Source organism: Croceicoccus sp. YJ47 (assembly GCF_016745095.1).
Classification (GTDB): domain Bacteria; phylum Pseudomonadota; class Alphaproteobacteria; order Sphingomonadales; family Sphingomonadaceae; genus Croceicoccus.
This window is the reverse complement of the sequence record NZ_CP067087.1, coordinates 3,292,256-3,349,926: the sequence shown is the minus strand read 5'-3', so window position 1 is coordinate 3,349,926 and position 57,671 is coordinate 3,292,256. Positions and strand designations below refer to the sequence as shown.

Below are 57,671 nucleotides of genomic sequence, written 5' to 3'. Positions count from 1 at the left end.
GCTCAGCATGCCCATCAGAACGAGCGCGTTCGCATTGATGAGCCAACCCGCCGACCGCCCGGCCATCAAGCGCCAGCAGATGAGCACGAGCCCGATGGCGACGCTTATCATCCAGGCGAGCGCCGCGATGCGCATCACGGTGAGGGAATAGGCCGCGATATAATCGACGAGGCGCAGCATGCTGGACGCGACGAGCAGGATATTCTGCGCCACGAAGGCGAGCAGGAGTGCGCGCACCCCGCCATTCGCCGCCGCCGGCGAGCCGGGACGCAGCGCGAAAGCACAGAATCCTCCCGCCAGAAGCGCCGTCAGGATGAGCGTATAGGCGCCGCGATGCGCATAATCGGCCAGCGTGACCCCCGCGGGCAAGGCTGCGCCGCTCCACAAGAAGACGAGGTCGAGCGTGTTTTCCACCATGAAGACGGCATTGAACACGCCGAGCGTGAGCAGCATCGCGGTTACCGGCATGTCGAACGCGGCACCACGCGACAATCGCATCCGCTCCGACATGCGGACCGTGCGCGTAGCGTAACGAGGGCCAGACAAGGCACAGCGTCACGAGCAACAGGACCGCGTGCGGGACGAACAGCTCCAAGTCCGGCATCGCGGCGGCGGCGAAGACATCGCCGATCACGGGATTGGCGCTTGCAAACAGCAGGAGGAAGATCGCGCCCCCGGCGAACGGCATCGCGACATGCAGAACGATGGACCGTGTGCGCGTGCCATCGCGTGGCAGAAGCCGCATCGCATGGGCAAGATCGATCGCCACGCGAAACGGCGCCATTGCCGCAAGGATGCAGAGCCGCACGAACCAGTATCCGGCATGATCGAAATCATGACGCGTGAGCAGTGCGACGCTGCCTATCGCGGTGAGGAACAGCAGCACCGCGAGCACCCCGGGATCGAGGATCAGGACGAGGGCATATGAGAACGCCGCCCCGATGCCGATCCTGCCTGCGCGCGATCGCCGCGCGGATTGCGACACCGCCACGAACAAAAGCCAGACGAGCGCGAACCCGCCCATGACGGAGCCGCCGCGATATCCGAAAAACACCACTTCGGACAAGGCGAGCAGAATGGCCGCCATCGCCAGCTTGGCAAGGAAGCGGAACCGCGCGGATTGCGGCACGGCGCGGGAAATGGGCATGGGCTGTCTCCGTCTGTTCGCCCTTTTCATGCCCGCGCCGTATGTGGCCCGGCGTGCGATAGCGATGGGCAAGCTGTGCCCATGTCGTGCAGATTTCGTGCAGGGCAGGGGGCGTTGCGCCCCGCGTTGCCGCGCCCGCAGGGGGCGCGCGCCGTCATTTCGGGCGAAGCGTGCGCGGTGCGTTTTTGCGATTGTCGCGGTTCGAAAACCGGGTAAACAGGCGCGGTGCAGGCTGGCAGGGCGGAGATGTTTCGCTGCGGGCCTGGGAGTTCAAGGCCCGATGCTATTCGACAGGGTAAAGCCGCTCGACGCTATTCTCGCGACGGCTCAGAAGAAATCGTTAAAACGCACGCTCGGCCCGATACAGCTCATGCTGTTCGGGATCGGCTGTATCATCGGCACGGGCATTTTCGTGCTCACCGCCGGCGCGCAAAAAGCGGGGCCGGGCCTGATGCTGGCGTTCGTGATTGCCGGGCTGGTCTGCGTGGTTGCCGCGCTCTGCTATGCCGAAATTGCCGCGATGATCCCGGTTGCGGGATCGGCCTACACCTATTCCTATGCGACGGTGGGCGAATTGCTGGCCTGGACGGTGGGGTGGGCGCTGATCCTCGAATATGCGATTGCCGCATCGGCGGTGTCGGTCGGGTGGTCCGGCTATTTCAGCGGGACGATCCTGAACGAGTTTTTCGGGATACAGCTGCCGCAATGGCTGGCGGCGGGGCCGCTGGCGCTGGGCGGGGAGCCGGGGGGCTTCATCAACCTGCCCGCCATGTTCATCGCGCTTCTGATCACGGGTCTGCTGATGCTCGGCACGAGCGAGAGCGCGCGCGTCAATGCCGTGCTGGTCGCGATCAAGGTGACGGCGCTCACGATTTTCATCGCGCTTACGTTCACCAGCCCCGAATTCAATGTCGACCGGTTCAATCCGTTCCTGGCGGGGTTGTTGGGGCCGGGCGGTTCGGGCGTCGGCGCGGTCGGTGCGGCGGCGACAATCTTCTTCGCCTATGTCGGGTTCGATGCCGTCTCCACCGCGGCGGAGGAAACCCGCAATCCGCAGCGCAACGTACCGATCGGGCTGGTCGGGTCGCTGCTGTTCTGTACCGTGTTCTACATCCTGGTGGCCGCGGGCGCGATCGGCACCATCGGCGGACAGCCGATCATGGGGCCGGGCGGCATCCCGTTCCCCGCAGGGTCCGAGGAGCTTGCCCGTCAATGCGCCCTGCCGCAACACGCCGCCGCGCTGGTCTGTTCGGACGAGGCGCTCGCCCATGTGCTGCGCCAGATCGGGTTTTCGGGCGTGGGCAACATGCTGGGTATTGCCGCGTTCCTCGCGCTGCCGTCGGTGATCCTCGTGCTGCTGTTTGCGCAGACGCGCATCTTCTTCGTGATGAGCCGTGACGGATTGCTGCCCGAGGTCTTGTCCAAGGTACATCCGCGCTGGAACACGCCCTATGTCGTGACGGCGATTACCGGCGTCATCGTCGCTGTCGGCTCCGCATTTTTCCCGGTTGGCGCGCTTGCCGATATTGCCAACGCGGGCACGCTCTACGCGTTTTTGATGGTGGCGGTGGCGGTCATGATGCTGCGCCGCAGCGATCCCGATCGGCAACGGCATTTCCGCGTGCCAGCGCTCTGGCTCATCGGTCCGGCGACGATCGCGGGCTGTGCGTTCCTGTTCATCAATCTTCCGTCGGAGGCCATGCTCGTTCTGCCGGTGTGGTCGGTGATCGGGCTGGTCCTGTATTTCGGGTACAGCCGCAGGCGCAGTGCGGTCGGCCGCGGCGTGATCGAGGCGCATGAACCCGAATATGCCGATATGGCCCCGCATCTTCCCGGCGCGGACGAAGGGCGCAGATCGTAAGCATGGGGGCGGCGTTCGGCGCGCCGCCGTTCGCTTCGGATCGTTGAGCGGGGCGCAGGCCCTTAGCGACCTGACTACGCCTTGCGTCGCCGCAACCATAGCGTGCAGCGTGCACGGCTCTGCCATAACGTTGCGATAGTCCGCGCGGCACTCTCGCGGCGCCCGCCCGGTTGTACCGGTGAGGGAAGGATGTGCGGCTCATCCTAGATCGCCAATGCGCGCAATTCCCCGATCCTGATTCCCCGGCCTTGAAGGCAAATCGGCAGCCGACGCTCTCGCCGATGTCAGCAGATCAGGCTTGCCGGCGCATCGCCCGCCCGCGCACAGGCGAAGCGGTGGAGCGGCTGCTCCTTGCTTCAGGCACGAGCTCGATTTCGGCTGCGCGCTGGCGGCACCCCTGCGCCCCATGCCGGGTTCCGGCGGACCATGAAATTTTCTCCGCACCGGAACCGGGAAGCCGGGTTGACATGCGCAACAAAAGCATCAAAGGAATAAGAACCTCAATTCTAATTCGAGTTGATGGAGCCGTTATAATTTAAAGGGAAAGGATGGGAGCATGCGGTTCTCCGTATTTCTGAATGCGCGCGCGATGCGGCCTGAAGACGACCGAAAGCTTATCAAGGATCTGGAAAAGCACGCATTGAAGGCCCGCGACTGCGGCTTCGACGCGATTTTCATGCCTGATCACCATTTCAATGGCTATATGCCGATCGCGAGCGACAGCTTCATCTTTGCTGCCTATCTCGCCGCGCAGATGCCGGACATGCATTTCGGTTTCTCGGTCGTGTCCGTGCCCCTCCATCACCCCGTCCGCCTGGCCGAGCGTATCAATATCCTCGATCAGCTTACCGACGGGAAGCTGCTGGTCGGTGTCGGGAGCGGTACCACCCCGGAGGAGATGATCGGTCTCGGCGTGAATTATGCCGAATCGAAGGACGTCTCCGATCGCAATCTCGAAATTGCCGAGCAGCTCTGGGCCAAGGAGATGAACGACCCGGCGATCGAATTCGAAAACGGTCCGCACCGTGGCCGCGTGCTGCAACGCATCGCGCCGATCGCCTATACCAAGGGGCACGCCCCGCTGATGCCCGTCGCCATGAAGGAGGCGAGCACGCGCCGCCGGCGAAAACGGCTGGCCCGCGTTCATCCCGGCGTTCACGCCCCCGCAGATCGGCGGCACCGAACCGTTCAAGCATGTCCACAAATATTTCAACGCCTACAAGGATATCCTGACCTCTTCGGGCCATGACGAGGCGACGATCAACCGTGCGCTGGGCTGGACCACCCACACGTATCAGTGCGTCCACGTCGCCGAAACGGACGAGCAGGCCCGCGAGGAACTCGAGGTTATCCTGCGCGCCTATCAGGACGCGATCGAACGCGAGGCGGAATTCAACGCGCGTGCCGAAAGCGACGAGGCGAACAAGAAGACCGAAAGCACGCCCAACGCCCTGACCGAGGACTGGATCGGGACGTGGTGTCTGTATGGCTCGCCCGAAACCGTGGTGGAGCATCTGCGCCCCTATCGCGAGCTCGGCATCGGCAACATCCTTTGCGGAACGCTGACCGGCCCGCTGACGGAGGAGAAGCTGCGCCTCGGCAACCAGACGCTCGACCTGTTGTCGACGCGTGTCATGCCGGAGCTGAAATAATGGCCCGGCAGCCGCGTATCGTCGGCATCGGCGGAACGCAGCGCCCCCGTTCGAGCACCGAACTCCTCGTGAGTTCGGTGCTCGACATCTGCGCCTCGCACGGGGCGCATGTCGAACTGTTCGGGGGCGAACGCCTTGCCGCGCTGCCCCATTTCGATCCTTATCAGCCCGAACGGACCGAGGGGGAAAAGGAACTGGTCGAGGCGGTCCGGCGGGCCGACGGCATCGTCATCGCCTCGCCAAGCTATCACGGCGGCGTTTCCGGCCTGATCAAGAACGCGATCGACCTGCTCGAGGATCTGCGGGAGGACGAGCGGCCCTATTTCGACGGGCGCCCCGTCGGGCTGCTCGTGTCCGCGGCGGGCTGGCAGGCAGGCGGGGTGACGCTCGCCGCGCTGCGGGGAATCATCCACGCGATGCGGGGCTGGCCGACGCCGATGGGCATCGCGATCAATTCGATCGAACAGAAGCCTTTCGCCGAGGACGGAAGCGTCCGCGACCCGCAGATTGCCGCGCAATTCGACGCCATGGCCAAGCAACTCGCCATTGGTTGCGTCGGCCTCAGCCGGATGGATTGACAATCCGTAAACTATAACTAGAAGGCCGATTCTAATCTTTGATTACCCGCCGGTGGCGGTTGTTTCTGGGAGAGTATTAATGCGAATTTCACGGGTCAATCGTACCCTCATGAGCGGCTGTGCGCTGTTTGCTGTGGCAAGCCCGGCACTGGCTCAGGATGCGATCCCTGGTGCCGAGTCCGACCCCGCCGTTGACGCCAATGTGATCATCGTGACGGCGCAGAATCGCTCTCAGAATGTGCAGGATGTTCCCATCGCGATCGACGTCTTCGGCGACGACGCGATCGAGGATGCGGGCATCACCGATTTTCAGGATCTCACCCGCATTGCGCCCGTCCTCAACATTACGCAGGACGCGAACAACACACGCGTCGCGGTCCGCGGCGTCGGCACCAATTCGAACGACGAAGCGCAGGATCAGTCGGTCGCGATCAACATCGACGGCGAATACATCAACCGTCCCAACGTCCTGAACCTCGCCCTGTTCGATATCGAGCGGATCGAGGTCCTGCGCGGCCCGCAGGGCACGCTTTATGGCCGCAACGCGACCGGCGGCGCGATCAATTTCATTACGCGCAAGGCGGGGACCGAATTCGGCGCCGACATCAACGCCACCTATGGCAACTACAACCATGTGAAGGTCGAGGGCGGCGTCGATCTTCCGCTCGGCGAGATTGCCGGGCTGCGCGTCTCGGGTCTTTACAACAAGCGTGACGGCTATTTCTTCCACCCGAACCGCGCCGCGGCGGGCAATGACCGCGTCCGCAGCGGTACGGCCGACAATCTGGGTGCGCGCGCCACGTTGAGCATCTTGCCCACCGACCGTCTCACCATCGACGTGTCGGGCGAGTATGTCCGCAATGAAAACATCGTGGCGACCTTCGCGTCCTACGATTTCAACGCACCGGGCAACGGGCCGGGGGCCGATTGTTCGCAGAACGGTTTCGAAGATGCCGCCCCGCTGATCCCCGGCGGGCAGTGCATCCCCACGCGCACCGAGGTTCAGGACGCGTTCGGTGATCGGTCCAACTACGACGGCCCGCTCCCGCAGATCCCGCTCAATGAGAATAAGCAGGACAGCTACGCCGCGCGCGCGAAGGTCGAATATGACCTTGGCGGTGCGACGCTGACCTATCTTGGCGGGTATCGCCGGACGGATCAGGATGCCGATCTTTCGCTGCCGAACTACGTCTTTTTCGAATTCGGCAACCGGACCGAAACGCAGAGCCACGAATTGCGCGTGGGCGGCGAAACCGGCGCACTGACCTATCAGGGCGGCGTGTTCTTCTACAGGGAAGAGCTGAGCCTGGCTCGCGGTCTGTTCAGCCCGTTCATCGCGCCCAACGGCAGCTTCATCAACTCGTTCACCCGTGACGCCACGTCGAAGAGCTACGCCGGTTTCGGACAGGCCGAATATGCCGTGACCGATCAGGTCACCGTCGTTGGCGGCCTGCGCTACACCATCGACCGGCGCGACGGCGTTTACGGCAATTACGGTTTCCGTTTCAACACCGGGCCTGTTGCTCCCGAAGGTCCGCCGCCGTCGATCATCGACCTGAAGCAGGACAACGAGAAGCTGACCTGGCTGGCGGGCGTGAACTACAAGCCGAACCTCGACACGCTGCTCTATGCGAAGGTTTCGACCGGCTACAAGGCCGGCGGCTTCGACAGCGTCGGGCAGTATGCACCGGAAACCAACACCGCCTACGAAGCCGGTGCGAAGCTCGGCCTCGGTCCGGTCGGCGAACATACCATCAATGCCGCTGGCTTCTACTACGACTACAAGGATCTGCAGACCGCCGTCCTTCTCGATCCGAGCGTGGGTCAGCGGATTTTCAATGCCGGTGCCGCAACCATCTGGGGCGTCGAGGTCGAAGGCAGCTTCGAGCTTAGCCCGCGCGATTTCTTCAGCGCGTCGTTCGCCTATCTGAACGCACAATATGACGAGCTGCTTGCATCCTACGCGGTCCTGGACACGGTCAATCCGGCCAATAACGGTCTTGCCGATCTCGACCCCGGTCCGGGCGTCTCGCCGCCCAATTTGGCCGGGAACACCCTGCCGCAATCGCCGGACGTGACGATCACGCTGGGCTACGATCACATCTTCGATCTGGGCACGTCGGGCACTGTTACGGCCAGCGCGTTCTCCCGCTTCAAGAGCGCCTATTTCCTCGACATCTTCAATTACCGGTCGAGCAAGCAGGACGCCTTCACGCAGACCGATCTCAGCCTGAAGTATCAGCCCGACAGCGAGCTGTGGAGCATTCAGGGTTTCGTGCGCAATCTGGAAGACGAGCAGCCGCTCGCCTATGCCTCGTTCGTTTCGGCCGGGCCTGACGACAATTTCAACCTCACCTTTGGTGCACCGCGCACCTATGGCGTGCGGGTCGGCGTCGAATTCTGATCGCAAAAAGTCGCCTGTCTGCGGGCAGGCGGCATTTTGAGGGCAATCGGCGCCGTTTCGATCCCTCGTAAGATTGCAACGCGCGCGCTCCTTCATGGAGGGCGCGCGTCTGCGTTCGGGGCGCGGCGGCACGCTGTTGATTGCCCGGCGTCCCCGGACGGCGAACGGCAGCCAGCTTGACCGCGCGCCAATTTTATATAGAATGCCAATTCTAATTAAGAATGGTGGCATGCGCGGTGCACGTAGTGTTCTCGGCGCGGCACACAGCGCGGCCGTTTCACACGGCGCGCAGGGAGGATGAACGATGGCGATCGAGCGGTACGTGCGCCTTCATTCCTGTCGGAATGAAACGGTTGCGGGTGAGATGAACCCTGCAACTGGCCTTCGCCTATCCACGCCCCGTTCGAATATGCCGTCCTCGACATGCGCGAAATGGAAGCGGTCTACCCCCAACTTCGGTGAGACGGCGGCGATCGTCGCACGCAGCGATGGCGGCGTCGGCGACCGGGAGCCTGCGATGAATTCCGGCGTGCAATTGCGCGCCTTACTTTCCGTTCGTGCCCACGGCCACGGACACCAAACAACACGTAATGGGAGCCTTAGCGCGACATGGTTGATCTGAAACTCGAAGATGCCGCGGCGCTTACCGCCGGCGGTTCGATGTGGGCGAGCGTTGCCGTCCCCTATGCGGAGATCGTGTCCTTCGCGATGAGCGATGGCCCGATGGGCATCGCCAGCGGCAAGGTCGACGAGCGTGATATTGCCCGGCTCAGCCCGTGCGCGACCTTGCTGGGCGCGAGCTGGGACCGTGATCTTGTCCGCCGTATCGGCGTGCTGGTCGGGCAGGAAGCGGTCGAGCGCGCGGTCGATGCCGTGCTCGCCCCCAATATCAACCTCGCGCGAAGCCCGCTTGCCGGGCGGGCGTTCGAATATTTCTCCGAGGATCCGCTGTTGACCGGCATTCTCGGCGGTTGCTGGATCGCGGGCTTGCAGTCCACCGGCACCGCATCCGTTGCCAAGCATCTGGTCTGCAACGACAGCGAGACCGCGCGCGACACCGTCGATATTCAGGTCGATGAACGCACCTTGCGCGAAATCTACCTCCTGCCGTTCGAATATGCCGCCGATGCGGGCTGTTTCGGGATGCTTGCCGCCTATAACCGGGTGAACGGCGATTATTGCGCGGAACAGTATCACGTCATGACCGAGATCGTGAAGGGCGACTGGGATTATCGCGGCGCGATCATGTCGGACTGGTTCGGCACGCATTCGACCGCGCCGACGCTCAATGCCGGTCTCGATCTGGAGATGCCGGGGCCGTTCCGCTTTCTCGGTCCGAAGGCGGCGGAGGCCGTGGCCGCAGGCGACGTGCCGCAATCGCGCGTCGACGATGCCGCCGCGCGTGTTGCCGGCCTCGCGAAAAATGCGACGGGGGCAAAATCCCGCCCCTATACCGATGCCGAGGCGCGTAGCCTTCTCGCCGAGGCGGCGGCGGCGGGTTTCGTCCTGCTCAGGAACGAGGGGGATATTCTCCCGCTCGACCCCGCGAAAGCCGGGACCGTCGCGATCATCGGCCCGAATGCGGCCCGCCCCTGTTTCCAGGGCGGCACCTTTGCCAAGATTTCGGTCCGGCCCGATCTTCCCACGCCCGAGCAGACGGTCCGTGCGCGGTATGAAAAGGACGCTACCGTCCTGTTCGCCCCCGGTGTCGATCCGGCGCCGCGCCTGCCGTTCATGTCGGTCAGCCCGGCGCAGGATCTCGGCGATGGCTGCACGGCCGGCATGACGCTCGAATATTTCGCGTCGCCCGATTGCAGCGGCACGCCGATGACGCGGGAAACGCGCGATACCAATTCGCTGGTCTGGTTCACCGGCATGCACGATCAGGCCGATTTCGCCAATGGCGGGTCGATCCGCGCATCGGGTATCTATCGCGCGGCGAAGGACGGGGCGCACGCGTTCCACCTCGGCGCGACGGGCAAGGCCCGCATGTTCGTCGATGGCGAGGAAATCGTCGCGACCACCGAAACGCCGCCGGGCGACACGATGGGCGTGCTGAAATCCGGGGACAGCGAGAGCACCTCGGTCACCCTGACAAAGGGACAGTCGGTCGAGATCGTCGTCGAATTCCCGTTCGAGGCCGCGCGCGTCCACGGGCTTTGGTACGGTGTCCGCGAACCGGGCAGCGTGGAGCAAATGCTGAGCGAGGCGGAGGACACCGCGGCGCGGGCCGATACCGTCTTCCTGTTCGTGGGCGAAACCTCCGACAGCTCCGTCGAGAGCAAGGATCGCAAGGATACGCTGCTGCCCGAGTTGCAGCTCCGGTTGATCGAGCGGGTGTCGGCGGCCAATCCGCGCACGGTGGTCATCGCCAATGTCGGCCATGCCTATGATGCAAGCTGGGAAGACGGGGCCGCGGCCCATCTCGCAGTATGGTATCCGGGCGAAGGGTTCGCCGATGCGATCGCCGCGGTTCTGGCCGGCGATGTCGAGCCGGGCGGTCGCATGCCCGTCTCCATCGCGCAGAACGAGGCGGATTACCCCGCGCTCGCACTCCAGCCGGATGCGGATGGCAAGCTCGCCTATGACGACGGCACGCGGGTCGGCTATCGCGGCATCATCGGCGCGGGCAAGCGGGCGCGTCATACGCTCGGCGCGGGGCAGGGCTATGCCCGCTTCGACTGGCACGATGCGCGGGCGGAGGATGGCGGGCTCTCGCTGCGTCTGTCCAACACGCACGACCGCGCGGGCAGCGAGGTGGTCCAAGTCTACAGGGATGCACCCGAAACCGCATTGGTCGGCTTTGCCAAGATCATGCTCGACCCCGGTGAGGAAGGGCGGGTGACCGTGCCGCTGACGCGCCGTGCCTTCGCATCGTGGCAGGACGATGGCTGGCGCTATCCCGAGGGCGAATGCAAGGTTCGCGTGGCGCGTCACGCAGAATACGACGGCATTTCGCTCACGCTCGACATCGGCGCATTGCCGCCGGGACTCTGACCGGAACGGACATGGGGGCGGGGCCTTGCGGCTTCGCCCCCATGGGTGTTGCGGGCCGCGACGGCGAACCGCGATACCGGGCGTAAAGGCCGCAACCATGCGGGCACGCCCCGCGCGGCAGGGGTTGCCATTGCCCCGCATTCAAAATAGAACTGTCATTACAAAAATGGGATGGGAGAGCATTTCAGTGACACGCCTCAAAATGGGCATGGTAGGTGGCGGGCCGGGCGCCTTCATCGGCCCGGTTCACCGTATCGCGGCGGAACTCGACCGCGAGATCGAGCTGGTCGCCGGCGCTTTTTCGAGCGACGCGGGCCGCAGCCGCGAGGCCGCCGAAACCTACGGCATCGACCCCGCGCGCGGCTATCCCGATCTTGAAACCATGCTTGCCGCCGAAAAGGCGCGCGACGACGGTATCGATTTCGTGTCGATCGTGACGCCCAATCACAACCATCTCCCCTCCGCCCGCGCCGCGCTGCGGGCCGGCATACCGGTCATGAGCGACAAGCCGATGACCGCCACGTTGGCAGAGGCGCGCGAACTGGCCGAGACCGTGCGCGATGCGGGGCTGCCCTATGGCCTGACCTTCACCTACACCGGCTATCCGCTGGTCCGCGAGATGCGGGAGCGGATCGCCGCCGGCGCGCTCGGCGCGCTGAGGAAGGTCGTCGTCGAATATCCGCAAGGGTGGCTGGCCGGAGAGGCGACCGGAAAGCAGGCCGAGTGGCGGGTCGATCCCGAAAAGGCGGGGGCCGGCGGGTGTATCGGCGATATTGGCGTGCATGCGTTCAACCTCGCCGAATTCGTGACGGGCCGCGCGGTCACCGAGGTTCTTCCCGATCTCGGCGCGGTGGTTCCGGGCCGGATGCTGGATGACGATTGCACCGTGCTTCTGCGCCTCGAAGGCGGGATGCGCGGCGTGCTGCTCGCCAGCCAGATCGAGGTTGGCGAGCTCAACGGCCTGCGCATCCGTGTTTACGGGGAGACGGGCGGCATGGTCTGGCATCAGGAAACGCCGAACAGCGTCCTGTTTCACAAGCTCGACGGGACGACGCAGCTGTTGCGCGCGGGCGACCCCACGCTCGGCGCCGAAGCGACGCGGCTGACGCGGATTCCCGGCGGACATCCCGAAGGCTATCTGGAATCCTTCGCCAATCTCTACCGCGATTTCGCGACCATCCTGCGCGGCGGAGAGGCCCCCTTCCTGCCGGGGCTCGAGGATGGGCTGCGGTCGATGCAATTCATCGACACCTGCGTGCGCGCCAACGGCGCGGGCGCGGGCTGGGCGAAACTCACGGACTGAAATGGACACGACATCATGAAAACGATCAAGGGACCGGCGATCTTCCTCGCGCAGTTCGCGGGCGACGAAGCGCCGTTCAATTCGCTCGACACCATTTGCGAATGGGTGGTAGGCCTCGGTTACGAAGGGGTGCAGATCCCCACGTTCGAAACCCGGTTGTTCGACCTCGACAAGGCGGCGGAAAGCAAGGATTATTGCGACGAGATCGCGGGCACGGTGAAGCAGCACGGCCTGTCGATCACCGAATTGTCGACGCATCTTCAAGGGCAGCTCGTCGCCGTGCATCCGGCCTATGATGCGGCATTCGACGGTTTTGCCGCCGAACACGTGCGCGGCAACCCCAAGGCGCGGCAGGAATGGGCCGTCGATCAGGTCAAGAAAGCCGCCGTGGTGAGCCAGCGGCTCGGGCTCGACCGGCATGCGACCTTTTCCGGCGCGCTGGCGTGGCCCTATCTCTACCCCTGGCCGCAGCGTCCCGCCGGCCTTGTCGAGGATGCGTTCGAGGAGCTGGCGCGGCGCTGGCGCCCCATTCTCGACCATTTCGACGAGAACGGTGTCGATGTCGCCTATGAAATCCATCCGGGCGAGGATCTGCACGACGGGATCACGTTTGAGATGTTCCTCGACCGGGTGGGGGGTCATTCGCGTGCGAACATCCTCTACGATCCGAGCCATTTCGTGCTGCAGCAGCTCGACTATCTCGATTTCATCGACATCTACCGCGAGCGGATCCGGTGCTTTCACGTGAAGGACGCCGAATTCAATCCGACCGGGCGGCAGGGGGTCTATGGCGGCTATCAAAGCTGGGTCGACCGGGCGGCGCGGTTCCGTTCGCTCGGCGACGGGCAGGTCGATTTCAAGGCGATCTTCTCCAAGATGGCGGAGAACGATTTCGATGGCTGGGCCGTGCTCGAATGGGAATGCGCGCTCAAACATCCGGAGCAGGGCGCGGTCGAGGGTGCGCCTTTCATTCGCGACCATATCATCCGGGTCACCGAGCATGCGTTCGACGATTTCGCCAAGGGCGGCGCGGATCGCGACCTGAACAAGCGGATCATGGGAATTGACTGATACGAACACGCGCAAGACGGGCTGGGACCGTCGCGATTTCCTCGGCGGGGCGGCATTGCTTGCGCTTGCGATCGGAGTTCCGGTGGCCGCCGTCTCATTCTCCGACCTGGATGAGAAGGACGCGCCTTCGGAGCGTCAGCGCACGATGATGACGCAGGTCAGCCAGGCCGTGCTCCCCCGCACGGACACGGCCGGCGCGGGCGATGTCGGCACCGGCGATTTCGTCATCCTGGCGCTCGCGCACGGGCTTGACGGGACGCGCGAACCGGCGGGATCGTCGGAAATGCCGTGGGCCTTTCCCGAATATCGCCGGCGCGATGGCAGCCTGCGTTATGTCAGCTGGCTCGAAAACGAGCTGGACCGCCGAGCGAACGGCGATTTCGTCCGCCGCACGCCGCGCGACCATATCCGCATCCTGACCGAACTCGATGAGGAAGCCTTTGGCGAGGGGAACGATACGCATCCCTGGCGCAAGGTTAAGGGGTTGATTCTGACCGGATATTACACATCGCAGGTCGGCGGATCGGAGGAACTGCGGTTCGAGCTCGTGCCCGGACGGTTCGATCCTTCGGTCCCGATGGGCCCCGATACGCGCGGCTGGTCGAGCGACTGGACCGCGGTGGAGTTTGGATGATGAGTGAAGCCATGCAATTCGACGCAATCGTCGTCGGTTCGGGAATTTCGGGTGGCTGGGCGGCAAAGGAGCTGACCGAGGCGGGACTGAAGGTGTTGATGCTGGAGCGCGGGCGCGACATCCCGCACCAGACCGGCTACGACACCGAGATGAAAACCCCGTGGGAAATGCCGTTTCGCGGAAGCGGCGATGCCGAAAAATGGGCGCGCGACTATCCGGTGCAGATGCTGAACCGGCATTTCACGGAATACACGGAAAACCATTTCGTGAACGACCGCGAGAATCCCTATCAAACGGGCGCGGCCACGGACTTCAACTGGTTCCGAAGCTATAACCTCGGTGGTCGTTCGCTGACCTGGGGGCGGCAGAGCTATCGCTGGTCCGATTACGATTTCGCCGCGAACAAGCGGGACGGGAATGGCACCGACTGGCCGTTGCGCTATGCCGAACTCGCCCCGTGGTACGACAAGGTGGAGGAATTCATCGGCGTGTCCGGCGCGGCGGAAGGTTTGCCGCAATTGCCCGACGGCAAGTTCCTGCCTCCGTGGGATCTGAACCCGGTGGAGCAGGCCGCGCGCGAGAGTATCCGTTCGCGCTGGCCCGACCGCGTGCTCACCGTCGGGCGGTCCGCCAACCTCACCCGGCCGATCAATGGTCGGGGACAGTGCCAGGCGCGTTCGATCTGTGCGCGCGGATGCTCCTATGGCGCGTATTTCTCCACGCAGTCGAGCACGCTGCCCGCGGCGCAGGCGACCGGCAATCTCACGCTCGTCACCGATGCGGTGGTCGAACGCGTCGATTACGATGCGGCGCAGGGCCGCGTGACCGGCGTGCGCTGGGTCGATCGCAAGGATGGCACCCGGACGAGCGCCACGGCGCGCATGGTGTTCCTCAACGCCGGGAGCTTCAACTCGGTTCACCTGATGCTCAATTCCGCGAACGAGGCGATGCCGAACGGTCTCGCCAATTCGAGCGGGGTTCTCGGCACGCACATCATGGACCATGCCAGCACGCTTTCGGCGATGGCGATCATGCCGGGGTTCGAGAATGTGACGACCTTCGGCAACCGTCCCACAGGCGTGGTGATCGCACGGTATCGCAACATGGACGACATGGACGGAGTGGGCCACACCCGCGGCTACTCGTATCAGGGCGGCGCGCTGCAATCGGGCTGGACCCGCGGCAAGCGCGTGGCCGGGGTGGGCACGGAGTATAAAGAATCGCTGCAACCGCCCGGCCCGTGGCAGGTCGTGCTGGTGGCGTTTGCGGATTGCGTGCCGCGCGCGACGAACCGGTTGACGCTCGACCCCACGCAGACCGATGCGCATGGCATTCCGCAGCTCAAGATCGACTTTGCGTTCGGTGCGGAAGAGCTTGCCGCGCTCACGCAGGCGAAAGAGGATGCAGCACAGATGCTCACCCACGCGGGCGGGCATGTGATCATGGGATTCGACCGTCCGGGTGCGGGCGGAAGCGCGATCCATGAAATGGGCGGCGCGCGCATGGGCTGGGACCCGGCGACAAGCGTGCTCAACCGTTTCAGCCAGGCGCACGATATCCCCAATCTGTTCGTGACCGACGGCGCTCAGATGAGTTCGTCCGCGTGTCAGAATCCCTCGCTGACCTACATGGCGCTGACGGCGCGTGCCGCGGACCGCGCGGTGGGACTTTTGAAGCAGGGCGTGATCTGAGACACCGGGCCGCCGGTTCGTGGGGATCGGCGGCCCTGGTTTGCGGGCGGATGCGTGAGCCTGTTCGTCTGTCAGCCGCATGAAGACATGCGTATGGATCCGGTCGGAGCGTTGATCTTCGCCGCGGGGTTCGGCGGTTTGCTCTATCCCCTGATCGAAGGGTTTGGACGGGCATGGTCGTTCCACGTCGATAGCGAGCCTGCATTGTGGACATTGGAACGGTGCGCCGGGGCGTGCTCCCGGCATTCTGTTTCGCCACGGCCAGCAATGGATGCCTGATCGCTTTTGCCGTTTCGCGACCGCAGGGGTTGGGTCGAAATGCGCTTCGTCAGAAACTTCCGCTGGGGGGAATCCTCACGCTTGGCGCGTTCACGCTTGTGGTGCAGGCGATGAAGCGCGGCCATCCTTGCCGGTCCGTTCCTGATCGCGCGGTGCTGCGTGGCGGGATCGGGATGGGGGCGCTGTCCGGACCGCTCGGTCCGATCGGGGTCGCAAAAGGTCGAGCGCGGCGACGCCGGCACGGCTAGTGCAACATTCCGAACCGCGCAGCAGATCGTCGGTGCGCTTTATATCCCCATCGTCGGTGCGGCCTGTTTCCTAATCGGGCAAAAGGGAGCGAAACTGCGATTGTCGTCGCGCGCGCATTTTACGCGACATGTCTTCTGAAATTTTCTTCCAAGATTTTTGCAAAGCGTGACCGCGCGCGGCATTGACGCCCGGCGGTTCCTTAATTAGAAATTTCATTCTAATAATATGACGAGGGGAAGAGCTTTGAAAGGCGAGGGGAAGGACCGGATCGATCCGGCGCCGCACCCCGTCCGATCATGCCCGTTCCGGCTCCCCCTCCCGTCGTATACATTGCCGCCGTATCCCCGCGATGCGGCGATAGTTTGAACCTTGGCCCCGCGGCGACCCCGTTCGCTGTGCCCCGCAGAGAGGAATTGCCCATGACCGCCCGTGTTACCGAGATCCGCTATGTCGGATACGGCACCAGCGATTTTGACGCGGAGCGCGCGTTTTACACCGACGACTGGGGTCTGGTCGAGGTGGGGGCGAGCGAGGATACCGCCTGGTTCAAGACGCATGGCCATGACGAACATCACGTGGTGCGCCTGCACAAGCGGGAGAGCAATTGCGTCGAGGTGATCGCGCTGGCGGCCGACAGCCGCGCCGATGTCGACACGCTCCACGCCAGGGTCGTGGATGCCGGGTGCAGGATCGTGCACGAACCGCGCGATCTCGATGCGCCGGGCGGCGGCTATGGCTTTCGCTTCTTCTCGCCCGACGGCCTGCCGTTCGAGATCAGCGCCGATGTCGCCCGGGCGGACAAGCGCGCGATGGAACGCTGGGAAGGCACGCCGGTCAAGATCAGCCATATCGTGCTCCACTCGCCCGATCACCAGGCGATGGTGGCGTTCTTTACCGATGTGCTCGGCTTCAGGGTGAGCGACTGGCTCGGCGATTTCATGTGCTTCCTGCGCTGCAATTCGGCGCATCACCGCATCGCGCTGCTGCCGGGGCCGCCGTGCCTCAACCATGTCGCCTATGACATGCTGACGGTCGATGACATGATGCGGGGCGCCTCGCGGCTGAAGAAGCGCGGGACCGACATCCGCTGGGGCCCGGGGCGGCATACGGCGGGCAACAACACGTTCAGCTATTTCACGACGCCCGGTGGCTTTGCGGTGGAATACACCTCCGAACTGGACGAGGTCGATTTCGAGAACCACGAGGACAAGGTCCACGAACCCGGCCCGCAGGTCATGGACCAGTGGGGCACCGGCGTCGGCGGTCCGCAGACCATGCCCAAGCCCGAAGCGGACCCCTGCCTGTTCACCCCGGCGGAGATCTGAGCCGTGGCCCTCTACTCCCCGTTCAAGAACTATATCTGGAACCTCAGCGTCGCCATCGCGATGGAAAGCGGCGGGCAGGTCGGCGAGATCGTCGACATGTGTCAGCCGATCCTCGACGCGGCGAACGAGGGCGCGGATGCCGGCACGCCCGCGTTCATGCGCGAATGGGCGAAGATGGGCGAGAAGCTGCTCGCCCTCGCGGACGAGGATGCGGCGAAGGGCCGCGCCTTTTCCGCCTCGAACAAGCTGGAGCGTGCCTCGCTCTACCTCTTCACGGCGGAGCGGATGCAGGGCCACGGCCACCCGGGCCGCACGGAGACCTTTGCGAAGGCGCGCGAGGCGTTCGACCGTTCGACCAGGCTCCGCATCAATCGCGAGCGGGTGGAGATCCCGCTCGACACCGGCACGATGCCCGCATTGTGGACCCGCGCGCCGGGCGATGGGGCCATGCCGGCGGTCGTGTTCTGCAACGGGCTCGATAGCTGCAAGGAGCTGCTCTACTGGACCCGCCTGCCCGAGGAGCTGGCGCGGCGCGGCATTTCGACCCTCTGCGTCGATCAGCCGGGCAGCGGCGAGGCGCTGCGGTTGCAGGGTCTGCCGGTCGATCCGCATAGCGAAAGCTGGGCCTCGAAGGCGGTGGACTGGCTGGAGGGCCGCGACGAGGTCGACGCCAACCGCATCGGCATGACCGGCATTTCGCTGGGCGGTCATTTCGCGCCACGCGCGGTTGCCTACGAACCGCGCTTTGCCAGCGGCGCGGTGTGGGGCGCGAACCACAACTGGCGCGAGGTGCAGGACAAGCGCATGCAGCGCGAGGGCGAGAACCCCGTGCCGCATTACTGGGCGCATGTGCACTGGGCCTTCGGCGCCGAGGACCAGGAGGATTTCCTCGAGAAATCGTCCGGGATGAACCTCAACGGCCACATGGACCGGATCACGGTGCCCTTCCTCGTGACCCACGGCGCGAACGACCGGCAGATCAGCCCGACCTATGCCGACGATCTGTACGAGCAGCTCGTCAATTCGCCGCGGCGGGAAAAGGTGATCTTCACCGAACGCGAAGGCGGGGTCGAACATGTCGGCGCCGACAACATGGCCTATGGCCGCGACCTCCTCTCCGACTGGTTTGCAGAGACGCTGGGCGGACAGGCGGGGTGATGCGCGGCGCGGCGACCCGGCGATAAGGACGCCGCATCGCCGCATCGAGGCCGGAACATCGTAACGAGGGACAGGATTCATGGAAAGCAAGGCAGTCAGGCGCGTCGTCACCGGCCATGACAAGGACGGAAACGCAATCATCCAGGAGGACGGCGCGGTGCCGCGGGTGCAGCAGGTCGGCGGCGCGATCGGCCCGATGTTCCACGAGGTGTGGAACACGCGCGCGACGCCCGCACCGATCGATGCGGCAAGCGGCGAACCGAGGAGGGCATCGTGCTCGCCCTGCCGGCGAACGGCACGCGCATCCGCGTGCTCGACATTCCGCCCGAGGGGGACGGCATCCGCAACATGACGCCCGAGGAAGCCGCCGCCCATTTTGCCGAGATCGGCGCGGGCGCTGCGTCCAATGCGGCAAAGGCCGGCGCGAAGCACGCGCTCATGCACCGCACCGAGACGATCGATTACGGCATAGTGATCGAAGGCGAACTCGTGCTCATCATGGACGAGGGCGAGACCACCGTGCGCGCCGGCGACATCATCGTGCAGCGCGGCACCAATCACGGATGGGCCAATCGCACCAACCAGAATTGCCGCATCTGCTTCGTCCTCATCGACGGCAAATTCAATGCGGAGCTGGAAGCATGAGGCTCGCGACGCTCGATAACGATACGCCCGATGGTGCCCTGGTGCTTGTCTCTGCCGACGGTGCGCGCATGGTGGAGGTCGGGGCTGGTGCGCCGAATCTCCTCGCGCTCATGGCGGACTGGACCGCGGGCCAGCCTGCGCTTGGCGACGCGGCGGCCCGGCTCGATGCAGGGGAGGGCACGGCAACGGGCACGCTGCGCGCCCCCATGCCGCGCAGCTGGCAATGGCTCGATGGTTCGGCCTTCGATCAGCATGGCAAGCTGATGCAGATCGCGTTCGGCCTCGACCCGATCGAAAGCGACCGGCCCTTGATGTATCAGGGGATGTCCGATCGTTTCTACGGCCCCAATGACGACATCCCCTTCCCGTCGGAGGACGATGGCATCGATTTCGAGGGCGAATTCGGCGTGATCGTCGATGCCGTGCCCATGGGGACGAGCGCCGCCGATGCGATGAAGCACATCCGGCTCATCGTGCAGATCAACGACTGGTCCTTGCGCACGATCGCCCCGATCGAGATGAAGACAGGCTTTGGGTGGGTACAGGCCAAGCCCGCCTGTTCCATCGCGCCGATCGCCGTCACCCCTGATGAGCTGGGCGAGGACTGGCGCGAGGGGCGGGTGTGTCTCGACCTCGACGTCGAATGGAATGGTGCGCGTTTCGGCGCGGCCAACGGGCGCGAAATGGCGTTCGGCTTCCATGAACTCGTCGCCCATGCCGCCCGCACGCGCGATCTGGTGGCCGGCACGATCATCGGATCGGGCACCGTATCGAGCCCCGATTACGCCAAGGTCGGTTCAAGCTGTATTTCAGAGCGGCGCGCCATCGAGATGATCGAAAAAGGCCTTCCCGAAACGCAGTTCATGCGCTTTGGCGACCGCGTTCGCATGGCGGCACGCCGGACAGACGGTACGCACCCCTTCGGAACGATCGAGCAGACGGTCGTCCAGCGCTGACCACCGGGAATGACGGCGCGCGTTTGCCGAACACGGCAGGCGTGCGCCTTCGTTCGCGCCGGCGCGCTTGCGGTTTTGCCTTCGCCCGCACGGATTTTCGCCTATAGCGCGTCACCGGGGCATCGCGTCCCTTGCGTATGGGGTGGAGCGGGAGACACGCATTGGCACCAAGATTTGTTCTGAACCTGACCTGTAACGATCGTGCCGGTCTTGTCGCGAAGGTTGCCGGTTTCCTCGCCGAAAAGGGGGGGAACATCACCGAGGCGCAGCATTACAACGATGCCGCGACCGGGCAATTCTTCATGCGGGTTCAATTCGATCCCGGCGCCGCGACGCTGGACACCTACCGGGACGATTTCGCGGAGCCAGCCCAATCGATGGCGGCGCGCTGGACGCTTCGCGATACGGCGGTCCGGCGCAAGGTCGTGCTGATGGTGTCGAAATTCGACCATTGCCTGGCCGATCTCCTCTATCGGCACAGGATTGGCGAACTGTCGATGGATGTGGTCGCCATCGTGTCCAACCATCCGCGCAACGCGCTGACCCTGTCGCTGATCGGCGATATTCCGTATTATCATTTCCCGATCACCGCAGAGACCAAGCCGCGGCAGGAAGCGCAGGTCAAGCAGGTGATTGCGGATACGGGCGCCGAACTGGTGGTGCTGGCGCGTTACATGCAGATCCTTTCGGACGATTTCGCGCGGTTTCTATCGGGCCGGTGCATCAATATCCATCACAGTTTCCTGCCGGGATTCAAGGGTGCGAAACCCTATCATCAGGCGCATGATCGCGGCGTGAAGATGATCGGCGCGACGGCCCATTACGTGACCGCCGATCTCGACGAAGGCCCGATCATTCACCAGGATGTCGAAGCCGTCACCCATTCCGATACGCCCGACATGCTGGTCGCCAAGGGGCGCGATGTCGAACGGCGCGTGCTCGCCCGCGCGGTCCGCGCGCATCTTGAGGATCGTGTCTTCCTCAATGGCTTCAGGACCGTGGTCTTCTAGACGCGTTGGCGGGAATGCCGTCGCGGCGGCAACGCTTAATTCAGAATAACGTAATAGCAGGCCGCGAATACAACGGCTGAAATCAGAAAGATAAAAAGTTCCGAATGCTTGCGCCGAAACCGACGCATTGCGCGTTTTCTAGAATGGTGTTTCAAGAGTGCCCCCCGACAATCGTTGAATATGGTCGACAACCTGCCCGCTTTGCATCCGTGTCGCGGAATTTCGCCAAAAGCGACATCGCGCATCATGCTCTGCTCAGGTAATGTCTTAACATCCTCAAATCGGAGGGGTGATGTCAAACGCTGTTGCAGCAGGGCGAAGTCCCTTTTTGGGACAGTGGGTGCGAAAACCGGTCGTTAACCGATATTTATGAGCGAGCGCACCGCAATATTTTCTTCGCGCAAACGGTCCCCGCCGCCAAGGTCGACGAGATCGATCGCGAAGAGCGCCTGTTCGACTCGTGCACCGGCATCGCGGAGCAGGCGCGCCGCCGCCAGCGCGGTTCCCCCGGTGGCCAGCAAATCGTCGACCAGCACTACGGGCGTGTCGGGAACGCATGCATCGTCGTGCATTTCGAGCGTATCGCTCCCGTATTCCAGCTCGTATTCGATCGACAGGCGCGTACCCGGCAGCTTGCCCGGCTTGCGAAGCATGATCATGCCCCACCCCATGCGATAGGCGAGGGCGGAGGCAAATATGAAACCGCGCGCCTCGATCCCGGCCAGCATGCACGGCTGCGTGCCGTTCAAAAGCTCCGCCATACGGTCGATCGTGGTGCGAAACGCCGCGCCGTCGAGCAGCAGCGTGCTGATGTCGCGAAAGGCGATGCCCGGTTTGGGATGGTCGGCGATTTCGCGGACGAGGGCGAGAAGATCGGCATTGTCGGTCATCGCCCGACGCTAGCCGCTCTTGCGCAATTGCTAAAGAGCGATCAAGGCGCGGCAAGCCGAAGCGCGCCCATCCCACGCACGCTGGCCAGCGCGACCGCCGGAACGGAACGGCGGACGCCCTGCTCCATTATAGAAAAGCCATGCTGCGACATTTCAATTTCCCCGCGAATCTTCGTACTTTTCCCATGGGCGCTGCCCTGATCGCTGCGGCCGCGGCCGGTTCTCCCGCGTTTGCGCAGGATATCGAGGCTCCCGATGGCGACGAACGTCCGCCCGAAGCGGTGCCGCCCGGCGCCGCGAAGGCACGGACGCCGGACCCGGATCGCGTGACCTGGTCCGTCGGGGCGACCGCGGTCGGCAAGTATATCTCGCGCGGCGTGGCATTTTCGGAGGAGCCGAGCCTGCAACCCTTCGCGTCGGCGCGGATTGCTTTGCCGGAACTGGAGGGCGGGGCGCTCACCGGGGTGACGGCCTTCGTCGGCACCTGGAACAGCATTCAGAGCGGCGGCCCCGGCCTGGGCCAGGCGAACGACGGCCCGGTGCCGGGATGGTACGAAGCGGACATCTATACCGGCGTCGCCCTCACATTCCGGGAGCGGTTTACCGTGTCGCTCGCGTGGTATCGCTATATTTCGCCGGCCGATTCCTTTACCGATTACGACGATTTCGAGATGATCCTGCGTTTCGACGACACGCAATTCTGGGAAGGGCGGGTCCCGCTCGACAATTTCACCCTCTCGCCGTCCTTGCGTATGGTGCAGGAAGAGGGGCAGCCGCTGCGCGACGACGCCCTTTACGTGCAGCCATCGCTCACGCCGAGCTTTACCGTGGGCACGGAAACGCCGGTCACGGTGTCGGTGCCGTTGATGATCGGATTGTCGGACAGTTTCTACAGGGGCGTGGATGGCGGCAATCCCGACTTCGGTTTTTTCCGCACCGGTGTAACTCTCGCGATCAGCCCGATCGAGGCGGTGCCCGCGCTGTCTTTCAATGGCGGGGTCGATGTCTGGATGCTCAATGACGATGTCGCGAACGGTCTGGACGACAATGAATTCATCGGCCGGATCGGGGCGCGCTACAGTTTTTGAGCCATCGGCGGCTGGCTATCGCCATCATCGCGCGTGTGGCCTATCCATGATCGTGACAGGGGATGGATCGGGCGGGATATGACACCAGCAGGCGCATTGCGGGCAGGGATGATCGGGCGGCGCGGCTTTGTGCAGGCGGCGTGTGCGGCGCCGTGCCTCTCGGCGCTTTCCGTCGTGGGACGTAGCAGAGGCATGCGGGTCGGTGTAAACCTCGTCGAGGATGCCGCCGCCCCCTTCGGCAGCGCGGCCGCGCTCGGCAGCTTTCGCCAGCTTGCCGAGGCGGGCGCGTCGGTGGTCGCGCTCATCCCCTTCTTCTGGCAGCCGGGGGAGAACGATCCGCAGCTCGTGCCGGGAAGCGCGCTGTCCCCCGATGGCTTGCGACGCGGAATTGCGCAGGCGCGCGAATGCGGACTCGATGTCGTGGTGAAGCCGCATGTCTGGGTGCCGGAACGGTGGGCTGGGGCGATTTCCTTCGCTCGCGAGGAAGACTGGACCGCATGGTTCGCGGCCTATGAAGATGCCTTGCGCCTCCATGCCGCGGCGGCGGCGCAGGCGGGAGCCTCGACCCTCTGCATCGGGACGGAGCTGCGCCATACGACGCGGCGGCCCGAATGGCGCGGCATCATCGAACGGCTGCGCGATGTGTTTCCGGGGCGGCTGACCTATGTGGCGCATAATGCCGCGGGGGCGGAAGCGGTCGCATTCTGGGACCGGCTCGATTTGATCGCCATGACGTCATACCCCGTTCTGGGACCGGGTTCGGATCGCGCGGCATGGCGGGGGGCGATGCGTGCGGAATTGAGTGTGCTGCGCGCGTTGGGCGAGCGTCATGCGAAACCGGCATGGCTGGGCGAGATCGGCCTGCGGTCTGTCGGTGGTGCGACGTTGCGCCCGTGGGAAAGCGCGGAGGAGCGCGCCGGAACGCCGAATCTCGCCGTGCAGCGCGACGTGCTGTCCATCTGGCTGGACGAGGCGCGTGCCTTCGGGATCGACACGGCGCTGATCTGGCGCTGGTTGAGCGATCCCGACGGGGGCGGGCAAGCCGACACCGATTTCACCATTCAGAACAAGCCGGCGGCCCGGCTGCTCCGCCACGGACGCTAGAACGCGAACCATACCCCTGTGAAGAAACCACGTTCGCGCAGGGCGTTCGTGCCGCCAATCGTGCCCATCAAACCGGCCTGGAGCGCGACCGCCGGCGACACCTGCTGCACCGCGCCCAGTTGCACGTTATAATAGCGATATTCGTCGAAAATGCCGCGGCCTGCGCCATCGCTGATCGTGTTGAAGCTTTGCGCCATGATGAGCAGGTCCGCGCTAGGCCGGTAGCCCAGTGTGACATCGCCGTGAAATTCGTTCGGCGGGTCGCCGTCGCGCAGGCGGTAGCTCGCCTGTGCATCGACGAACGCGCCATGCGCACCCGCCGCGATATTGTGAAAGCCCCGCAGGCGAAGATCATATTCGGTGCCGGTGTTGCCCACCTGCGCGAGCCGGTCGTCGCGCGTGAAGCCGGGAATGCGCACCGCCCCTTTAGCCGCGAGCCAGGCACCGTCGTCGCCAATCAACCGGTAACGCGCACCCAGATCGGTGTAGCCAAGCCCGCTGTCGTCGTCCTCGCCCTCGACCGAGATGTTGCGAAAGCTCGGCTTCACCACCAGCGTGAGGTCCGGCGTGACGCGATATTCGGCGAGCAGGAAAAGCTCCATCTTCTCGTAATCGGGGATGTCGATCGTGTCGCCGTCCGGGCCGAAGCCGCGTGTGCTGTTGGAATAGTAGAACGTGGCGATGATCTGCCCATCGCTCGGCGGGGGCGGCGCCGCGTCGACCCCGCCATCCTGCGCACAGGCAGGCAGGGCAGGGAACAGGGCGGCGCAAGCCAGCCCGATAATGCAGGTACGGGGGGTCATTGGCGCTCCACTAGCATGGTCTTGGTTTCGTGAATGATGCGATCGGCGGCCGGGCCGAGATCGCCCGGTTTCGCCCAGGCCGTCCGGATCATCAGGGCGACATGCCCCGACTGTATCGAATTGCCGTGATGGATGCGCCGCTCCGCGATCGCGCGCGCGGCCTGCTCCCCCCAATGGTCCAGCGCGCGGGGCGACGACGCTCCCGGTTCGATTCCCATGAACATGCCGGGGCCATAGGCGGTGAGCATCACGCCCACCGGCGCCGGGATCGTCCGCAGCATGCCGGCAACGTCGCGCACCATCGCCTCTGCGCTGTCCTGCCCATGCAATTCGACGAAGCCGGGAAAATCGACGATCCGCACGAGAGCGATCGCGGCGGGCCGGTCGCGCCGGCGGCAATCGGACACGACGAGATCGAACGCCCTTTCGCGCAGGAGGTCGGTGTCGGGGTCGATGAGGCTGAAACTGATCTGTCCCTGCTTGAGCGCGGCGTTCTGCAATTGCAGCTCTTCTTCGCGCAGGGCGCGCCGCTCACGCTCGCGCTGCATCCGCAAGAGCGTGCGTATGCGGGCCAGCAGACGGACATCGTTGATCGGCTTGGTCAGGAAATCGTCCGCGCCTGCCATGAACGCCTGATTCAACGTTTCGGCATCGTTCGTCGCGGTCAGCATCAGTATGGGGAGACGGCGCGTATGGCGCGACAATCGCATCCGCGCGCAGACCTCCAGCCCGTCGATATCGGGCATGCGGATGTCGAGCACGACCAGCGCGTAGGAATGGGCAAAGGCCGCCGTACCGCCATCGTCGCCGATCCCACACATGCGCAACGCATCGCGTCCGCCGCGCGCGATATCGATATGGTCAAAGCCACCTTTGGTCAGCATCGCCTTCGTGATGAGCGCGCTTTCGGGCACGTCGTCGACCACGAGGATTTTCGTCTGTTCACCTGCGCCCATTATCCTGCCTCGCCGCTTGTTTCGTAAACACGCCATCGAAGGCCATCGTAGACGAGATCGTAACCGGGATGGCCGTCGTCATAAAGATCGGGGAAAATACGGCCCACCCGGTCACTCCCGTAAACCGACCCCCGGTCGCGCACGACCAGCATGCGGGCATCCGTTCGCCCGCGCAGCGAGGCAAGCGTGAAGGGCGTGTCCTCGCTCGTCCATATTCCGTCCGGACCCCCGCGCAGGGCGATGACAGCCGGTGCCGCCTCCGCATCGAAGAGGATTTCCGACCGGCCGCGAAGCACGCGGGAAAGCGCGGCCAGTTCCGGGTCGGCGACGGGAACGGCGCGCTGTAATGCGGCGGCTTTCCACCGCTCCGTCTCCGGCGAACCATCCGCGAGGATCAGCACCCCGCCGCCGACCGCGCCTGCGAGCAGGAGCAGCAGTTCCACCCGGCGCAAACGGTTGAGCGGCCAGCGCGCGACGCAGCATGCCGCCGCCGTGACGCCGAGGCTGGCCGCGATAGCGGGGGAGGGGAACATGCCGAAAGCAAAGGCCAGGACCATCGCGCCGAGCAGCGAAAGAAAAAGCGCCATCACGGCATAGCGCAGCGGAGCCATCCCGCGCGCTGCGTAAAACATCGACACCGCCGCGGGGCATACCGCGAAAAGACCGGCCGCGGCGAGGGCAACGGCCTGCCATGGCGCGGCAATGGCGCGGCCCGACGGATCGGCACCCAGACCGGCGGCCTCCCGGCTGATTGCGTGCGCGAAGGACAGGGGATCGAACGCGAAGACCCAGTTGACGTAGAGAAACGAAAGCAGGGCGAAGATGACAGGGAAAAGCAGGATAAGATAAAGTGCCACGGGCGCCGTGCTCAACCGATCCGCCGGCATGATGAGCGCAAGGAAAGGCAGGCTCGCGAAGACGAGGATCAGCCCGTAGGGATGCGCGAATGCCATGATGCACAGCCCGACCGACACCAGCATCAGATCATTGACCCGTTCCCCCCGCCGCAGGCCGAATGCGCCCAGCGCGGTCAACCAGAAGCCCCAGTGAAGGATCACGAAGCCGATCCCTTCGCCCGCCGCGCGCAGGAATACCGGATTGAACAGCAGCGCGCCGCTCGCCGCCGCGGCCTCCCACCGGGACAGGCCGTTGATGGTGAAGGCGCGATACCACGCCAGCGCTAGCAGCGCAGAAAGGCCCGCGCTCAACAAAGAAAGCCCGGATGTCCCTGCATCGGGCAGGACATAGCCGAACATCACCGCGGCAATGTAGGGCACGGGGGGAAACGCCGTCACGATGGAGGCGAAGGACAGCGATCCCGAAAGGCCGAGCAAGGTGCGGCCATGAAGGTCGAGATCGCTCGTCGATACAAAGCCGCGCAGGTGAAACGCGAACACCGCCGCGACGAACAGGCATACAAGCAGCGACAGGACCGCGGGGAGGGCGAGACGCGACACGCTCATGCCGCCTGCTGTCCTGCGCGCGCCTTGTTCACTTCCTCGGCGGTGTGTTTCGACAGGCCATGCTCGGTCTTTTCCCAGTAGAACGGCTTGGTCACGAGCTGCCAGGCGCCCTTCCACGCGGCGATGGACATGAGCACCCAGTACCAGATGACCGTCAGGCTGAAGGGCACGAGCGAGAGCCAGTTTCGCCGGAACGGGGCAAGCATCATGATGAACACGAACAACCCATTGCCCGCCAGCAGGTTGAACAGCGAAAGATACAGCAACGCCGGAGGGAATAGCACATCGAAGGCGCCGATCTCGGTCACCAGCCAAGCCGCGAATATCGCCCAGAAAACGGGGTTCAGCAGCCCCGAGAACATCGTCCCGCCGATGAAGAATACAAAGCCCAGTATGCCCAGCGTGCCGATGGTGCGATAGAGATGCAGTAGCCGGCGCGTATGCACCAGGAACGTCTGCATATACCCCTTGATCCAGCGGGAGCGTTGCCGGATCCAGTTGGATTGCGAGACATTCGCCTCCTCGAAAGTGGTGGAGGCGGCGAGCCGGACCTCGTAACCCTTCTGCGTAAGGCGAATGCCGAGATCGGCATCCTCGGTCACGTTGAAGGGATCCCACGCCCGCAATTCGCGCAGCACATCCATGCGGAAATGGTTCGACGTGCCGCCGAGCGGGATCGGGATCTTCAGCTTTTCCAGGCCCGGCAGCATCAGATCGAACCACAAGGAATAGTCGAGCGTGAACAGCCGGGTCAGCCAGTTTTCCTCGCGGTTGAAATAGTTGAGCCGGCATTGCACGCAGGCGACGTGGGCCGGCGAACGCTGAAACGTGACGACGACTTTCTTGAGCTGGTCGGGCTCAGGCTTGTCCTCTGCATCGTAGATGACGAGATATTCGCCCCGCGCGAATTTCAGCGCGTAATTGCATGCCTTGGGCTTCGTCTGCGGCTGCGAGGGAGGGACGAGCACGATCTCGAATATGCTTTCGAGACCGAGTGCGGTCGCGGCGTCGATCGTGACCTGGTCGCCTTCCTCCAGCACGATCTTGATGTCGAGCCGGCTGGTCGGGTAATCGAGCTCGCGCAGCGCATTGGCGACGATCGGCAGCACGTCGGGTTCGCGAAACATGGGGACGAGCACGGTATAAACCGGCAGATCTTCGTCGCGCAGCATGGCGACCGCGGCGTCGAGCTGCCGCTCACTCGCATGTTGGCGCCGCCCGCCGGACCAGACAAGCACGCTCTTGAACACGAAATTGCCCAGATAGAACACCGTCATCACGAGGTTGACCGCGATCAACGTCGCCACCGGCGCGAGTGCGAGGCCTACCGCGACGGCACTTATCCCGAGCCAGGCGCACACGATCTGTGCCGGGGTGAAAACCGTCTGCGCCGACATCACGGGATCGTGTTCGGCAAGGTCATACACCGCGGCATGGCTGAAACGCTGCGAGAAGGCCTGTTGCACCGCATGCTGTATCTGCTGTTTCGAGGCGATGGCGATGCGGACATTCTCGCCCCAGCCTGCCCGCGCGTAGAGGATCACCTCGGGGCCGGGCAGGGCGGTCACGATGGTCGTGACGCCGCCGTCCTCGCGCCAGGGAATGACGAGCGCGCGCATGTAATGGGCGACTTCCCCCTCGTTCAGAAGATCGGGCGCGGGGGGATCGCGTTCGAGATCGACGAGCGCCACGCCGAACCGGTCGGCGAGCGCGGCATAATAATCATCCGCCGCGATCCAGTTCTTCGTCAGCATGACATCGACGAGGCTGGAGCCCCAGCGCGCGGCAAGCTCGCTCGCCTCATTGAGCTGGCGCGCCGTCACCAGCCCGCGCTCGGCGAGGAAGTCCCCTGTCCAGCTGTCGATGGAAAGGAAGCTCGCCATCCTCAATCGTCCGAACGGGACGAGGACAGGACGCGCCGCAAGAGATAGACGAAGCCAAGCGTGACGAGCAGCCAGCCAAGGCCGATGATCCAGAGCCGATAGCGTTCGAAAAACTGCCAGACGGAGAACCGCTCTGGATAGCGAATGTCGATGAGCCTCTCACGCTCGCTATTGAAGGCGAAATCGATGCGGTCCCCGTCGAGGAACGCGACATTGCCAAAGCCGAGCACCGCCGGCTCCGTGCTTTGTGCAAGGCTTGCGAAGGCGCTGCCCGGCCTGATCCAGAGGAGCGTGCGGTCGCCCATTTCGCCGAACTGCACCGTGGTATGCCGGGCGATCGCGGCGGAATCGAGGATCGTTTCGCCCGCCGGGCTGTCGAGCCGGATCGCGCCCTGATCGAAACGGACCACCGGGTCGAAGCCGGCGGGCGCGTCGGTCCCGACGAACACGACGGGGCCGTCGTCGGGCACCTCGCCATAGGTCACGGTAATATCCGCGTCCGCGTTGACGAGCGGGCCGAGGAGTGCCGCCACCGGGCCAAGATCGCCCGGCCCGCGCAGAACCGCGGTGAACCCGCCATTGAGCGCGGCGGGGAGGTCGGAAAAATCCGCTGGCGGCCCCGCCGGGGCGGTGACGATGCGGCTGGAGGGGAGGAGCTGTGCCGGGTATCCCTGCGGCGCGAACCTGCAATCGCCGCCGGCGGTCTGCCGGGTGACGCGCACTTCCATCCGGTTGCGCGAAGCCGCGATGCCGGCCGGGAAGGTCACGGGAATGCGCGTCGGCTCGTCCATTGCCGCCGTTGCACTGGCGAGGAGCACGCCGTTCATCGTCACGCTGATGACCGGTTTGGTGGCGCCCTGCCGTACCGCGACCGCGACGTCGAGTTCCGCGCCCGTCATGCGCTCCCCCGCCGGGATGGCGGAGGCCGGGATCGAAACGCCCCATTCCGCGTTTTCGGCGAAGCTTTTGGGCGTGGTATCGGCGCCAAGATCCGCGATGGTCAGCGTCTGCGCGTCCCCTGTTGCCGTGCGCCCGGCGGTCGCGGCCGCAGGCGTCGCGGCCAGCGTGCGTCCCCTGCTGCGCAGAAAGCGGACCGCAGCCACCGGATCGTCGCCGCCGATCTGCAATGCCGGACCGTTCGACCCATCCACGACGGCCAGCGCGGGGCCATTGCCGCGCGCGATCCGCACCGTCCCGCTGGACCAGCGTGCATCGTCCGTTCCTCGCTCATCCCGGTCGCCCGCAAGCCTCGCATCGGGAAAGCCGAGCAGAAGCGAAAGCGCCGCGGCGGCTTCCGAAGGGCGGGGATTGGGGGGCAGGACGATATTGACCGCGCGCGGCATCGCGGCCGCGAGCACGCCGACATCGGATAATCCGCCCCTGCCGAGACGGGCGGACAGCCCGCCTGTCCCGTCAAAGGCGAGATAGGCGCCCGACACGCGCTGATCGACGCAGCGATCCTCCGTTATCGCGCCGGAATAGTCGATGCGCGCCGCGAGAAAGCCGCCCTCAATCATGTCCGGCGACAGCGGAATGTCGATCACGCCCTCCGAATACCCGTCGGGCAAAGCCGCGGTAAAGCGCGTCCGGCCGCCGATTTCGATTCCAACGGCGCGGCGGCTTTCGAAGGCCGCATCGGACCGGTAGGGCAGGCGAAGCCGCATGTCGCCGATGTCCAGTCCGGCGGGAACCGGGAAATAGAGTTCACGCGTACCCGAAAGCCCGTCCATCTCGAATCCGTCGGACAGGCCAAGCTCGCCCAGGGTGATGAAACGCGAAACGGATCCCGCCGCCTGCGCAGGGGGCGGCGCCGTCATCGCGCGCTGCGACGCCGGCGCGGCGGCCTGCTCCGCCGCCCCCTGCGCAAGGACGGTCGATGTCAGAACGGCAACCGCGGACGCGGTCCAGAAGGACGTGGTGATTTTCATTGCGAACCCTTGGGAGTTGCCGGCTTACGGTCGGTAAACCGCAATCGGAACCCGGAATTGATTGGTATCCTGCATCGGACCAAATAGTTAATATTTCTCTCTTATTTGCTCCGTTCCGGTTCTAATGGAGGACGCGTTTCGATAGAAGTGCGGTTAAGACCATAGCCGTGAATTTTACACAGATGAAGGAGACGAACGCCGATGGACGACGCTGTGGTGGCTGCTCTTGCCGGCGTTGCGATCGGGCTGGCGATCGTGTGCGCATGGCTGCTTGCGCGCCGATGGCGGGCGGCGTCGTCGCCGACTGAGGGGGCGGGCGAGGCGGACGGACCGGCACCTGTCGAGACAGGCGACGATTCGCGCGAACTGCCCGCGCCGCCGATCATGCGCGAGGAGGCGCCGAAGCACATCGGCGATGTCTTGGTTCACACCGAAACGGAGCCAAAAGTCGCGGCGAGTGCGTCCGGCGATTGGCCCGCATCCGGCCGGCGCGACGTGTCGGGCGCACGCATATTGCTCGCCGAAGATTCCGACATCAGCCGCGATGTCATGCTGCGCATGTTGCGGGAGCTCGGCGTTGCGGCCGAGGCGGTAGGCGATGGTCAGGAGGCGGTCGATGCGGTGGAGCGCGCGCACCGCGAAGGGCGGGCTTTTGGCGGCATATTGATGGACATGGAAATGCCGGTCATGGACGGCGTGACGGCCGCGCGCACGATCCGCGCAAATGGATTCGCCGCATCGGATCTCCCGATCCTGGCCATTACCGCCAATGGCGGGGCTGAGGATACACAGCGCTGTCTCGCCGCCGGCATGCAGGATCACCTCACCAAGCCGCTGAGCAGCGAACGCTTGCGCGATGCGCTTTGCAAATGGGTCGATGCACCGCTCGCGACCCCGGACAAGGCGGCGCGCGGCGATGATGCGATCGCCTCGCTGGAGGCGCTTTATGCACGGCGCAAGCGTGAGTTGCTGATCGAGATGGAGGATTATCTCGCGCTCGAAATCCCGGATGCCGACAGGACCGAGAAGCTGCGCGATGAAATGCACATCATGGCCGGCATCGCGGCGCATTTCGGCGATCAGCAGATTGGCGACCGTGCGCGCCGGCTTCAGGATGAGCTGGGCGATGGCGAAGGCCGCGCCGATCTCATCCGACTGTCACGCTGTCTGGAGCAGGGGTAGCATCACGCCGCCCAGCGCTTGGTGCGCGCGGGATCAGGCGTTGCTGGCGACCATGGTCACCACGCGATTGACGACATCCTCGGCCGGGCGCGGCTTGGCAATGACGGGGGCGTCGATCTCGCGCAGATATTCGCCGACCCGGTTGAGGTCGCCGGTGTGCAGCACGAAGGGTATCTTGCGATTGAGCAGCGCCGAGGCCGTCTCCGCACAGGTAACGCCGCGGCCCAGGCTGACATCGAGGACGGCGCCCGCGATGGACCGCTGCTCGATACAGCGCAGCGCCTCTTCATTGTCGGATGCGGTCACCGCCTCGTGGCCTGCATCCTCGAACGCGAATTTCAGGTCCATGGCGATGAAATGGCTCGTCCTCGAGCACGAGAAAAGTTTTCATGTAAAAATCTGTCTATCCGTTCTGAATGGGGATGGAAATGCGCGCGAACAATCCGCCGGCCCGCCATTCGAGGTCGAGCAGACCGCGCGCATGTTCGAGCAGGACGCGCGCGATATTGAAGCCGGTCCCGCTCGCCGCCTCGGAGATGTCGGGCTCCCTTTCTATCGCAGGGCCGCCCTGTTCCTCCCATTCGATTTCCAGCGCGGAATGGCCGAACCGGTCCCGCACATGGCCCCACGATACGGTGACCGTCCCCCCGCCATTGGAAAGCGCGCCATATTTCGTCGCATTCGTGGCAAGCTCGTGCAGGGTGAGGCCGATGGCCGACACCGCATTGGGTTCGGTGCGCGTGCCATTGCCCGAAAACCGGATGCGGTCGCCTTCGGGATCATAGGGAGCAAGGACGGAGCGTATGGCCTGTCCGATATGGATCGTGCCCATCGCCGCATCATCCAGCGTCGGTTCGTACGACCTACCGAGCGCCTGCACCCTTTCGTTGATCTTGCGCGCGACGGGGCGTGCGTCCATCGACCGTCCGGTCACGTTGACGATACCGCCGATCACGGAAAAGACGTTTTTCAAACGGTGCGATATCTCGCGGACAATCGCCTTGGCGTGTCGTTCCTCGGCGCGGGATTCGTAGATGTCGGTGACGTCCCACTGGCTCCCGAAGAAATATTTCAGCCTCCCGTCCTCACCATAGATCGGCCCGAGGTGAAGCGCATTCCAGAACGTCGAACCGTCCTTGCGATAATTCAGCAGCTCGACCACGATCACCTTCTCTTCGGCGATGGCGTTGCGGATTTTCGCGACCTGCTCCTGATCCGTGCCGGGCCCTTGCAGAAAGCGGCAGTTTTCCCCGACGATATCCATTTCGTCATAGCCGGTGAGCCGCTGAAACGCTTCGTTGCAGAAGACGATCGGCATGTCCCTGACATGCGGATCGGACAGGCACACCGCCATGCGCGTCTGTGCCATGGCCTGTTCGAACAACAGGCCCGACGCGCCGGCAAACCGATTGTCGCCGCGCGATTTCCCCTCGATCGTGCGCATGGCCTGCCGCGAGGATACCGGTTTTTCGTCGTTGCTCATTCTTCTCCCCGCAATGCTCCGGCACCGTTCCGCTGCGCCTGGCCATAAATGGCGCCAAGCGGGCGCGTCAGCCATTTCACGGACGGTGAATACGCCGCATCCAGGCTTCTGAACCCCGGCTTAGGCGTTAAGTTCCGTTCTGCCAACGTCCGGATTTCATGGCCGGATTTCATGGCCGGATTTCATGATGCGGAAACCGGTGTGTCGATGCGGACCCGGCCATTCGCGACGATCCGACCGCGCGGGACGACGGGCGGAATGCGCGGGCCGGACCCAAAGCGGATGCGGGCCGTTGATAGGGCATGATGCAGACGACGCTTCGTCTGCGATGACGCAAAGGATTGAAAAATGGGCGAACTGACCGACAAGATCAAAGGCAATGCCAACGAAGCCGCCGGCAAGGTGAAGCAGCAGAGCAACGATCCCGAAACCCGCGCGGATGGCCGCGCACAGGAAGCCGAGGGCAAGGGCCAGCAGCTCAAGGGTGAGGTCAAGGGTAAGTTGGGCGACGACATCTGATCCCATCAGATCCGACGACGTAAAAGGCGCACCGTTCCCGGATGGGGGCGGTGCGCCTTTTCATTGCGCGGCGATCAGGTGCAACGTTGCGGAGGAATTATTGGCCCGAAAAATCCGGCGCGCGTTTTTCGAGGAACGCGTCGACCGCCTCCCTGTGATCGTCGGTGTCGTGGGCAATCGCCTGCATCGCCGCCGAGAGTTCCAGGACATCATCAAGCGATTGCTGCCGCGCCCGGCGAAGCAGTCGCTTTGTCATGCGTGTCGCACGCACCGGATTGCTCGCAATGCCGTCCGCCAGATCCATCGCCTCGTCCATGAGCCGGTCGGCGGGGTGCACCCCGTTCACCAGCCCGAGCGCGAGCGCCTGCGCCGCGTCATAGCGCCGCGAGGTCAGCATCATTTCCGCCGCGCGCGCATAGCCGATCGCCTGCTGCAACGCCCACGCCCCGCCATCGCCGGGAATCAGCCCGATTTTCGTGAACGAGGCGGCAAATATCGCGTTCTCGCTCGCGATGCGGATGTCGCACAGGCAGGCAATGTCGCAGCCAAGCCCCACCGCAGGCCCGTTCACCGCCGCGATGAGCGGAACCTCGCAGGCCTCCATCGTGCGGGAGATTTCCTGCACCCCGCGCCGGTACACGCGGCGCGTATCGTCGGCACTGTCGCGCGGGCCGATGCCGGTCTTCGCCTTCATCGCGGCAAGATTGCCCCCCGCACTGAAACCCCGGCCATTGCCGGTCAGGATCGCGGCGGCAACGGTGATATCGGCGTTCACCATGTCGATCGCGGCAATCAGATCCTCGCAATCGGAAAAATCGGCAATGGCATTCAGCCGGTCGGGCTGGTTCATGCGCAGGATCGCAACCGGACCCTTGCGTTCGATCTGTACGAAGTCACCCATCGTTGCGCTCTCCTTTTGGCCTGCGGTCATAGGGGCTCTTCGCAGCGGCTGCCACCCGCCATCGGTTCGGCGCAGAAATCGCGACATTCCAACGAGTCGGCGCTTGCAACCCATGCGTTTTTGTGATTCTGTCGCCCGATGCCCGCAAAGCGTTCCAAACCCCACGACATTCGCGTGACGCGCCCCCGCGTGCGGCGCCGCAACATGGGCCGCGTCACCGCCGCGATTACGGTCGGCGTGCTGTGCGCGACCGCGCTCGTCGGGCCGACCGGCGTGCGCGCATGGGGTGATTCGACGCAGCTGCTCCAACAAAGGGAGGCGGAGCTCGCGCAGCTTCAGGCGGAGCGCGACCGCGTGGCGAACCGCGTGCAACTGCTCGACCCCAACAATGCCGATCCGGATCTGGTCGGCGAATTGCTGCGCCGCAATCTCAACGTGGCGCATCCCGACGAGGTCGTGATCCCCCGCGATTGAGCGTGACGGCGGGCCGCTTTGTAATCGTGCATTGCGCGGCGCACAGCGTCTTGCACAATGGCGCTCACCGTCTCTATAGGATCGTGAAACGCGGTCCGCATTTTTCCGGACCTTTTGGCTGATCGAACCCGAGGATTTCTATCTTGTCAGACAAGCCCGCCGCGAAAGCGGACAGCGTGACCGCACCGGTCGAAGATCCCGATTTCAAGCTCGCAACGCTTCAAAATCGTTTCGAGGAAGCGGGTCGTTTCGAAGCATCGGACGACCAGCTTCTCGATTTCTACAAGCAGATGCTGCTCATCCGCCGGTTCGAGGAGAAGGCCGGCCAGCTTTACGGCCTCGGCCTGATCGGCGGGTTCTGCCATCTCTACATCGGTCAGGAAGCCGTCGCCGTCGGCCTGCAATCCGCGCTCGCGGAGGGCAAGGACAGCGTCATCACCGGCTACCGCGACCACGGCCACATGCTCGCCTACGGCATCGATCCCAAGGTGATCATGGCCGAGCTGACCGGGCGCCAGGCCGGCATTTCCAAGGGCAAGGGCGGCTCGATGCACATGTTCAGCACCGAACACGCCTTCTACGGCGGCCACGGCATCGTCGGCGCGCAGGTGCCATTGGGCGCCGGGCTCGCCTTCGCGCACAAATATCGCGAGGACGGCGGCGTCTGCCTCGCCTATTTCGGCGATGGCGCAGCCAATCAGGGGCAGGTCTACGAAACCTTCAACATGGCCAGCCTGTGGCAGTTGCCGATCATCTTCGTGATCGAGAACAATCAATACGCGATGGGCACCAGCACCGTGCGGTCGAGCGCGGAAACCGAGTTCCACCGACGGGGGGCTGCGTTCCGCATCCCCGGCATGGATGTGGACGGCATGGACGTCCTCGCCGTGCGCAGCGCTGCCGAAATCGCACTCGAACATGTGCGCGGCGGTGGCGGGCCGGTGTTGATGGAGCTCAACACCTATCGCTATCGCGGGCACTCGATGTCCGACCCTGCGAAATATCGCAGCCGCGATGAGGTGAAGGACATGCGCGAGAACCACGATCCGATCGAGGCGGCGAAGGCCGAGCTCATCAAGCGCGGCATGGACGAGGCGAAGCTGAAGGACCTTGAAAAGGACATTCGCGCGCAGATCAGCGAAGCCGCCGATTTCGCCGAAAGCTCGCCCGAACCCGATGCATCCGAACTTTATACCGACGTTCTGGTGGAGAAATACTGATGGCCACCGCAATCAAGATGCCCGCCCTTTCCCCGACGATGGAGGAGGGCACGCTGGCCAAATGGCTGGTCAAGGAAGGCGACCAGGTCGGACCCGGCGACATCCTCGCCGAGATCGAGACCGACAAGGCGACCATGGAATTCGAAGCCATCGACGAGGGCACGGTCGGCAAGCTGACCGTGGCCGAGGGCACCGAGGGCGTGAAGGTCGGCACGGTGATCGCCGTGCTCGACGGCGATGAAAGCGACATCGAAGACGGCGCTCCTGCGAAAAGCGAAGCGCCCAAGGACGTCGCGGGCGAGGGCAAGGATACCGGCCGCGAGCCGAGCGAGGCCGAAGTGACCAAGTCCGAGGCGCAGGCCGAACCCGTCCGCGATCCCGAGGTGCCCGAAGGCACGAAGATGGTCTCGCTCTCCGTCCGCGAAGCATTGCGCGACGCCATGGCCGAGGAAATGCGCGCCGACGACCGCGTCTTCGTGATGGGCGAGGAAGTCGCCGAATATCAAGGCGCGTACAAGGTTACGCAGGGCCTGCTGGACGAATTCGGCGCCAAGCGCGTGATCGACACGCCGATCACCGAATATGGCTTTGCCGGCGTGGGCACGGGCGCCGCGATGGGTGGCCTTCGTCCGATCGTGGAGTTCATGACGTTCAACTTCGCCATGCAGGCGATCGACCACCTCGTAAACTCGGCGGCAAAGACGAATTACATGTCGGGCGGGCAGATGCGGTGCCCGGTCGTGTTCCGCGGGCCCAATGGCGCGGCATCGCGCGTCGCGGCGCAGCACAGCCAGAACTACGGCCCGTGGTATGCGAGCGTGCCGGGCCTCGTGGTCATCGCGCCTTATGACGCCGCCGATGCGAAGGGTTTGATGAAGGCCGCGATCCGCACCGAGGATCCGGTCGTCTTCCTCGAAAACGAATTGCTGTATGGCAAGAGCTTCGATTTGCCCGATCTCGACGACTGGGTGCTGCCCATCGGCAAGGCGCGCATCGTTCGGGCCGGCTCGGACGTGACGATCGTGTCCTATTCCATCGGGGTAGGCCTCGCGCTCGAAGCGGCGGAGGAGCTTGCCTCGCAGGGGATCGACGCGGAGGTGATCGACCTTCGCACGCTGCGTCCGCTCGACACGAAGACTGTGCTCGACAGCCTGGCCAAGACAAACCGGCTGATCGTTGCCGAGGAAGGCTGGCCGACCTGTTCCATCGCGAGCGAGATCATCGCGGTATGCATGACCGAAGGGTTCGACCATCTCGACGCGCCCGTGCTGCGCGTGTGCAACGAAGATGTGCCGCTGCCCTATGCCGCCAACCTCGAAAAGGACGCCCTGCTCAAATCGTCGAGCATCGTCGCTGCGGCCAAGAAGGTCTGCTACAAGGATTGAGCGCGCCGAGATCGCGACCATGACCGACCCCGGCGCGACCTTCGCGCCGGGGTTTTTTCTTGCACCCGCACGGCGGCACGGCGATGGGGTGCCCATGAATTTCGAGGAAGACGAAGCCGCCACGGCGCAGATCGACGCGCTGATCGCGCCGCCGGTGCGCCTGGCGCTGGCCTATGCGCCGCGGCGTGCGCGCGGTGCGTGGCGGGCGTTCATGGCGCTGGACCGGCGGCTGGCGCAGTTGATCGACCCTTCGCGCGAACCGATGCTGGCGCAGATGCGGCTGGCATGGTGGCGCGAGACATTTGCGCGCCCGGCCGGGGAGTGGCCTGCGGGGGAGCCGTTGTTGGCGGCGCTGCGTCCGTGGGGGGAGGGGCGCGCCGCGTTCACCGAACTGGTCGACGGATGGGAAGCGATGATCGGGGATGCGCCGCTCGCGACGGTCGATATTGCCGCCACGGCGCAGGGCCGGGCGGCGGCGATGGCCGGGCTTTCGCGGGTGCTCAATGGCGGGGCGGTTGCGGCGCTTGCCTATCGCTGGGCGCTGGCGGACCTTGCCGTGCACATGGGGGACGAGACGGAGCGGGGGCGGGCCATGACGCTGCTGCGCGCGGCGGCGGCGCCCGAACGACGCGCGGGGCGGGCGATGCGTCCGCTCATCGTGTTGGCGCGGATGACCGAACGGGCGGCCCATGAAAATCGTCCGATCGGCGGGGCCGGCGATTTCGCGCGGGCAGTGCGTGCGGGGTGGCTGGGCGCTTAATCGTTTCCATTTCGCGGCGCGCGGCTATACTCTGGCGGCATTACTTGTCAGGGGTCGCAAACCATGAACAGGACACTTCTCGGCGCCTTGGGTGCGCTCGTGCTGGTCGCCATCGGGCTTTTCTGGTGGCAGGGGCGCGCGATCGAGGCGCCCGGCCCGCCGCCGCCCGAACCCGCGCCGACCGCCGAACCGAAACAGCCCGACGTCCTCCCATCCGCCGATGTCGCGGACATGCGCGGTCCCGCCCTTCCCGAAGCGATCGAAATGTCGAAGGAGCAGAAACGCTTCGCCCGTTACGACCGCAACAATGACAGCATTATCACCCGCAACGAAATGCTGTCGACGCGGGTCAATTCGTTTCGCAAGCTCGACAAGGACGGCAATAATCTCCTCACCTTCGAGGAATGGGCAGTCACCACCGTCGACAAGTTCGACAAGGCCGACGCGAACGGCAACGGACAGCTCAACGCCGCCGAATTCGCCACCACGCGCAGCCCGACCAAACCGCGAAAGCCGCGCTGCAACTGCTGATCATGCGGGCGCGGGGCTGCGCAGCGTGTTCTGCCATGCGGGGAAATCCTGCTTGGCCCGCGCGGTGTAGAACAGCTTGCGCTCCTTCTTCTTCACCTTGTCCTCCGGCGGCGGGAACAGGCCGAAATTGACGTTCATCGGCTGATAGCTGTCCGCCTCCGCATCGCCGGTGATGTGCGACAGCAACGCGCCCATCGCGGTCGTGCGGGGCGGGGCGGTCCATGCCGCTCCCGAAAGCTCCGCCGCCGCCATCAACCCGGCCATCAAGCCGACCGCGCTGCTTTCGACATAGCCTTCGCACCCCGTGATCTGGCCCGCAAAGCGCACATGTTCCGCCCCGCGCAGGCGCAATTGCCGGTCGAGCAGTTCGGGTGAATTGAGGAACGTGTTGCGATGCAATCCGCCCAGCCGCGCAAATTCCGCATTCTCAAGACCCGGAATGGTACGGAACAGCTCTTTCTGCGCGCCCCATTTCAGCTTTGTCTGGAAACCCACCATGTTCCACAGCGTGCCGAGCCGGTTGTCCTGCCGCAATTGCACCACGGCATAGGGCCATCGCCCCTGCGGAAATTCGGGCGTCGTATCGCGCGGATTGTCGAGGCCGACGGGCTTCATCGGGCCATAGCGCAACGTGTCGACGCCGCGGGATGCCATCACCTCGATCGGCATGCAGCCCTCGAAATAGGGGGTGTCCTTTTCCCACTCCTTGAACTCGGTCTTTTCCCCGTCGAGCAGGCCTTGGTGAAAGGCGAGATATTGCTCCCTCGTCATCGGGCAATTGATGTAATCACCCTCCTGCCCTTCGCTTTCGGGGCCGGATACCTTGTTCCATCGCGACTGGATCCAGCAGATGTCCATGTCGATGCTGTCGCGGTAGACGATGGGTGCGATCGCGTCGAAAAAGGCGAGGCTGTCACGGCCCGTCGCCTGTCCGATGCTGTCGGCGAGCGCCGCCGCGGTGAGCGGGCCGGTCGCGACGATGGTCGGACCTTCGGTTGGCAGCCGGTCGATCTTTTCGCGCACGATGGCGATGTTGGGATGGTCGGCGAGCGCGCGTTCGACATGTTCGGAAAACACGTCGCGATCCACGGCCAGCGCCGAACCGGCGGGCACGCGCGCCTTTTCCGCCGCGGCCATGATGACCGAATTGAGTTGCCGCATTTCATAGTGGAGCAGGCCGACCGCGTTCGACGTGTCGTCGTCCGACCGGAACGAGTTGGAGCATACCAGCTCCGCCAGCAGATCGGAATGATGCGCGGGGGTCGTGCCGCCGCCCCCGCCGCGCATTTCGGACAGGCGCACGCGAAATCCGCGCTGTGCCAATTGCCATGCCGCCTCGCTCCCGGCGAGACCGCCGCCGATAATATGGATATCGTGTTTCATACCGGCGGGTTAGCGATTGCGCAGGCGGCTTGGCAAATGCAATCAGGGCCGGTGTACCGAATTGCTAAGGGAACTCATGGTAAAGCGCGCTTTGATCGAACGACGGCCCTGGCTGCTGCTCAGCCTGTTTTTCGGCGTCAGCTGGTGGTTCGTCGCGGGCGGCGCCATGCCCGGCCTGTACCAGATCGCGTGGAAGGGCGCGGCCGTCGGCGCATTGGCGGTCTACGCGTTTCAACGCCATCTGGGCCGTGACGGCGCGCTTATCGCCGGGGTCATGACACTCTATGCGCTGGCCGACATGGCGCAGGAATTATGGCTGGCGGCGGGCGGCGTCTTGCATGCCGTCGGTCATGTGCTCGCGATCTGGCTGTTTGCGCGGAACCGGCGCGCCAATCCCACCCGGTCGCAAAGGCTGGTGGGGATTGCGCTGCTCGTCGGGGTGCCGCTCGATGCGTTTCTCCTCGCATTCGGGGGTGAGGGGCGCTGGCTGGTGGCAGGCTATGCGCTGATTCTCGGCGCGATGGCGGCGATGGCATGGCAAAGCCGGTTTTCGCGGTACCGCATCGGGGCGGGCGCGGTTCTGTTCGTGCTGTCGGACCTGCTGCTGATTGCGGCGAACGGTCCTTTGCGCAGCGTCGCGCTGGCCGGCGCGTTGGTCTGGCCGCTCTACTATATTGGCGTGCTGATGATCTGCACCGGGGTTGTCGTCCGCCTCAGGCGCGAGCGCGGCTGAGGCGGACGGGTCGGTTACACGTCGGTCGGGGTGGGATCGTCGCGGTCCTGCGTCGTGTCCGGCGTGGTCGCGGGCGTATCGCGGCCAACCATTTCCTCCACAATCGCCTCTTCGGCGGCGTTTTCGGGCGATTCGTCGTCGTCGATCAGCGCGACCGACACGACATGCTCGTTCTTGCCGACGTTGAACAGGCGGACGCCCGCGCTGTTGCGTCCGATCACGCGCAGGCTGTCCAGCCCGATGCGGATCAGCTTCGCCTGATCGGTGACGAGCATGAGCTGATCGGTCTTTTCCGCCTTGAAGCTCGCCACGACGAGCCCGTTGCGGGCGATATTGTCGATATTCGTGATACCCTGGCCGCCGCGCCCGGTGCGCCGGTATTCATAGGCGGAAGACAGCTTGCCATAGCCGTTCTGACACAGGGTGAGGATGAATTCCTCAGCCTCGGCCATGGCGGCGTGGTCGTCGGACAGGCCGGTCGCATCGTCGCCGTTCTTCCACGGGGCGACGCGCAGATAGGCGTCGCGTTCCTCCGGCGTCGCCGTCCCGCCGGCGAGGATGGAGAGCGAGACGACCTCGTCATCGTCCTTCAATCGCATGCCGCGCACGCCGGTGGAGGTGCGGCTCTGGAACTCGCGCACGTCCTCTCCGTCGAAACGGATCGCCTTGCCCTGCCGCGTGGCGAGCAGCACGTCGTCCCCGCTCTCCAGCAAGGCCACGCCGATCAGGCGGTCGTCGCTGTCGTCGTCGAACCGCATCGCGAACTTGCCGTTCGACGGGATGTTGGCGAAGGCATCCATCGAATTGCGGCGGACGTTGCCCTTCGCCGTGGCGAACACGACATTCAGCGCGCCCCAGCCTTCCTCGTCCTCCGGCAAGGGCAGCACGGTTGCGATGCTTTCGTCCTTGTCGAGCGAGGGCAGCAGGTTGACGATGGGCCGCCCACGCGTCGCCGGGCCGCCTTCGGGCAGTTTCCAGACCTTGAGGCGATAGACCTTACCCGAACTGGCGAAGAACAGCACCGGGTTGTGCGTGCTCGTCACGAACATTTCGGAAATGGCGTCCTCGTCCTTCGTCGCCATGCCGGCGCGGCCTTTGCCGCCGCGGTTCTGCGCGCGGAAGGTCGAAAGCGGGGTCCGCTTGATATAGCCGTCCATGGTCACGGTCACGACCATTTCGTCGCGCTCGATCAGATCCTCGTCCTCCAGCCCGTCCCAGGCCGGCGCGATTTCGGACAGGCGCGGCGTCGCATAGGTGTCGCGCACCTGCGTCAGCTCCTCGCGCATGACGGCATAGAGCTTTGCCCGGTCGGACAGGATTTCGAGATATTCGGCAATCGCCTTGGCGAGCTTCTCCAGCTCCTCGCCGATTTCGTCGCGGCCGAGCGCGGTAAGCCGGTGCAGCCGCAGGTCGAGAATGGCGCGCACCTGCGTTTCGGACAGGCGATAGGTCGCATCCTTGCCTTCGTGCTCGTCGCTCTCGATCGCCTCGACCAGGCGCAGATATTGCGCGATGTCGCCGATCGGCCATTCGCGTTTCAGCAGGGTTTCGCGCGCAAGGGCAGGGGTCGCCGACCCGCGGATGATGCGCACCACCTCGTCGAGATTGGTCACCGCGATCACCAGGCCGAGCAAGATATGCGCCCGCTCGCGCGCCTTGTTCAGCTCGAACTTGGTGCGCCGGGTGATGACCTCCTCGCGGAAGCGGATGAACAGCGAGAGAAAATCGCGCAGCGTCAGCGTCATCGGACGCCCGCCGCTGATCGCGAGCATGTTGGCGGGGAAGCTCGACTGCGCCGGGGTGTGGCGCCAGATCTGGTTGAGCACCACCTCCGGCGTTGCGTCGCGTTTCAGGTCGACGACGACGCGCATGCCCTCCCGATTGGATTCATCGCGAATGTCGGAGACGCCCTCGATCCGCTTGTCCTTGGCGGCCTCGGCGATCTTCTCGACCAGATTGTTCTTGCCCACCTGATAGGGGATCGAGGTCAGCACGATGGAGCGCTTGTCGCCGCGCGCGGTCTCGATCTCGTGGCGGCAGCGCATCAGGACGGAACCGCGCCCTTCGCGATAGGCGGCCCGCGCCCCCGTCTGACCCAGGATCAGCGGCGCGGTGGGAAAATCGGGACCGGGGATGATCTCGAACAATTCATCGACGGTGATGGCGGGATTGTCCATCATCGCCAGCGTGCCGTCGATCACCTCGCCCAGATTATGGGGCGGGATGTTCGTCGCCATGCCGACCGCGATGCCGCCCGCGCCATTGACCAGAAGGTTGGGATAGCGGGCGGGGAGGACCGAAGGCTCGCTCTCGCTGCCATCGTAATTGTCGATGAAGTCGACCGTGTTCTTGTCGATGTCGGAGAGCAGCGATTCCGAAACCTTCGCCAGCCGCGCCTCGGTATAACGCATGGCGGCGGGCGGATCGGGGTCCATCGAACCGAAATTGCCCTGTCCGTCGATGAGCGGGAGGCGCATCGACCAGTCCTGCGTCATGCGGGCGAGCGCGTCGTAGATCGCGCTGTCGCCATGGGGGTGATACTTACCCATGACGTCGCCGACGATGCGGCTCGACTTGCGATAGGGGCGGCCGGCGACATATCCGGCTTCCTGACAGCTGTAGAGGATGCGGCGGTGCACCGGCTTCAGCCCGTCGCGCACATCGGGAAGCGCGCGCGATACGATCACGCTCATCGCGTAATCGAGATAGCTGGACTTCATCTCATCGACGATGTCGATCGGTTCGATGTCGGGTCCGCCATGGGGCAGGGTGTCGGTCAGGTCGTTCACGCCGGTTGGCTCTCTTTTATCAACGGTCATTTCCCGGACATTCGCCGGGGCGCCGCGACCCTAGGGCACGGGGCGCCCGAATGCCAGCGGAACGACCCCCGCACGGGCCGGTCCGCCATGCTTTTCCACAGGGTCAGGGGGATCGCCCCCGCGGGTCATTCAATCGCTATTCAGCACGGCCCCTTCATAAAGAGCGCAAGAGAGATGACGCGGGCCACGGTTGCGTTCGCGGATTTTTAGCGGCATTTGACCCCGCGTGTTTCATTTAGCCGGAGGCGAAAACCCGCTGGCCGTCAAGTTTTGGTGGAGAAAGATGAATATGAAACGTTCCATTTCCCGCATTGCGCTCGCCCTCGCGCTTTCGACCGGTGCCGTTGGCGCAGGTGCGGCGCCCGCGATGGCGCAGGATATCAAGATTTCGAAGGAATTCCGCCCCACGGCCGCCGAATTGCAGCAGGCCGTTCAGGGCGCGAAGGAAGACGCCGCCGTGACCGCCGCGTCGCAGCAGGCGCAGCAGGCACGCCAGGCCTATGTCAGTGCGCGCGAACCCGCCGCAAAGCAGCAGGCGCAGGCGCAGTTGACCGCCGCGCAGAACGGCGTGGATCAGGCGCTGGGCGGTATTCGCGCGAAGATCGACGCCGCCGCGGCTGCCACGACGAAGCCGGACGACAAGTATTTCGTCGGCCAGATCGCGCTGACCGCCGGACAGCTGATGTTCGATCCCAAGCTGCAGAAGCGCGGCATCGACATGATGCTCGCCAGCGGACTGGCGCCGGCCGCGAACGTGCCGACCTATCACTATTTCTCGGGCGCGCTCGCCTATGATTCGGGTGATTACGCCGGTGCGCGCGAGGCGCTGCCCAAGGCGATCGCTGCCGGTTACACCGAGAACGACGTTCGCATGCTGCTCGCCGAAAGCTATCTGGCCGACAACATGCACGAAGAAGGCCTGGTGAAGCTGAACGACGCGATCGAGGCGCGCCAGACCGCCACCGGTCAGCCGCAGACCGATCTTGTCTTCCGCGGCCTTGCCGTGGCGGCGAACAATGGTCTCAACGATCAGGCTTTCGAATGGGCGCTGCGTACGCTCGAAGCGTCGCCGACCGCGGATCAGCGCAAGCAGGCCTATAGCGTGGTCGCATCGCTCTCCCCCTATACCGAGGAGGAAGAGCTCGACCTGCTGCGGCTGATGCTGCGTGAGAATGCGATTTCGGATGAGCGTCAGTATCTCGCCTATCTGTATCAGACCGACCCCCGCCTGCGTCCGGGCGAAGCACGCGCCGTCGCCAATGCCGGGATCGAGGCCGGCGTGCTCGACCGCAATGCGCAGGCCGTGACCGAGACGCTCTCGACCGCCAACGCGCGTTATGATTCGGTGCTGTCCGAACTGAACACCGATGCCGCCGGCGCCCGCAATGCCGCGACCGGCAAGGACGCGATGACGCTGGCCGACATCTACCTCGGCTATGAAAAGTCGAGCGAGGCGGCTGCGCTGTATCGCGTGGCGCTCGAAAAGGGTGGCGTGAACAAGGAAAAGGCGCTGACCGGGCTTGGCATCGCGCTGGCCGACATGGGTCAGTTCGCCGAGGCCAAGAGCACGTTCGAGCAGATCCAGACCGGCAACCGCACCAGCCTTGCGCGTGCATGGATGGCCTATGTCGATACGCAGATGGCCAGCTGACGGCCTGATGCATCGAAACGAGAAGGGCGGCCCCGCGGGGCCGCCCTTTTTCGTTTCGCCGTTTGAGAATGTGGGGGTTCAGCGCATGCGTTTGATGAAGGGTTGCCCGTTGCGCATGACGACGTCGAACTGATCCAGCTCCCGCATGAGGTCGATGAGCCGCTTGTAGCCATAGTTGCGCACGTCGAAGCTGGACCGGTTGCCGGCGATCTGCCCGACCTCGCCCATGCGGGCGTAGCCTTCGTCGTCGCGACTGGCCGCGCGGAATGCCTTGCCCAGCAATTGGACCAGTTCCTCGTCCACCGTGGCGCGCTTGGGCTTGCGCGGCTTGCCCTCCTCGTCGGAACGGCGACCGGAGGTTCCGGTATCCTCCGCATCGCCGGCGATCAGCGCGTCGATGTTGATGAAGCGCGTGCAGGCGGTCTTGAACGCGTCGGGCGCACGGTCCGCGCTGCCGAAACCGTACACGACGAGCCCGTCCTGGCGGAGGCGCGTGGCGAGCGGGGTAAAATCGCTATCGGATGACATGATGCCGAAACCGTCGACCTTGCCGCGATAGAGCAGGTCGATCGCATCGATCGTCATGGCCATGTCGGTGGCGTTCTTCCCCTTGGTAAGGTCGAATTGCTGTTGCGGATGAATTCCGAACTGATTCGTGATGTCGCGCCATTTCGCCAATTGGGGCTTTGCCCAATTGCCGTAAGCGCGGCGGATATTGACCTGCCCCAGCTCGGCCAGAACGGTCAGGACCGGATCGATTCCGGCAGGCGTGACATTGTCCGCATCGATGAGAAGCGCAATGTTGGAAAGAAGATCTTCAGACATTGCGCCCCTGTGCGACGGCGCGCGCGCCATTGCAAGGTCGATTGGCGATGGCGTCGCCCCGTCATCCGCGCGGACGAATGCGCGCCTTCGGCTTCATCTGCGACAGCATCCGGGTAAAGCGGTCGGGAGGGATCACGCGTTCGAGCTGACACCCGGCGCGCCCGTCCGCGGACCAGATGACATGCGCCTCGATCCGTCCGATTTCGGGCAGGCGTACGGTCAGCCTTTCCCCGCGATCGAGCGTGACGTCGCTTTGCGCCATGAAACCGTTCGCGGAAATATTGCAAAGGCGCATCGGCAGATCGCCGTGGATGCGGTGGTCCGCCACCACCGGACAATCGACCGGGTGGCGTGTCGCCCTGCGAAGATCCGTGACCGATAATCGTGCGCCGCCCTGCACCTGCGCCCCCATATGTTAATCCAGATCATGGGCTTAACACCCACTGGATAACATATGGTAAACAGGCGCCTACGGATAAGGCGCAGGTCGGGGGTCAGCCGCGCAGGATGCCGTGGCGCTTTTTCCCGGCCGAAATGCGCATGTCTTCGGACGGGGCCGCGATATGCATGGTTTCGTCCGCGACCTGCTCCCCGTTCAGCCGCGCACCGCCGCCCGCGATCAGGCGGCGTGCCTCGCCCTTCGACTTGGCAAAGCCCACGCCGATGAGTGCATCGACGATGGCGACGCCTTCTGCGGGCACCGCGAACACGGGAAGATCGCCGCCAACGCCGCCTGCGGCAAAGGTGGCCTGCGCCGTGGCCTCGGCCTTTTTCGCGGCATCCTCGCCCCGGCAAAGGGCGGTTACCTCATTGGCGAGCCGCACCTTCGCGGCGTTGATCCCGGCGCCTTCCGCCGCCTCCAGCTCCGCGATTTCGGCCAGCGGCAGATCAGTGAAAAGCCGCAGGAACCGGCCCACGTCCCGGTCGTCGCAATTGCGCCAGTATTGCCAGAAATCATACGCGGGCAGCATCTCTTCATTGAGCCACACCGCACCGTTCACCGACTTGCCCATCTTCGCGCCATCCGCCGTCGTCAGCAGCGGCGTGGTCAGCCCGTACACCTCGCGCGCATCGACGCGGCGCGTGAGCTCGATCCCGTTGACGATGTTGCCCCACTGATCCGAACCGCCCATCTGCAACCGGCAATCATACCGCCGCGACAATTCGCGGAAATCATACGCCTGCAAGATCATGTAATTGAATTCGAGGAAGCTCAAGGATTGCTCCCGATCGAGACGCAGCTTCACCGAATCGAAGCTCAGCATCCGGTTGACCGAGAAATGCTGACCGATGTCGCGCAGGAACGGGATATATTCGAGCCGGTCGAGCCATTCCGCATTGTCGACCATCACCGCATCGGTCGGCCCGTCGCCAAAATTGAGCAGGCGCGAAAACACCTTGCGGATGGAGGCGACATTGGACGCGATGACGTCCTCCGTCATCATCGAGCGGGCTTCGTCCTTGAAGCTGGGGTCGCCGATCTTGCCCGTGCCGCCGCCCATGACGACGATCGGCTTGTGCCCGGCCTGCTGCAACCGGCGCAGCATCATGATCTGCACCAGCGATCCGACATGCAGCGATGGCGCGGTGGGATCGAACCCGATATAGCCGGGCACGATCTCCTTTGCCGCCAGCGTGTCGAGCGCATCGGCATCGGTCGCCTGATGGATATAGCCGCGTTCGTCCAGCGTGCGAAGCAATTGGGATTTGTAGGTCATCGTGGCTGTCCGTCCGGCAAGAATGGTTTGCGCGGCGCCCGTAACACGGGTTCCGCCGCGCGGGTAGGGGGAAGGCGAAGCGCATGGCGATGAATGACGACGAATGGATCGCGCTGCTCCCGCATCCGGCGGGCGAGGCGGTGCCCTACGCGGTGTCGACGCGGGTCGGCTTCGCATCCGACGGGCGCTGGCTTATCGATTATCGCGTGATGGGCGACATTGGCGGCATCGTGTGGCCGCGGCCCCGCGCGCCCGAACGCGCCGACGGATTGTGGCAGCATACATGCTTCGAATTGTTCGCAAGGGGCGAGGGCGGCGGTTATCACGAGTGGAACTTCGCGCCCGACGGATGCTGGGCAGCGTATGAATTTGCCGAGTATCGCGCGCCGGTCAGCCCGCCGCCCGCCACCTTTCCGCCTGTGATCGATTTGCGGATGGGCGATGTCGCCGCGATGCGCGTCGCCGTCGATGTCTGGCCGGTGACGGGCATGCAGCCTTTGGCGGTCGGCCTTTGCGCGGTGATCGAACGGATAAGCGGGGATCGCGATTTCTGGGCTTTGGCCCATGGCGAGGGGCGGCCCGATTTTCACGCGCGCGCTTGCTTTGCGGCGCAGATTTCGCCACCGTTGAACGCATGAAATTCGGTATCGATCGCCTCGTCGCCGATGCGGAACTGCGCCGCCCGCTTGCCGGGCGCCGCGTTGCGCTGGTGGCTCATCCCGCATCCGTTACGGCGGACCTGACCCATTCGCTCGACGCGCTGGCCGCGTGCGAGGGGATCACGCTATCCGCCGCCTTCGGCCCGCAACATGGGCTGAAGGGGGACAAGCAGGACAATATGGTCGAAACCGCGGACGAGACGGATCCCGATTACGGCATCCCGGTCTTCAGCCTCTATGGCGAGGTGCGCCGCCCGACCGCTGCGATGATGGACAGCGCCGACGTGTTCCTCTTCGATCTTCAGGATCTGGGCTGCCGGATCTACACCTTCGTGACGACGCTGCTCTACATGCTGGAGGCCGCGGCGGAGAGCGGGAAGGCGGTCTGGGTGCTCGACCGGCCCAACCCCGCCGGGCGCCCGGTGGAGGGGACGACCTTGCGCGCGGGCCAGGAAAGCTTCGTCGGTGCAGGGCCGATGCCAATGCGGCACGGGCTGACCCTGGGCGAGATGGGACATTGGTTCGTGGCGCATTTCGGGCTCGACGTGGAATATCGCGTGATCGGGATGGAAGGCTGGCAGCCGGACGGTCCGGGCCATGGCTGGCCGCAGGACCGGGTGTGGATCAACCCCAGCCCGAATGCCGCCAATGTGAACATGGCGCGCGCCTATGCCGGGACCGTCATGATCGAGGGTGCGACCGTGTCCGAAGGGCGCGGCACGACCCGCCCGCTGGAGATATTGTTCGGCGCCCCCGACATCGATGCGAAGGCGGTTCTGACCGAGATGCGCGGGTTTGCGCCCGAATGGCTGGCGGGCTGCGCGATCCGCGAATGCTGGTTCGAGCCGACGTTTCACAAACATGCGGGCACGCTGTGTCACGGGCTGATGGTCCATGCGGAGGGGCCGTTCTACGACCATGCCGCGTTCCAGCCGTGGCGGTTGCAGGCGCTGGCATTCAAGGCGATCCGGCGGCTCTACCCCGATTACGATTTGTGGCGCGATTTCCCCTATGAATACGAGTTCGACCGTCTGGCGATCGACGTGATCAATGGCGGGCCGGACCTGCGCGAATGGGTCGACAATCCGGACGCGGCGCCCGCCGACCTCGACGCCATCGCATCGCGGGACGAGGCGGCGTGGCGGGACGAAATCGCGCCGCTGCTGCTGTATTGACCTAGCCGCGCTTGCGGCTCAATTCGCGCATCGCATCCTCAAGCCCGTCCATGGTGAGCGGGTACATGCGGTCGTTCATGATCTCCCGGATCATGCGGTTCGACTGCGTGTAATCCCATGCGCGCCGCTCCTCCGGGTTGAGCCAGACCGTCGCCGGATAGGTATCGACCACACGTTTGAGCCACACGCCGCCGGCCTCGGCATTCATATGCTCGACCGAACCGCCCGGATGCGCGATTTCATAGGGGGACATGGCCGCATCGCCGACGAACACGATCTTGTAATCGTGGCCATATTTGTGAAGCACATCCCAAGTCGGCGTGCGATCGGTCCAGCGGCGGTGGTTTTCCTTCCACACCCCTTCGTACAGGCAATTGTGGAAGTAGAAGAATTCGAGGTTCTTGAACTCCGCATGGGCCGCGCTGAACAATTCCTCCACATCACGGATATGCGGGTCCATCGAGCCGCCGACGTCGAGGAACAGCAGCAGTTTCACCGCATTGCGCCGTTCGGGCCGCATCTTGAGATCGAGATACCCCTGCCGCGCGGTGCCGCGGATGGTCGCATCGAGGTCGAGTTCGTCCGCCGCGCCCTCCCGTGCGAACCGGCGCAGGCGGCGCAGCGCCATCTTGATGTTGCGCGTGCCGAGCTCGCGCGAATTGTCGAGATCGGCGAACTCGCGCTTCTCCCACACCTTGATCGCGCGGCGGTGCCGGCTCTCGCCGCCGATCCGCACGCCGGCGGGGTTATAGCCCGAATGGCCGAACGGCGAGGTGCCGCCCGTGCCGATCCACTTGTTGCCGCCCTGATGGCGCGATTCCTGTTCCTCGAGCCGTTTCTTCAACGTCTCCATGATTGTGTCCCAGTCGCCGAGCGCCTCGATCTTCGCCCGTTCCTCGGCGCTCAGATATTTTTCGGCAATCGCGCGCAGCCAGTCTTCGGGAATGTCGACCGCGTCCTGCCCCATATCGGCGAGGACGCCCTTGAACACCTTGTGGAACACCTGGTCGAAGCGGTCGAGCAGGCCTTCGTCCTTTACGTAGATCGCGCGCGACAGGTAATAGAACGCCTCGGGCGTGCGATCGATGACGTCGCGGTCGAGCGCCTCGAGCAGGACCAGATGCTCCTTCAGGCTGGCCTTGATCCCCGCGGCGCGCAATTCGTCGAGAAAGCCGAGAAGCACGCGCTCACCGCTCCCGCCGGGCGAGGAAGGCGAGCCTTTCGAGCATCATCACGTCCTGCTCGTTCTTGAGCAATGCACCGTGCAAGGGCGGGATCGCCTTCGACGAATCGCGGCTCTGCAACACGTCCATCGGCATGTCCTCCACCAGAAGCAGTTTGAGCCAGTCGAGCAGTTCCGACGTGCTGGGCTTTTTCTTCAAGCCCGGCACCTCCCGCAATTCGTAGAAGATTTCGAGCGCCTCGCTCACCAGCCGGTTCTGAATATCCGGGAAATGGACGGCGATGATCGCCTCCATCGTCTCCCGGTCGGGGAACTTGATGTAGTGAAAGAAACAGCGGCGCAGAAACGCGTCCGGCAGTTCCTTTTCATTGTTCGAGGTGATGACGACGATGGGGCGTTCCTTCGCCTCGACCCGCTCGCCCGTTTCGTAAACGTCGAAGCTCATCCGGTCGAGTTCCTGAAGCAGGTCGTTCGGAAACTCGATGTCGGCCTTGTCGATCTCGTCGATGAGCAGCACGGGCAGTTCGGGGCTGGTGAACGCCTCCCACAGCTTGCCCTTGCGGATGTAATTGCCGATGTCGTGCACGCGCTCGTCGCCAAGCTGTCCGTCGCGAAGCCGTGCGACGGCATCATATTCGTAGAGCCCCTGCTGCGCCTTTGTCGTGGATTTGACGTTCCATTCGATCAGCGGGGCACCGGTCGCCTTGCTGATTTCATGGGCGAGCACGGTCTTGCCCGTGCCCGGCTCCCCCTTGATGAGCAGCGGACGGCGCAGCGTCACCGCGGCGTTTACCGCGACCTTGAGATCGTCGGTCGCCACATAATTGCTGGTGCCTTCGAAACGTTCTTTCATTGCCTGTCCTGCCGATCGTTGGGTTCGTGTTCGCGTGCCTTCGTGCCACGGTCCCGGCCATTCGGACAAGCCCCGCCGTATCTTGGGGCCGGCAATCAGGCGTCGATCATGTCGCGGTCGAGCTCGCCTGCGCGGTTCTGAATGAAGTTGAAGCGGTGTTCGGGATTGCGCCCCATGAGCTGATCGACCAGCTCCTTCACCGCGGCGCGCTGCTCGAATTCGGGGGGCAGGGTGATGCGGATCAGGCTGCGGCTTTCGGGGGCCATCGTGGTTTCGCGCAATTGCTGCGGGTTCATCTCGCCTAGACCCTTGAACCGGCCGACATCGACCTTCTTGCCCTTGAACACCGTCGCTTCCAGCTCGGCCCGGTGGGCAACGTCGCGGGCATAGCGGCTCTCCTTGCCCGCGGTGAGCCGGTAAAGCGGCGGCTGTGCGAGATAGAGGTGCCCGCCGCGCACGATATCGGCCATTTCCTGAAAGAAGAACGTCATCAACAGCGTCGCGATATGCGCGCCGTCGACATCGGCGTCGGTCATGATGATGATGCGGTCGTAACGCAGATTGTCCGTGTCGCAATCCTTGCGCACCCCGCATCCGATCGCGAGCATCAGGTCCGCGATTTCGGCATTGGCGCGGATCTTGTCAAGGCTGGCCGACGCAACGTTCAGGATCTTGCCGCGGATGGGCAGGATCGCCTGAGACTTGCGGTCGCGGGCCTGCTTTGCGCTGCCGCCGGCGGAATCGCCCTCCACGATGAACAATTCGGTGTCGCGGCCCGGCTCCCCCGAACAATCGGTGAGCTTGCCGGGAAGGCGCAGTTTCCGCGCATTGGTGGCGGTCTTGCGCTTGACCTCGCGCTCCTGCTTGCGGCGGAGGCGTTCGTCCATGCGCTCCATTACCTGCGAGAGCAGCGCCTTGCCCCGGTCCATGTTCGCGGTCAGGAAATGGTCGAAATGGTCGCGCATGGCGTTTTCGACCAGCCGCGCAGCCTCTGGCGAGGTGAGGCGGTCCTTCGTCTGCGACTGAAACTGCGGGTCGCGGATGAAGAGCGAGAGCATGATCTCGCTGCCGTTGGTGACATCGTCGGGGGTGATGTCCTTCGCCTTCTTCACCCCGGTCAATTCGGCAAAGGCGCGCAACCCCTTGGTCAGCGCGGCACGAAGCCCCTGTTCATGCGTGCCGCCATCCGGCGTCGGGATGGTGTTGCAATACCAGCTATAGGATCCATCGGAATACAGCGGCCAGGCGATGGCCCATTCGACGCGCCCCTGATCCGAACCGTCTTCGCCTTTGGGAAAATCCTGGCATCCGGCAAAGAAATCGGTGGTGGCACATTCGCGTGTTCCGATCTGTTCGCGCAAATGGTCGGCAAGCCCGCCGGGAAACTGAAACACCGCCTCCTGCGGCACGTCGTCGCTCGCCAGCGAGGGCGCGCATTTCCAGCGGATTTCAACCCCGGCGAACAGATACGCCTTCGACCGGGTGAGGCGGAACAGCCGCGCGGGCTTGAACTGCTGCTTGCCGAAAATCTCGGTGTCGGGGGTGAAGCTGACCGTGGTGCCGCGCCGGTTGGGGGCGGCGCCGATCTTTTCAAGCTTGCCCTGCGGAAGGCCGCGCGAAAATTCCTGCGCAAACAGTTCCTTGTTCCGTGCGATCTCGACCCGCGTCAGGCTGCTCAGCGCGTTGACGACCGACACGCCGACGCCGTGCAGGCCGCCGCTCGTCGCATAGGCCTTGCCCGAAAACTTGCCGCCGGAATGCAGCGTGGTGAGGATCACCTCGAGCGCGGATTGCCCCGGATATTTGGGATGTTCGTCGACCGGAATGCCGCGGCCGTTGTCGCTCACCGTCAGGCGATTGCCTTCCTCCAGCGTGACCTCGATCCGGTTGGCGTGCCCGGCGACGGCTTCGTCCATGGCGTTGTCGATGACTTCGGCGGCGAGGTGGTGCAGCGCGCGTTCGTCGGTGCCGCCGATATACATGCCGGGGCGGCGGCGTACCGGCTCCAGCCCTTCGAGCACCTCGATCGAGGAGCCGTCGTAGTTTTCCCCCGAGGCCGAGGGTGCGTTTTCGAAAAGATCGTCGTCGGACATGCGCATCAGACTAGCGGGCCGAACGGCGCACTGGCAAGCGCGCCGTTCGGCTTATGTCCCGTTTTGGCGGTGGTGTGCCGGGCGCCATGCCCACACCCGTGCCCGCCGCACGATCAGAATGCGGTCGGCGCCTCCGACACGACGCGCATGCCGTTGGCGGTCACCTCGCGCACTTCGAACATGCGTTCGATCTCACCATCGCGGTCGAAACGGAACGCCCCGTCGAGCCCGATGAACCCGCCTTCGTCCTCCAGCTTTTCAAGCGGGAAGCGCGTGCCCACGGGCCATTCCTGCGCGATATTGATGGCGAGCAGCACCGCGTCGTAACCCAGCGTGGCGACGCGATAGGGCGCGCTGCCGAAGCGGGAGCGATAGCTGTCGCTGAACCGGCGATAGCGTCCGTCCGAAATCGCGGAGAACCATGCACCGCGCAATGCGCTGCTCTCGGCGATGTCGGCCTCGCCGCTCCACAATTCGGTGCCGAGGAACCGGGCCGAGGCGTTCCGGTCGCGCAGCAGGGGCGCGGCGCGCACCGCCACGCGCGCGCCATCGGCAATCAGCACCGCGCCAAAGCCGCCCTGCGCCGAAAGGCGGTTGGCGGCCGCCGTGATCGAGGTTGCGCTACGGTCGTAGGTTTCGACGCCGGCGATCCGCACGTCGAGATCGCGCGCGGTGCGCACCATCGCCTCCGACGCGCGGCGGCCATATTCGCCCTCGGGTACGAGCGCGGCGAAATCGCGCACGCCTTGCCCGGCGGCATAGCGCATCGTGCGATCGATCGACTGCTCCGGGACCTGTCCCATGATGTAGACGCCGCGGCCCGAGGCCTGGCTGTCGTTCGAAAAGCTGATGATCGGCACGCGCGCAGGGCCGGCGACGCGGGCGATATTGTCGATATTGTCGGAAAGCAGCGGGCCGAGGATGAGCCGGTTACCGTCCGCGATCGCACGCTCCGCCGCGGTGCCGGGCTGGCTCGCCGTGTCGTAGGTGGTGATGCGGATGTTGGACGTATTGGTGTCGAGCAGCGCCATCGTGGTCGCATTGGCGATGGATTGCCCCACCGCGGCATTGTCGCCCGACAATGGCACGAGCAGGGCGACGCGGTGCCGATCCTCGTCCGCGTCGGGGAGGCGTTCGGCACTCGGCCCGGTATCGGCCGGGCGGGGCGGCGGGGGCGGGGCGCGGTCGCTGCCCGGAATGATCCCGGCGCACCCGGCGAGCGCAAGCGCCAGCGCGCCCGTAATCCCGCGACGCACAAACGCCCCGCGGCTCAACGTGCCGGGGCGTTCCCCCGCCTCCGGCTTGTCCGCCAGATTGGCTGCGGCCCGTTCAAACATTGCTTGCAACTCCTCGATATACGCGTGCATCACGGCGCCATGACCGAAAATGCCGTTCCGGGCCAGCACGATGGCGCGCCCCTTGCTCCGGGCCTTTATATTGTCGCCACGCCGATTGGCAATCTTGGCGACATGACAATCCGCGCCGCCGACGTGCTTTCCCGGTGCGATGCCGTCGCGTGCGAGGATACGCGCGTCGCGGGAAAATTGCTCCACCATATCGGGGCGAAGAAACGGCTCGTGCGCTATGACGACCATGCGAGCGAGGAGACGCGCGACTTTCTCCTCGGCCTGATGGCGCAAAGTGCCGTCGCGCTGGTGTCGGACGCGGGGACGCCGCTGATTTCCGATCCGGGCTACCGGCTGGTGCGGGCCGCGCGCGAGGCGGGTCTTGCCATCACCAGCCTGCCGGGGCCGAGCGCGGCTATCGTCGCACTCACCCTGTCGGGCCTGCCGACGGACCGATTCCTGTTCGCCGGGTTCTTTCCGGTCAAGGACAAGGCGCGCGCCGACGTGCTCGCCGAACTGGGCGCGGTGGCAGCGACGCTGGTGTTCTACGAAACCGGGCCGCGCCTCGTTTCGGCGTTGGGTGCGATCGCGGCGATCTGTCCTGAGCGGGAAGTCTCCGTCGCGCGCGAACTGACCAAGAAGTTCGAGGAATGCCGCACCGGGTCCGCCGCCGCGCTCGCCGATCACTACACCGCGCATCCGCCCAAGGGGGAGATCGTGTTGATGGTCGGCCCGCCGGTGGCCGCGGCGGCGCAGGATATCGACATCGACGCCGCCCTTCGCGCCGAAATGGCGCAGCGCAAGCCGAGTCAGGCCGCCGCCCATGTCGCAAAGGCCCACGGCCTCGACCGCAAGGCGCTCTATGCCCGCGCGATGGAACTCAAATCCCCATGAAGCGGCAGATCGCCGAAAAGCGTGGCCGCACGGCAGAGCGCAGCGCCGCGCAATATCTGCAATCGAAAGGGTTTCGCATCCTTGCCGAACGCGTGCGCAATGCGGGCGGCGAAATCGACATCGTCGCACGGCGCGAAACCATGGTCGTCTTTGTCGAGGTGAAATGGCGGGCGCGCGCCGCCGATCTCGACACCGCCATCGATGCACGGCGCCTGTCGCGGGTCAGCGCCGCCGCCGCGATCGCCATGCCCGACTATATGCAGGATGGCGACGATTGCCGGATCGACGTGCTGCTCCTTGCGCCGGGGCACTTGCCGCGCCATCTGGAAAACGCCGGGCAGTTCTGATCTGCCGAAAACACCCGAGAACATGCGGAGAATTGCCCAGTGTCCGAACAATTGCGCGTCGCGGTCCAGATGGATCCGATGGATTCGATCAATATCGCCGGCGACAGCAGCTTTGCCCTGATGATGGCGGCGCAGGCGCGGGGGCATACGCTGTTCCATTACGACGTGCGTTCGTTGAGCTGGCAGGACGGGCGCGTGACCGCCTTCGCCGCGCCGGTGACGGTGCGCGATGTCGCGGGCGATCATTTCGACATGGGCGATCATCGCACGATAGACCTCGGCCGCGATGTCGATCTCGTGCTGATGCGGCAGGATCCGCCGTTCGACATCGGCTATCTCACCGGCACCTGGCTGCTGGAGCGGATTGCGGGGGAGACGCTGGTGGTGAACGACCCGGTTTCGGTGCGCAACGCGCCGGAAAAGGTCTATGTCCTCGATTATGCGCGCTTCATGCCGCCCACG

The 57,671-nt window shown here is 64.6% G+C and carries 52 protein-coding genes and 1 pseudogene (2 of these 53 running past the window's edge); 33 read left to right on the top strand and 20 right to left on the bottom strand.

The annotated features are described in order from the left end of the window. A protein-coding gene (locus JD971_RS16305; protein WP_202085020.1) for a DUF4173 domain-containing protein crosses the window boundary here: on the bottom strand, positions 1-546 show its 5' portion. The gene continues 390 nt to the left of window position 1, outside the view; only the first 546 of its 936 coding nucleotides appear in the window; its start codon is at positions 544-546; its stop codon lies off the left edge, out of view. Positions 547-574: 28 nt separating this feature from the next. Between JD971_RS16305 and JD971_RS16300 the strand changes: the two genes are divergently transcribed. The 17 genes and pseudogenes from JD971_RS16300 (at position 575) to purU (ending at position 20,960) form a co-directional block, all read left to right on the top strand. Continuing rightward, positions 575-928, top strand: coding sequence for a hypothetical protein (locus JD971_RS16300; RefSeq protein ID WP_202085019.1), 354 nt, complete (start codon positions 575-577; stop codon positions 926-928). A 499-nt stretch (positions 929-1,427) separates the two neighbouring features. Further along, the gene (locus JD971_RS16295) at positions 1,428-3,008 is read left to right on the top strand and encodes an amino acid permease (protein WP_202085018.1); all 1,581 of its coding nucleotides are present in this window, start codon (positions 1,428-1,430) and stop codon (positions 3,006-3,008) included. Between the two features lie 556 nt (positions 3,009-3,564). After that, positions 3,565-4,257 carry an LLM class flavin-dependent oxidoreductase gene (locus JD971_RS16290; RefSeq protein ID WP_256435269.1) on the top strand — a complete coding sequence of 231 codons (693 nt, stop codon included), beginning with the start codon at positions 3,565-3,567 and terminating at the stop codon, positions 4,255-4,257. Then, positions 4,154-4,489, top strand: a pseudogene (locus JD971_RS16905) (LLM class flavin-dependent oxidoreductase); the annotation flags it as partial. The gene JD971_RS16290 and the pseudogene JD971_RS16905, both read left to right, overlap by 104 nt. Positions 4,490-4,513: 24 nt before the next feature. Further along, on the top strand, positions 4,514-4,660 hold the full coding sequence (locus JD971_RS16720; RefSeq protein WP_236672422.1) for a hypothetical protein: 147 nt from the start codon (positions 4,514-4,516) through the stop codon (positions 4,658-4,660). Next, positions 4,660-5,238, top strand: coding sequence for an NADPH-dependent FMN reductase (locus JD971_RS16285; RefSeq protein WP_202085017.1), 579 nt, complete (start codon positions 4,660-4,662; stop codon positions 5,236-5,238). Before JD971_RS16720 ends, JD971_RS16285 begins: the two co-directional genes overlap by 1 nt. Positions 5,239-5,347: 109 nt before the next feature. Then, a complete protein-coding gene (locus JD971_RS16280) occupies positions 5,348-7,642 on the top strand; it encodes a TonB-dependent receptor (RefSeq protein WP_236672160.1) in 2,295 nt (764 codons plus the stop codon). Between the two features lie 609 nt (positions 7,643-8,251). Further along, the gene (locus JD971_RS16275; RefSeq protein ID WP_202085015.1) at positions 8,252-10,639 is read left to right on the top strand and encodes a glycoside hydrolase family 3 protein; all 2,388 of its coding nucleotides are present in this window, start codon (positions 8,252-8,254) and stop codon (positions 10,637-10,639) included. 187 nt (positions 10,640-10,826) lie between these two features. Next, positions 10,827-11,942: a Gfo/Idh/MocA family protein gene (locus tag JD971_RS16270; RefSeq protein WP_236672159.1), complete on the top strand. Its 1,116-nt coding sequence runs from the start codon at positions 10,827-10,829 to the stop codon at positions 11,940-11,942. 15 nt (positions 11,943-11,957) lie between these two features. Next, the gene (locus JD971_RS16265) at positions 11,958-13,013 is read left to right on the top strand and encodes a sugar phosphate isomerase/epimerase (RefSeq protein WP_202085013.1); all 1,056 of its coding nucleotides are present in this window, start codon (positions 11,958-11,960) and stop codon (positions 13,011-13,013) included. Beyond that, positions 13,006-13,647: a gluconate 2-dehydrogenase subunit 3 family protein gene (locus JD971_RS16260; protein WP_202085011.1), complete on the top strand. Its 642-nt coding sequence runs from the start codon at positions 13,006-13,008 to the stop codon at positions 13,645-13,647. The genes JD971_RS16265 and JD971_RS16260 overlap by 8 nt, the downstream gene beginning before the upstream one ends. 11 nt (positions 13,648-13,658) lie before the next feature. Further along, a complete protein-coding gene (locus JD971_RS16255) occupies positions 13,659-15,338 on the top strand; it encodes an FAD-dependent oxidoreductase (protein ID WP_202085009.1) in 1,680 nt (559 codons plus the stop codon). Between the two features lie 947 nt (positions 15,339-16,285). Beyond that, complete coding sequence (locus JD971_RS16250; protein ID WP_202085007.1) at positions 16,286-17,191, top strand: VOC family protein; 906 nt, start codon at positions 16,286-16,288, stop codon at positions 17,189-17,191. 3 nt (positions 17,192-17,194) lie between these two features. Further along, positions 17,195-18,349: a S9 family peptidase gene (locus JD971_RS16245; protein WP_202085005.1), complete on the top strand. Its 1,155-nt coding sequence runs from the start codon at positions 17,195-17,197 to the stop codon at positions 18,347-18,349. Between the two features lie 273 nt (positions 18,350-18,622). Then, positions 18,623-18,994, top strand: a complete 372-nt coding sequence (locus JD971_RS16240) for a cupin domain-containing protein (protein ID WP_236672158.1) — start codon at positions 18,623-18,625, stop codon at positions 18,992-18,994. Next, complete coding sequence (locus JD971_RS16235; protein WP_202085003.1) at positions 18,991-19,950, top strand: fumarylacetoacetate hydrolase family protein; 960 nt, start codon at positions 18,991-18,993, stop codon at positions 19,948-19,950. Before JD971_RS16240 ends, JD971_RS16235 begins: the two co-directional genes overlap by 4 nt. Positions 19,951-20,087: 137 nt before the next feature. After that, positions 20,088-20,960, top strand: a complete 873-nt coding sequence (gene purU / locus JD971_RS16230; RefSeq protein ID WP_371809759.1) for a formyltetrahydrofolate deformylase — start codon at positions 20,088-20,090, stop codon at positions 20,958-20,960. Positions 20,961-21,316: 356 nt separating this feature from the next. Here the strand turns inward: purU and JD971_RS16225 are convergent, their stop codons facing one another. Then, positions 21,317-21,850 carry an adenine phosphoribosyltransferase gene (locus tag JD971_RS16225; protein ID WP_202084998.1) on the bottom strand — a complete coding sequence of 178 codons (534 nt, stop codon included), beginning with the start codon at positions 21,848-21,850 and terminating at the stop codon, positions 21,317-21,319. A gap of 185 nt (positions 21,851-22,035) precedes the next feature. On the opposite strand from JD971_RS16225, the gene JD971_RS16220 reads away from it, so the two are divergent. After that, entirely contained in the window at positions 22,036-22,938 is a 903-nt protein-coding gene (locus tag JD971_RS16220; protein ID WP_202084996.1) for a hypothetical protein, read from the top strand. A gap of 192 nt (positions 22,939-23,130) precedes the next feature. Then, a complete protein-coding gene (locus tag JD971_RS16215) occupies positions 23,131-24,042 on the top strand; it encodes a hypothetical protein (RefSeq protein ID WP_202084994.1) in 912 nt (303 codons plus the stop codon). On the opposite strand, the gene JD971_RS16210 is transcribed toward JD971_RS16215, so the two are convergent. The 5 genes from JD971_RS16210 to JD971_RS16190 are packed head-to-tail and all read right to left on the bottom strand — an operon-like array spanning position 24,039 to position 31,075. After that, positions 24,039-24,845 carry a hypothetical protein gene (locus tag JD971_RS16210; protein WP_202084992.1) on the bottom strand — a complete coding sequence of 269 codons (807 nt, stop codon included), beginning with the start codon at positions 24,843-24,845 and terminating at the stop codon, positions 24,039-24,041. The two genes, JD971_RS16215 and JD971_RS16210, sit on opposite strands and share 4 nt — an antisense overlap. Continuing rightward, positions 24,842-25,801 (bottom strand): two-component system response regulator, encoded by a 960-nt coding sequence (locus JD971_RS16205; RefSeq protein ID WP_202084990.1) that lies wholly within the window; start codon positions 25,799-25,801, stop codon positions 24,842-24,844. The genes JD971_RS16210 and JD971_RS16205 overlap by 4 nt, the downstream gene beginning before the upstream one ends. Further along, positions 25,801-27,264, bottom strand: coding sequence for a hypothetical protein (locus tag JD971_RS16200; RefSeq protein ID WP_202084988.1), 1,464 nt, complete (start codon positions 27,262-27,264; stop codon positions 25,801-25,803). Before JD971_RS16200 ends, JD971_RS16205 begins: the two co-directional genes overlap by 1 nt. Next, positions 27,261-29,147, bottom strand: a complete 1,887-nt coding sequence (locus JD971_RS16195; protein ID WP_202084986.1) for a glycosyltransferase family 2 protein — start codon at positions 29,145-29,147, stop codon at positions 27,261-27,263. The genes JD971_RS16200 and JD971_RS16195 overlap by 4 nt, the downstream gene beginning before the upstream one ends. A gap of 2 nt (positions 29,148-29,149) precedes the next feature. Beyond that, positions 29,150-31,075 (bottom strand): hypothetical protein, encoded by a 1,926-nt coding sequence (locus tag JD971_RS16190; RefSeq protein WP_202084984.1) that lies wholly within the window; start codon positions 31,073-31,075, stop codon positions 29,150-29,152. A 201-nt stretch (positions 31,076-31,276) separates the two neighbouring features. Here JD971_RS16190 and JD971_RS16185 point away from each other — a divergent pair, with 201 nt between their 5' ends. Next, positions 31,277-32,257, top strand: coding sequence for a response regulator (locus JD971_RS16185; protein ID WP_202084982.1), 981 nt, complete (start codon positions 31,277-31,279; stop codon positions 32,255-32,257). A gap of 33 nt (positions 32,258-32,290) precedes the next feature. Here JD971_RS16185 and JD971_RS16180 read toward each other — a convergent pair whose 3' ends face one another. The 3 genes from JD971_RS16180 to JD971_RS16170 are packed head-to-tail and all read right to left on the bottom strand — an operon-like array spanning position 32,291 to position 33,913. Continuing rightward, positions 32,291-32,605 (bottom strand): response regulator, encoded by a 315-nt coding sequence (locus JD971_RS16180; protein WP_202084980.1) that lies wholly within the window; start codon positions 32,603-32,605, stop codon positions 32,291-32,293. 55 nt (positions 32,606-32,660) lie between these two features. After that, the gene (locus JD971_RS16175) at positions 32,661-33,740 is read right to left on the bottom strand and encodes a PAS domain-containing protein (protein WP_202084978.1); all 1,080 of its coding nucleotides are present in this window, start codon (positions 33,738-33,740) and stop codon (positions 32,661-32,663) included. Then, positions 33,737-33,913, bottom strand: coding sequence for a hypothetical protein (locus JD971_RS16170; RefSeq protein WP_202084976.1), 177 nt, complete (start codon positions 33,911-33,913; stop codon positions 33,737-33,739). The genes JD971_RS16175 and JD971_RS16170 overlap by 4 nt, the downstream gene beginning before the upstream one ends. Before the next feature lie 175 nt (positions 33,914-34,088). On the opposite strand from JD971_RS16170, the gene JD971_RS16165 reads away from it, so the two are divergent. Continuing rightward, positions 34,089-34,259 carry a CsbD family protein gene (locus JD971_RS16165; RefSeq protein ID WP_202084974.1) on the top strand — a complete coding sequence of 57 codons (171 nt, stop codon included), beginning with the start codon at positions 34,089-34,091 and terminating at the stop codon, positions 34,257-34,259. A gap of 97 nt (positions 34,260-34,356) precedes the next feature. On the opposite strand, the gene JD971_RS16160 is transcribed toward JD971_RS16165, so the two are convergent. Beyond that, positions 34,357-35,160 carry an enoyl-CoA hydratase-related protein gene (locus JD971_RS16160; protein ID WP_202084972.1) on the bottom strand — a complete coding sequence of 268 codons (804 nt, stop codon included), beginning with the start codon at positions 35,158-35,160 and terminating at the stop codon, positions 34,357-34,359. Positions 35,161-35,298: 138 nt separating this feature from the next. Here JD971_RS16160 and JD971_RS16155 point away from each other — a divergent pair, with 138 nt between their 5' ends. The 5 genes from JD971_RS16155 (at position 35,299) to JD971_RS16135 (ending at position 39,530) form a co-directional block, all read left to right on the top strand. Then, a complete protein-coding gene (locus JD971_RS16155) occupies positions 35,299-35,634 on the top strand; it encodes a septum formation initiator family protein (RefSeq protein ID WP_371809676.1) in 336 nt (111 codons plus the stop codon). Positions 35,635-35,777: 143 nt separating this feature from the next. Beyond that, positions 35,778-36,854: a pyruvate dehydrogenase (acetyl-transferring) E1 component subunit alpha gene (gene pdhA / locus JD971_RS16150; protein ID WP_236672157.1), complete on the top strand. Its 1,077-nt coding sequence runs from the start codon at positions 35,778-35,780 to the stop codon at positions 36,852-36,854. After that, positions 36,854-38,239 (top strand): pyruvate dehydrogenase complex E1 component subunit beta, encoded by a 1,386-nt coding sequence (locus tag JD971_RS16145; RefSeq protein WP_202084970.1) that lies wholly within the window; start codon positions 36,854-36,856, stop codon positions 38,237-38,239. The genes pdhA and JD971_RS16145 overlap by 1 nt, the downstream gene beginning before the upstream one ends. 19 nt (positions 38,240-38,258) lie before the next feature. Continuing rightward, entirely contained in the window at positions 38,259-38,999 is a 741-nt protein-coding gene (locus tag JD971_RS16140; protein WP_202084968.1) for a squalene/phytoene synthase family protein, read from the top strand. A 63-nt stretch (positions 39,000-39,062) separates the two neighbouring features. Next, positions 39,063-39,530 (top strand): hypothetical protein, encoded by a 468-nt coding sequence (locus JD971_RS16135; RefSeq protein ID WP_202084966.1) that lies wholly within the window; start codon positions 39,063-39,065, stop codon positions 39,528-39,530. On the opposite strand, the gene trmFO is transcribed toward JD971_RS16135, so the two are convergent. Next, on the bottom strand, positions 39,531-40,913 hold the full coding sequence (trmFO, locus tag JD971_RS16130; RefSeq protein ID WP_202084963.1) for a methylenetetrahydrofolate--tRNA-(uracil(54)-C(5))-methyltransferase (FADH(2)-oxidizing) TrmFO: 1,383 nt from the start codon (positions 40,911-40,913) through the stop codon (positions 39,531-39,533). It abuts the gene before it with no gap. Positions 40,914-40,989: 76 nt separating this feature from the next. Here trmFO and JD971_RS16125 point away from each other — a divergent pair, with 76 nt between their 5' ends. Beyond that, a complete protein-coding gene (locus JD971_RS16125) occupies positions 40,990-41,646 on the top strand; it encodes a lysoplasmalogenase (RefSeq protein ID WP_202084961.1) in 657 nt (218 codons plus the stop codon). Between the two features lie 14 nt (positions 41,647-41,660). On the opposite strand, the gene gyrA is transcribed toward JD971_RS16125, so the two are convergent. Next, the gene (gene gyrA / locus JD971_RS16120; protein WP_236672409.1) at positions 41,661-44,366 is read right to left on the bottom strand and encodes a DNA gyrase subunit A; all 2,706 of its coding nucleotides are present in this window, start codon (positions 44,364-44,366) and stop codon (positions 41,661-41,663) included. Between the two features lie 388 nt (positions 44,367-44,754). Between gyrA and JD971_RS16115 the strand changes: the two genes are divergently transcribed. Then, complete coding sequence (locus JD971_RS16115; RefSeq protein ID WP_202084957.1) at positions 44,755-46,116, top strand: hypothetical protein; 1,362 nt, start codon at positions 44,755-44,757, stop codon at positions 46,114-46,116. Between the two features lie 78 nt (positions 46,117-46,194). Here JD971_RS16115 and JD971_RS16110 read toward each other — a convergent pair whose 3' ends face one another. The 3 genes from JD971_RS16110 to tyrS all read right to left on the bottom strand — a co-directional run bounded on the left by JD971_RS16110 (position 46,195) and on the right by tyrS (position 48,659). Continuing rightward, positions 46,195-46,941 (bottom strand): NYN domain-containing protein, encoded by a 747-nt coding sequence (locus JD971_RS16110; protein WP_202084956.1) that lies wholly within the window; start codon positions 46,939-46,941, stop codon positions 46,195-46,197. A gap of 61 nt (positions 46,942-47,002) precedes the next feature. Continuing rightward, positions 47,003-47,353 (bottom strand): PilZ domain-containing protein, encoded by a 351-nt coding sequence (locus tag JD971_RS16105; protein WP_236672156.1) that lies wholly within the window; start codon positions 47,351-47,353, stop codon positions 47,003-47,005. Positions 47,354-47,435: 82 nt separating this feature from the next. Then, positions 47,436-48,659 (bottom strand): tyrosine--tRNA ligase, encoded by a 1,224-nt coding sequence (gene tyrS, locus JD971_RS16100; protein ID WP_202084955.1) that lies wholly within the window; start codon positions 48,657-48,659, stop codon positions 47,436-47,438. A gap of 83 nt (positions 48,660-48,742) precedes the next feature. Here tyrS and JD971_RS16095 point away from each other — a divergent pair, with 83 nt between their 5' ends. Together JD971_RS16095 and JD971_RS16090 are read left to right on the top strand one after the other, a co-directional pair. Next, entirely contained in the window at positions 48,743-49,297 is a 555-nt protein-coding gene (locus JD971_RS16095; RefSeq protein ID WP_202084954.1) for a DOMON-like domain-containing protein, read from the top strand. Next, positions 49,294-50,493, top strand: a complete 1,200-nt coding sequence (locus JD971_RS16090; protein ID WP_202084953.1) for an exo-beta-N-acetylmuramidase NamZ domain-containing protein — start codon at positions 49,294-49,296, stop codon at positions 50,491-50,493. Before JD971_RS16095 ends, JD971_RS16090 begins: the two co-directional genes overlap by 4 nt. Before the next feature lies 1 nt (position 50,494). Here JD971_RS16090 and JD971_RS16085 read toward each other — a convergent pair whose 3' ends face one another. The 4 genes from JD971_RS16085 to JD971_RS16070 form a co-directional block, all read right to left on the bottom strand. Continuing rightward, complete coding sequence (locus tag JD971_RS16085) at positions 50,495-51,676, bottom strand: VWA domain-containing protein (RefSeq protein WP_202084952.1); 1,182 nt, start codon at positions 51,674-51,676, stop codon at positions 50,495-50,497. 4 nt (positions 51,677-51,680) lie between these two features. Further along, complete coding sequence (locus tag JD971_RS16080) at positions 51,681-52,529, bottom strand: MoxR family ATPase (protein ID WP_202084951.1); 849 nt, start codon at positions 52,527-52,529, stop codon at positions 51,681-51,683. Positions 52,530-52,624: 95 nt separating this feature from the next. After that, the gene (gene parE, locus JD971_RS16075; protein WP_202084950.1) at positions 52,625-54,622 is read right to left on the bottom strand and encodes a DNA topoisomerase IV subunit B; all 1,998 of its coding nucleotides are present in this window, start codon (positions 54,620-54,622) and stop codon (positions 52,625-52,627) included. Between the two features lie 113 nt (positions 54,623-54,735). Next, positions 54,736-55,959, bottom strand: coding sequence for a penicillin-binding protein activator (locus tag JD971_RS16070; protein ID WP_202084949.1), 1,224 nt, complete (start codon positions 55,957-55,959; stop codon positions 54,736-54,738). A 39-nt stretch (positions 55,960-55,998) separates the two neighbouring features. On the opposite strand from JD971_RS16070, the gene rsmI reads away from it, so the two are divergent. The 3 genes in view from rsmI to gshB are tightly spaced (at most 39 nt apart) and all read left to right on the top strand, a layout consistent with a single transcriptional unit that may run on beyond the window. Further along, the gene (gene rsmI / locus JD971_RS16065; RefSeq protein ID WP_202084948.1) at positions 55,999-56,862 is read left to right on the top strand and encodes a 16S rRNA (cytidine(1402)-2'-O)-methyltransferase; all 864 of its coding nucleotides are present in this window, start codon (positions 55,999-56,001) and stop codon (positions 56,860-56,862) included. Further along, positions 56,859-57,209 carry a YraN family protein gene (locus JD971_RS16060; RefSeq protein ID WP_202084947.1) on the top strand — a complete coding sequence of 117 codons (351 nt, stop codon included), beginning with the start codon at positions 56,859-56,861 and terminating at the stop codon, positions 57,207-57,209. The genes rsmI and JD971_RS16060 overlap by 4 nt, the downstream gene beginning before the upstream one ends. A gap of 39 nt (positions 57,210-57,248) precedes the next feature. Further along, positions 57,249-57,671 carry the 5' portion of a glutathione synthase gene (gene gshB, locus JD971_RS16055; protein ID WP_256435268.1) on the top strand. It continues 546 nt past the right edge of the window, so 423 of the gene's 969 nt are visible here — the first part of the coding sequence; the start codon lies at positions 57,249-57,251; its stop codon lies beyond the right edge, outside the window.

Bases quoted from the DNA above. Each gene is read 5' to 3' on its own strand.
- JD971_RS16125 (WP_202084961.1), top strand. From the start codon at position 40,990: ATGGTAAAGCGCGCTTTGATCGAACGACGGCCCTGGCTGCTGCTCAGC.
- JD971_RS16165 (WP_202084974.1), top strand. From the start codon at position 34,089: ATGGGCGAACTGACCGACAAGATCAAAGGCAATGCCAACGAAGCCGCC.
- JD971_RS16170 (WP_202084976.1), bottom strand. From the start codon at position 33,913: ATGAAATCCGGCCATGAAATCCGGACGTTGGCAGAACGGAACTTAACG.
- JD971_RS16295 (WP_202085018.1), top strand. From the start codon at position 1,428: ATGCTATTCGACAGGGTAAAGCCGCTCGACGCTATTCTCGCGACGGCT.
- JD971_RS16105 (WP_236672156.1), bottom strand. From the start codon at position 47,353: ATGGGGGCGCAGGTGCAGGGCGGCGCACGATTATCGGTCACGGATCTT.
- JD971_RS16070 (WP_202084949.1), bottom strand. From the start codon at position 55,959: ATGTTTGAACGGGCCGCAGCCAATCTGGCGGACAAGCCGGAGGCGGGG.
- JD971_RS16110 (WP_202084956.1), bottom strand. From the start codon at position 46,941: ATGTCTGAAGATCTTCTTTCCAACATTGCGCTTCTCATCGATGCGGAC.
- JD971_RS16215 (WP_202084994.1), top strand. From the start codon at position 23,131: ATGCGGGTCGGTGTAAACCTCGTCGAGGATGCCGCCGCCCCCTTCGGC.
- JD971_RS16205 (WP_202084990.1), bottom strand. From the start codon at position 25,801: ATGGGCGCAGGTGAACAGACGAAAATCCTCGTGGTCGACGACGTGCCC.
- JD971_RS16220 (WP_202084996.1), top strand. From the start codon at position 22,036: ATGGGCGCTGCCCTGATCGCTGCGGCCGCGGCCGGTTCTCCCGCGTTT.
- JD971_RS16265 (WP_202085013.1), top strand. From the start codon at position 11,958: ATGAAAACGATCAAGGGACCGGCGATCTTCCTCGCGCAGTTCGCGGGC.
- JD971_RS16060 (WP_202084947.1), top strand. From the start codon at position 56,859: ATGAAGCGGCAGATCGCCGAAAAGCGTGGCCGCACGGCAGAGCGCAGC.
- JD971_RS16180 (WP_202084980.1), bottom strand. From the start codon at position 32,605: ATGGACCTGAAATTCGCGTTCGAGGATGCAGGCCACGAGGCGGTGACC.
- JD971_RS16285 (WP_202085017.1), top strand. From the start codon at position 4,660: ATGGCCCGGCAGCCGCGTATCGTCGGCATCGGCGGAACGCAGCGCCCC.
- JD971_RS16195 (WP_202084986.1), bottom strand. From the start codon at position 29,147: ATGGCGAGCTTCCTTTCCATCGACAGCTGGACAGGGGACTTCCTCGCC.
- JD971_RS16275 (WP_202085015.1), top strand. From the start codon at position 8,252: ATGGTTGATCTGAAACTCGAAGATGCCGCGGCGCTTACCGCCGGCGGT.
- purU (WP_371809759.1), top strand. From the start codon at position 20,088: ATGGGGTGGAGCGGGAGACACGCATTGGCACCAAGATTTGTTCTGAAC.
- rsmI (WP_202084948.1), top strand. From the start codon at position 55,999: ATGACCGAAAATGCCGTTCCGGGCCAGCACGATGGCGCGCCCCTTGCT.
- JD971_RS16225 (WP_202084998.1), bottom strand. From the start codon at position 21,850: ATGACCGACAATGCCGATCTTCTCGCCCTCGTCCGCGAAATCGCCGAC.
- JD971_RS16140 (WP_202084968.1), top strand. From the start codon at position 38,259: ATGACCGACCCCGGCGCGACCTTCGCGCCGGGGTTTTTTCTTGCACCC.
- JD971_RS16200 (WP_202084988.1), bottom strand. From the start codon at position 27,264: ATGAGCGTGTCGCGTCTCGCCCTCCCCGCGGTCCTGTCGCTGCTTGTA.
- JD971_RS16155 (WP_371809676.1), top strand. From the start codon at position 35,299: ATGCCCGCAAAGCGTTCCAAACCCCACGACATTCGCGTGACGCGCCCC.
- JD971_RS16235 (WP_202085003.1), top strand. From the start codon at position 18,991: ATGAGGCTCGCGACGCTCGATAACGATACGCCCGATGGTGCCCTGGTG.
- JD971_RS16080 (WP_202084951.1), bottom strand. From the start codon at position 52,529: ATGAAAGAACGTTTCGAAGGCACCAGCAATTATGTGGCGACCGACGAT.
- tyrS (WP_202084955.1), bottom strand. From the start codon at position 48,659: ATGACCTACAAATCCCAATTGCTTCGCACGCTGGACGAACGCGGCTAT.
- JD971_RS16250 (WP_202085007.1), top strand. From the start codon at position 16,286: ATGACCGCCCGTGTTACCGAGATCCGCTATGTCGGATACGGCACCAGC.
- JD971_RS16115 (WP_202084957.1), top strand. From the start codon at position 44,755: ATGAAACGTTCCATTTCCCGCATTGCGCTCGCCCTCGCGCTTTCGACC.
- parE (WP_202084950.1), bottom strand. From the start codon at position 54,622: ATGTCCGACGACGATCTTTTCGAAAACGCACCCTCGGCCTCGGGGGAA.
- JD971_RS16095 (WP_202084954.1), top strand. From the start codon at position 48,743: ATGGCGATGAATGACGACGAATGGATCGCGCTGCTCCCGCATCCGGCG.
- gyrA (WP_236672409.1), bottom strand. From the start codon at position 44,366: ATGAAGTCCAGCTATCTCGATTACGCGATGAGCGTGATCGTATCGCGC.
- JD971_RS16160 (WP_202084972.1), bottom strand. From the start codon at position 35,160: ATGGGTGACTTCGTACAGATCGAACGCAAGGGTCCGGTTGCGATCCTG.
- JD971_RS16185 (WP_202084982.1), top strand. From the start codon at position 31,277: ATGGACGACGCTGTGGTGGCTGCTCTTGCCGGCGTTGCGATCGGGCTG.
- JD971_RS16145 (WP_202084970.1), top strand. From the start codon at position 36,854: ATGGCCACCGCAATCAAGATGCCCGCCCTTTCCCCGACGATGGAGGAG.
- JD971_RS16290 (WP_256435269.1), top strand. From the start codon at position 3,565: ATGCGGTTCTCCGTATTTCTGAATGCGCGCGCGATGCGGCCTGAAGAC.
- JD971_RS16255 (WP_202085009.1), top strand. From the start codon at position 13,659: ATGCAATTCGACGCAATCGTCGTCGGTTCGGGAATTTCGGGTGGCTGG.
- JD971_RS16190 (WP_202084984.1), bottom strand. From the start codon at position 31,075: ATGAAAATCACCACGTCCTTCTGGACCGCGTCCGCGGTTGCCGTTCTG.
- JD971_RS16175 (WP_202084978.1), bottom strand. From the start codon at position 33,740: ATGAGCAACGACGAAAAACCGGTATCCTCGCGGCAGGCCATGCGCACG.
- JD971_RS16135 (WP_202084966.1), top strand. From the start codon at position 39,063: ATGAACAGGACACTTCTCGGCGCCTTGGGTGCGCTCGTGCTGGTCGCC.
- JD971_RS16280 (WP_236672160.1), top strand. From the start codon at position 5,348: ATGAGCGGCTGTGCGCTGTTTGCTGTGGCAAGCCCGGCACTGGCTCAG.
- JD971_RS16210 (WP_202084992.1), bottom strand. From the start codon at position 24,845: ATGACCCCCCGTACCTGCATTATCGGGCTGGCTTGCGCCGCCCTGTTC.
- JD971_RS16090 (WP_202084953.1), top strand. From the start codon at position 49,294: ATGAAATTCGGTATCGATCGCCTCGTCGCCGATGCGGAACTGCGCCGC.
- trmFO (WP_202084963.1), bottom strand. From the start codon at position 40,913: ATGAAACACGATATCCATATTATCGGCGGCGGTCTCGCCGGGAGCGAG.